This window comes from Kitasatospora sp. NPDC004531 (genome assembly GCF_053602195.1).
This window is the reverse complement of the sequence record NZ_JBSGDD010000067.1, coordinates 1-43374: the sequence shown is the minus strand read 5'-3', so window position 1 is coordinate 43374 and position 43374 is coordinate 1. Positions and strand designations below refer to the sequence as shown.

The 43374-nt window shown below is 73.1% G+C and carries 38 protein-coding genes, 4 tRNA genes and 1 pseudogene; 17 read left to right on the top strand and 26 right to left on the bottom strand.

All coding sequences use genetic code 11. The annotated features are described in order from the left end of the window. Nucleotides 1–273: 273 nt before the first annotated feature. From ACWEMJ_RS24285 to ACWEMJ_RS24270, 4 genes are read right to left on the bottom strand one after another with little or no spacing between them, the layout of a single operon-like run. Nucleotides 274–963, bottom strand: coding sequence for an oxygenase MpaB family protein (locus ACWEMJ_RS24285; protein ID WP_452139218.1), 690 nt, complete (start codon nt 961–963; stop codon nt 274–276). Then, nucleotides 960–2192, bottom strand: a complete 1233-nt coding sequence (locus tag ACWEMJ_RS24280; protein ID WP_452139217.1) for an MAB_1171c family putative transporter — start codon at nt 2190–2192, stop codon at nt 960–962. Before ACWEMJ_RS24280 ends, ACWEMJ_RS24285 begins: the two co-directional genes overlap by 4 nt. Continuing rightward, a complete protein-coding gene (locus tag ACWEMJ_RS24275) occupies nt 2185–2760 on the bottom strand; it encodes a hypothetical protein (RefSeq protein WP_452139216.1) in 576 nt (191 codons plus the stop codon). Before ACWEMJ_RS24275 ends, ACWEMJ_RS24280 begins: the two co-directional genes overlap by 8 nt. Continuing rightward, on the bottom strand, nt 2757–3194 hold the full coding sequence (locus tag ACWEMJ_RS24270; RefSeq protein ID WP_452139215.1) for a helix-turn-helix domain-containing protein: 438 nt from the start codon (nt 3192–3194) through the stop codon (nt 2757–2759). The genes ACWEMJ_RS24275 and ACWEMJ_RS24270 overlap by 4 nt, the downstream gene beginning before the upstream one ends. Before the next feature lie 396 nt (nt 3195–3590). Here ACWEMJ_RS24270 and ACWEMJ_RS24265 point away from each other — a divergent pair, with 396 nt between their 5' ends. Next, a complete protein-coding gene (locus tag ACWEMJ_RS24265; RefSeq protein WP_452139214.1) occupies nt 3591–4619 on the top strand; it encodes a glycosyltransferase family 2 protein in 1029 nt (342 codons plus the stop codon). Here the strand turns inward: ACWEMJ_RS24265 and ACWEMJ_RS24260 are convergent, their stop codons facing one another. After that, nucleotides 4620–4919, bottom strand: a complete 300-nt coding sequence (locus tag ACWEMJ_RS24260) for a hypothetical protein (protein ID WP_452139213.1) — start codon at nt 4917–4919, stop codon at nt 4620–4622. A gap of 114 nt (nt 4920–5033) precedes the next feature. On the opposite strand from ACWEMJ_RS24260, the gene ACWEMJ_RS24255 reads away from it, so the two are divergent. Then, entirely contained in the window at nt 5034–5618 is a 585-nt protein-coding gene (locus ACWEMJ_RS24255; protein ID WP_452139212.1) for a TetR family transcriptional regulator, read from the top strand. Between the two features lie 31 nt (nt 5619–5649). Here the strand turns inward: ACWEMJ_RS24255 and ACWEMJ_RS24250 are convergent, their stop codons facing one another. From ACWEMJ_RS24250 to ACWEMJ_RS24230, 5 genes are all read right to left on the bottom strand, one after another. After that, nucleotides 5650–6195 (bottom strand): Uma2 family endonuclease, encoded by a 546-nt coding sequence (locus ACWEMJ_RS24250; RefSeq protein ID WP_452139211.1) that lies wholly within the window; start codon nt 6193–6195, stop codon nt 5650–5652. Nucleotides 6196–6313: 118 nt separating this feature from the next. Further along, nucleotides 6314–6387 (bottom strand) — tRNA-Phe (locus ACWEMJ_RS24245). 27 nt (nt 6388–6414) lie between these two features. Continuing rightward, nucleotides 6415–6488 (bottom strand) — tRNA-Asp (locus ACWEMJ_RS24240). 42 nt (nt 6489–6530) lie between these two features. Further along, nucleotides 6531–6603: transfer RNA gene (locus tag ACWEMJ_RS24235), tRNA-Glu, on the bottom strand. 129 nt (nt 6604–6732) lie between these two features. Continuing rightward, nucleotides 6733–7074, bottom strand: a complete 342-nt coding sequence (locus tag ACWEMJ_RS24230) for a metallopeptidase family protein (protein ID WP_452139220.1) — start codon at nt 7072–7074, stop codon at nt 6733–6735. Nucleotides 7075–8011: 937 nt separating this feature from the next. Between ACWEMJ_RS24230 and ACWEMJ_RS24225 the strand changes: the two genes are divergently transcribed. Together ACWEMJ_RS24225 and ACWEMJ_RS24220 are read left to right on the top strand one after the other, a co-directional pair. Continuing rightward, complete coding sequence (locus tag ACWEMJ_RS24225) at nt 8012–10237, top strand: DEAD/DEAH box helicase (RefSeq protein WP_452139210.1); 2226 nt, start codon at nt 8012–8014, stop codon at nt 10235–10237. 104 nt (nt 10238–10341) lie between these two features. Beyond that, a complete protein-coding gene (locus ACWEMJ_RS24220) occupies nt 10342–11157 on the top strand; it encodes a TIGR02452 family protein (protein ID WP_452139209.1) in 816 nt (271 codons plus the stop codon). Between the two features lie 13 nt (nt 11158–11170). Here the strand turns inward: ACWEMJ_RS24220 and ACWEMJ_RS24215 are convergent, their stop codons facing one another. The 4 genes from ACWEMJ_RS24215 to ACWEMJ_RS24200 form a co-directional block, all read right to left on the bottom strand. Beyond that, nucleotides 11171–11470 (bottom strand): hypothetical protein, encoded by a 300-nt coding sequence (locus ACWEMJ_RS24215; protein WP_452139208.1) that lies wholly within the window; start codon nt 11468–11470, stop codon nt 11171–11173. A gap of 175 nt (nt 11471–11645) precedes the next feature. After that, complete coding sequence (locus tag ACWEMJ_RS24210) at nt 11646–12551, bottom strand: phosphorothioated DNA-binding restriction endonuclease (RefSeq protein ID WP_452139207.1); 906 nt, start codon at nt 12549–12551, stop codon at nt 11646–11648. Continuing rightward, nucleotides 12548–13249 carry a tyrosine-protein phosphatase gene (locus ACWEMJ_RS24205; protein WP_452139206.1) on the bottom strand — a complete coding sequence of 234 codons (702 nt, stop codon included), beginning with the start codon at nt 13247–13249 and terminating at the stop codon, nt 12548–12550. Before ACWEMJ_RS24205 ends, ACWEMJ_RS24210 begins: the two co-directional genes overlap by 4 nt. A gap of 107 nt (nt 13250–13356) precedes the next feature. After that, nucleotides 13357–14112, bottom strand: a complete 756-nt coding sequence (locus ACWEMJ_RS24200; RefSeq protein ID WP_452139219.1) for an SDR family oxidoreductase — start codon at nt 14110–14112, stop codon at nt 13357–13359. 99 nt (nt 14113–14211) lie between these two features. Between ACWEMJ_RS24200 and ACWEMJ_RS24195 the strand changes: the two genes are divergently transcribed. Next, nucleotides 14212–14820 (top strand): transglutaminase domain-containing protein, encoded by a 609-nt coding sequence (locus ACWEMJ_RS24195; RefSeq protein WP_452139205.1) that lies wholly within the window; start codon nt 14212–14214, stop codon nt 14818–14820. On the opposite strand, the gene ACWEMJ_RS24190 is transcribed toward ACWEMJ_RS24195, so the two are convergent. Continuing rightward, nucleotides 14793–16043 (bottom strand): DNA glycosylase AlkZ-like family protein, encoded by a 1251-nt coding sequence (locus ACWEMJ_RS24190; RefSeq protein ID WP_452139204.1) that lies wholly within the window; start codon nt 16041–16043, stop codon nt 14793–14795. The two genes, ACWEMJ_RS24195 and ACWEMJ_RS24190, sit on opposite strands and share 28 nt — an antisense overlap. Nucleotides 16044–16293: 250 nt before the next feature. On the opposite strand from ACWEMJ_RS24190, the gene ACWEMJ_RS24185 reads away from it, so the two are divergent. From ACWEMJ_RS24185 to ACWEMJ_RS24165, 5 genes and pseudogenes are all read left to right on the top strand, one after another. After that, on the top strand, nt 16294–16965 hold the full coding sequence (locus ACWEMJ_RS24185; protein WP_452139203.1) for a DNA polymerase beta superfamily protein: 672 nt from the start codon (nt 16294–16296) through the stop codon (nt 16963–16965). A gap of 101 nt (nt 16966–17066) precedes the next feature. Further along, nucleotides 17067–17139, top strand: a tRNA-Lys gene (locus ACWEMJ_RS24180). 281 nt (nt 17140–17420) lie between these two features. After that, nucleotides 17421–17678 carry a type II toxin-antitoxin system prevent-host-death family antitoxin gene (locus tag ACWEMJ_RS24175; protein WP_452139202.1) on the top strand — a complete coding sequence of 86 codons (258 nt, stop codon included), beginning with the start codon at nt 17421–17423 and terminating at the stop codon, nt 17676–17678. Further along, on the top strand, nt 17675–17935 hold the full coding sequence (locus ACWEMJ_RS24170) for a type II toxin-antitoxin system RelE family toxin (RefSeq protein ID WP_452139201.1): 261 nt from the start codon (nt 17675–17677) through the stop codon (nt 17933–17935). Before ACWEMJ_RS24175 ends, ACWEMJ_RS24170 begins: the two co-directional genes overlap by 4 nt. 499 nt (nt 17936–18434) lie before the next feature. Continuing rightward, a pseudogene (locus tag ACWEMJ_RS24165) lies at nt 18435–18584 on the top strand (NUDIX hydrolase); the annotation flags it as partial. Nucleotides 18585–18727: 143 nt separating this feature from the next. Here ACWEMJ_RS24165 and ACWEMJ_RS24160 read toward each other — a convergent pair. From ACWEMJ_RS24160 to ACWEMJ_RS24150, 3 genes are read right to left on the bottom strand one after another with little or no spacing between them, the layout of a single operon-like run. Then, nucleotides 18728–20878 (bottom strand): protein kinase domain-containing protein, encoded by a 2151-nt coding sequence (locus ACWEMJ_RS24160; RefSeq protein ID WP_452139200.1) that lies wholly within the window; start codon nt 20876–20878, stop codon nt 18728–18730. 2 nt (nt 20879–20880) lie between these two features. Then, on the bottom strand, nt 20881–21738 hold the full coding sequence (locus ACWEMJ_RS24155; RefSeq protein ID WP_452139199.1) for a hypothetical protein: 858 nt from the start codon (nt 21736–21738) through the stop codon (nt 20881–20883). Beyond that, on the bottom strand, nt 21735–22583 hold the full coding sequence (locus tag ACWEMJ_RS24150) for a vWA domain-containing protein (protein WP_452139198.1): 849 nt from the start codon (nt 22581–22583) through the stop codon (nt 21735–21737). Before ACWEMJ_RS24150 ends, ACWEMJ_RS24155 begins: the two co-directional genes overlap by 4 nt. A 634-nt stretch (nt 22584–23217) precedes the next feature. Between ACWEMJ_RS24150 and ACWEMJ_RS24145 the strand changes: the two genes are divergently transcribed. From ACWEMJ_RS24145 to ACWEMJ_RS24135, 3 genes are all read left to right on the top strand, one after another. Next, nucleotides 23218–23853 carry a restriction endonuclease gene (locus ACWEMJ_RS24145; RefSeq protein ID WP_452139197.1) on the top strand — a complete coding sequence of 212 codons (636 nt, stop codon included), beginning with the start codon at nt 23218–23220 and terminating at the stop codon, nt 23851–23853. A gap of 118 nt (nt 23854–23971) precedes the next feature. Next, nucleotides 23972–24364 carry a hypothetical protein gene (locus ACWEMJ_RS24140; protein WP_452139196.1) on the top strand — a complete coding sequence of 131 codons (393 nt, stop codon included), beginning with the start codon at nt 23972–23974 and terminating at the stop codon, nt 24362–24364. Beyond that, nucleotides 24361–28092, top strand: coding sequence for a caspase, EACC1-associated type (locus ACWEMJ_RS24135; protein WP_452139195.1), 3732 nt, complete (start codon nt 24361–24363; stop codon nt 28090–28092). The genes ACWEMJ_RS24140 and ACWEMJ_RS24135 overlap by 4 nt, the downstream gene beginning before the upstream one ends. A gap of 307 nt (nt 28093–28399) precedes the next feature. On the opposite strand, the gene ACWEMJ_RS24130 is transcribed toward ACWEMJ_RS24135, so the two are convergent. Continuing rightward, on the bottom strand, nt 28400–28621 hold the full coding sequence (locus ACWEMJ_RS24130) for a hypothetical protein (protein WP_452139194.1): 222 nt from the start codon (nt 28619–28621) through the stop codon (nt 28400–28402). 397 nt (nt 28622–29018) lie between these two features. Between ACWEMJ_RS24130 and ACWEMJ_RS24125 the strand changes: the two genes are divergently transcribed. The 4 genes from ACWEMJ_RS24125 (at nt 29019) to ACWEMJ_RS24110 (ending at nt 34088) form a co-directional block, all read left to right on the top strand. After that, nucleotides 29019–29222: a cold-shock protein gene (locus tag ACWEMJ_RS24125; protein ID WP_073818532.1), complete on the top strand. Its 204-nt coding sequence runs from the start codon at nt 29019–29021 to the stop codon at nt 29220–29222. A 135-nt stretch (nt 29223–29357) separates the two neighbouring features. Beyond that, the gene (locus ACWEMJ_RS24120) at nt 29358–30758 is read left to right on the top strand and encodes a DEAD/DEAH box helicase (protein WP_452139193.1); all 1401 of its coding nucleotides are present in this window, start codon (nt 29358–29360) and stop codon (nt 30756–30758) included. 166 nt (nt 30759–30924) lie between these two features. Continuing rightward, nucleotides 30925–33660, top strand: coding sequence for an ATP-binding protein (locus tag ACWEMJ_RS24115; protein ID WP_452139192.1), 2736 nt, complete (start codon nt 30925–30927; stop codon nt 33658–33660). Between the two features lie 146 nt (nt 33661–33806). Continuing rightward, nucleotides 33807–34088: a hypothetical protein gene (locus ACWEMJ_RS24110; protein WP_452139191.1), complete on the top strand. Its 282-nt coding sequence runs from the start codon at nt 33807–33809 to the stop codon at nt 34086–34088. A gap of 100 nt (nt 34089–34188) precedes the next feature. On the opposite strand, the gene ACWEMJ_RS24105 is transcribed toward ACWEMJ_RS24110, so the two are convergent. The 7 genes from ACWEMJ_RS24105 to ACWEMJ_RS24075 form a co-directional block, all read right to left on the bottom strand. Continuing rightward, the gene (locus ACWEMJ_RS24105) at nt 34189–35721 is read right to left on the bottom strand and encodes a DUF6895 family protein (RefSeq protein WP_452139190.1); all 1533 of its coding nucleotides are present in this window, start codon (nt 35719–35721) and stop codon (nt 34189–34191) included. 89 nt (nt 35722–35810) lie between these two features. Then, on the bottom strand, nt 35811–36644 hold the full coding sequence (locus ACWEMJ_RS24100; protein WP_452139189.1) for an ABC transporter permease: 834 nt from the start codon (nt 36642–36644) through the stop codon (nt 35811–35813). Further along, nucleotides 36641–37654, bottom strand: a complete 1014-nt coding sequence (locus tag ACWEMJ_RS24095) for an ABC transporter ATP-binding protein (protein WP_452139188.1) — start codon at nt 37652–37654, stop codon at nt 36641–36643. Before ACWEMJ_RS24095 ends, ACWEMJ_RS24100 begins: the two co-directional genes overlap by 4 nt. Then, the gene (locus tag ACWEMJ_RS24090) at nt 37651–38262 is read right to left on the bottom strand and encodes a flavoprotein (protein ID WP_452139187.1); all 612 of its coding nucleotides are present in this window, start codon (nt 38260–38262) and stop codon (nt 37651–37653) included. The genes ACWEMJ_RS24095 and ACWEMJ_RS24090 overlap by 4 nt, the downstream gene beginning before the upstream one ends. Before the next feature lie 56 nt (nt 38263–38318). After that, nucleotides 38319–39746: a lanthionine synthetase C family protein gene (locus tag ACWEMJ_RS24085; protein ID WP_452139186.1), complete on the bottom strand. Its 1428-nt coding sequence runs from the start codon at nt 39744–39746 to the stop codon at nt 38319–38321. 48 nt (nt 39747–39794) lie between these two features. After that, nucleotides 39795–39980, bottom strand: a complete 186-nt coding sequence (locus ACWEMJ_RS24080) for a hypothetical protein (RefSeq protein WP_452139185.1) — start codon at nt 39978–39980, stop codon at nt 39795–39797. Next, complete coding sequence (locus tag ACWEMJ_RS24075) at nt 39977–43264, bottom strand: lantibiotic dehydratase (RefSeq protein ID WP_452139184.1); 3288 nt, start codon at nt 43262–43264, stop codon at nt 39977–39979. Before ACWEMJ_RS24075 ends, ACWEMJ_RS24080 begins: the two co-directional genes overlap by 4 nt. Nucleotides 43265–43374: the final 110 nt, after the last annotated feature.

The window sequence follows — 43374 nt, the reverse complement described above, 5'->3', positions numbered from 1 at the left end:
CTTGCGGCCTTGCGGCCTTGCGGCCTTGCGGCCTTGCGGCCTTGCGGCCTTGCGGCCTTGCGGCCTTGCGGCCTTGCGGCCTTGCGGCCTTGCGGCCTTGCGGGTGGGTTGAGGGGCGGGCGGAAGGTGGCGGTGCGTGGGTGGTCCGTGGGGCGGGCTGGGGCGTTCCATGGGCTTGGGGCGTCGGCGGTCTTGAGGCGGGCGCGGTGAGGCAGGCGGAGGGTGGTGGCCACGGGGGCGGGTGGGGCCGTCGAGTCGCTGTGTGGGCCTGCGTCAGCGGGTGAGGCGGAAGGCGAGGGTGGCTGCCGTGCGGAGGGGCCATGGGGGGCGGGGGAGGGCGAAGGCGTCGCGGAGGGGGGTGTCGAGGAGGGCGGTGGCGAAGGCGGGGGCGTAGCGGGTGAGGGGCGCGGGGAGGCGGGCGGCGAAGAGGGGGGAGACGGCCTGCCAGAGGGCCTGGCCGGCGGGGCTGGGGGCGAACCGGGCGGCTTCGAAGTCGCGCATCCAGGCGGTGACGGCGTTCAGGTCGGGGCCGGGGAGTGGCGGGAGGTGCAGGGCGGCGGCCAGGTCGGCCTGGAAGGCGAACGCGGCGGTGCGTTCGGCGGGGGTCACGCCGCCGTGGCGGGCGGTGAACTCCACCGGGCAGGCGGTGAAGCAGGCCAGCACGTAGCGCATCAACTCGGCGTCCACGCCCGGCAGTCGGTGCATCGCGGCGAGCTCGGCGACGATCTCCCGGCCCGGTGCGCTGTCCACCCCGTGGCCGATCAGCGCGAACATCATCGCGCCCGTCGCCTTCGCCCTGGCCTTCGGCGCGGACGTCAACCTGCCGGTGCCGTACAGCACTTCGGCGATCTCCGGGACGGCGAAGGTGCGCACGAAGCCGAGCGTCAGGCCGACCCGGGCCCGCTGCGGGGCGCGGTGCAGGACCAGGGCGGCGAACGCGTCCCGCGGTGGGACGGGCGTCATGACGTCTCGGCCAACGCCCGCTCCAGCAGCGGGGATTGCAGGTAGCCGGCGACCAGCACCAGGTGGGCGCGCTCCTCGGCGGGTTCGGCGTCCAGGCCCGGCAGCACCGGCTGCTCCTCGCGCGGGCGCGGCACCGCCCCGGCCGCCAGCGCCCCGACCGCGGAGCGCAGCGCGGCCGCGACCACCAGCGCGTCCCGCTCGTCGGGGACCAACTCGGCCTGCGCGGCGAAGCGTTCGGCGCCGCGGACCGCCGCCGGGTCGATCCACGGGCGGAGCGTCAGCTGCCCGTCGCGGATCTCCAGGCCGCGGCGGGTGGTGCGCCACTCCAGGTCGCGCAGTGCGGCGCGCTCGCGCCAAGCCGGCGACGGCGGGCCCTCCAGGGCGAGCCGGCGGTCGGCCCGGTAGACCAGGTCCCACAGCGGGCGCAGCGCGCGGAAGTCGCGGCGGCGGCGGTTCCAGGCCGCGCCGGCCGGGCCCGCGAAGCCCAGCGTGATGCCGACCGCGCCGAGCGCCGCGAAGAACGGGCCGAGCGCCGTGCTCAGCCACTCCACGCCCCCCACCCCGGCGTACGCGAGGGCGATCGCGGCGAGCTTGCACACCACGTAGCCGCAGGCCGTCAGCGCGCCCGCCGCCAGCAGCCGGATGCCGCGGCGCAGCCAGCCGGCCGGGAGGCGGGCGGCGTGGCCCAGGCAGACCCGGCCGATGTCCACCAGCGCGTAGGCGAACAGGCCCTGGTAGAGCGCCAGGAACAGGGCGGTGGCGGCGCGTGGCGCGAAGGTGGTGTCGAAGGTCAGCGGCGTCTCCGGCCGGTACGGGCCGCCCGCCAGGAACAGCGCCACCAGCACCGGCACCAGCACGGCGAACACCGCCGTGCGCCGCCGCACCCGCCGCCGCAGCCGGTCGTCCAGCGGCGCCCACACCTGGTCGCCCTCGCGCTGCTCCGGCGGCGACCAGACCAGCGCGAGGACCACCGCGGCCGCCGAGAAGCCGACGATGCCCAGGTAGACCAGCAGGGTGGCCAGGTTGCCGACGCCGGTGAGCCGCCCGATCGCCCGGTACACCAGCGGGGACGCCAGCAGGAAGGCGGTGGACGGCGAGGCGACCGCCAGGGCCACCACCAGCAGCCCGAAGGACGGGTCGCGCCGCCAGGCCCGCAGCTTCAGCCCCGCCACCACCCAGGCCACCGTGCCGATGCCCAAGTAGGCGAAGTTGTAGGGCAGTTCAGACATGCTGTCCCTTGCGGTGCTCCAATGCGGGGGCCAGCTGCGAGGTGGTTCCGGCACCGGGGGCGAGCACCAGCAGGCGCATCAGCTCGGCGCCCAGCACCTCCGCCTCCTCCTCGGCCGCGTCGTCGTAGTGCGAGCGGCCGAGCACCAGGCGGAGCATCTCCGGGTCGATGGTGGGCAGTTCGACCAGCGACGGGTCCTCGTCCGGCGACGGCGGCTTGCTCAGGTGGCCGCACAGCAGGTGCGCCAGCTCGTGGCAGACGATGTGCGCCCGGTGCAGGCCCGAGGTCTCCTCCTCGACGTGGATCACGTCCTCCGCCGACAGCCGCTCCACGAAGCCCGACGGCTCGCCGACCCGCATCCGGCGCGGGGCGATCCGGATCGGCCGGTCCAGGTGTGCGGAGACCGCGCCGCACAGCTCCTCCACGCCGCTCAGCGGCGGCAGGCGCAGGTCGCGCGCCACCGCCCGCATCCGGCGGCGGGTCCGCCCGAGCCCGCTCCCGACACCCCGCACGTCGACCCCCTCCGGCAGCCGCCAGTGTCCCAGCGGCACCTGCTGACGCTGCGTCACGTCACCGGTCCGGCCTCGTCCGACTGGCCGGTGGGCAGGCCGACCGCCCGCCGCAACTGCTCCACAATAGTGAGTGCGGCGTCCTGCATCTCCGGCGGCAGGCCGGCCGCCCGCATGGCGATCCGCTCCACCCGGGCGTCGCGCAGCGCCTCGATCCGGCGCAGGTCGCGCTCGACGGCGCTGGCGGTCTCCGAGTCCGAGAAGTAGTCCAGCGGGACGCCGAAGAACTTGGCGATCCGGACGGCGTTCTCCAGGCTTGGCTTCTGGGTGCCCTTGCGCAGGTTGCCGATGTACGTGCCGCTCAGACCGGTGCCTTCGGCGATCTCCGAGTCCCGCCAGGGCCGGCCGAGATCCTTCGGGTAGATCACCGCTATCAGGCGCCGGAAGTGGCTGGCGAAGTCCGGTGCTTCGGCGCGGGATGAGTCCGTGGGCATGAGGCGGATCATAGATGGTCTGTACCCCCGGGCGTATCCCTTCGGTCGGCCGGCTCTGCACGATCGTTGATGGATCGGTGCCCAAACCGTGCGGACCTGGCACTGCGCGCGCCGCGCCGTCACTCTCCACTCCACGATAGTTGACACAGCGTGGTCCGGATCGGCAGGATCGGCACCCTGATGCTCGGGCGCCGTTGCCCCACGGGGGTGGGCAGCGGCGCTCGTTCGGCAGCCTGTTCCCCGCTGCCCAGAACCGGATGTTCCCGCTCCGCTGCCTGCGCGTCATCTTCCGTTGCCGACACGGCCGTTCGCCGCCGATACGCTCCCTGCGACCTCGCCAGGCGCCCGTCCGCCAGCATCACCCGGGCGCGCCCCGCCCGAAAGGCCGCGCAGCCGATGGCCCCCCGACTCTCCGTCGTCGTCCCGGTGTACAACGTCGAGCGGTACCTCGCCGAATGCCTGGACTCGATCGCCGCCCAGAGCTTCACCGACTACGAATGCGTCCTGGTCGACGACGGCTCCACCGACACCAGCGCCGCCATCGCCGAGCAGTACGCCGCCCGCGACCCGCGCTTCCGAGTGGTCGGCCAGCCCAACCGGGGCCTCGGCGCCGCCCGCAACACCGGCGTGCGCCACCTCACGCCCGGCACCGAGTACCTCGCCTTCGTCGACAGCGACGACACCCTGCCGCCGCACGCCTACCAGCTGATGATCAGCACCCTCGACGAGACCGGCTCCGACTTCGCCACCGGCAACGCGCTGCGGCTGCGCTCCACCGGACTCGAACCCTCCCACGTGCACCGCCGCCCGTTCGCCCGGACCAGGCTGCGCACCCACATCGGCGAACTGCCCGCGCTCGTCACCGACCGCACCGCCTGGAACAAGGTCTACCGCCGCAGCTTCTACACCGCGGCCGGCCTCGAATACCCCGAAGGCATGCTCTACGAGGACGCCCCTGTCAGCGTCCCGCACCACTTCCTGGCCGGCAGCGTCGACGTGCTCTCCGAACCCGTCTACCACTGGCGCATCCGCGAGGACGGCGACCGCTCCATCACCCAGCGCCGCACCGACCCGCGCGGCCTCGCCGACCGGGTCCGCTCCATCGAACTCGTCCGCGGCTGGCTCCTCGACCGCCCCGAGCCCGTCTACCGCGACCACCTGCGGGCCTACGACCACAACACCCTGGTCGAGGAGATCCCGATGTTCTTCTGGACCCTCCCCGACGGCGACCGCGACTACCGCCACGCCTACCACCGGCACATCACCCGGCTGCTCAGCGCGATCGGCCCCGAACACCTCGCGGCGCTCCCGGCGTTCCTGCGCCTCAAGTACCGCCTGACCGTCACCGGGCACCTGCACACGCTGTCCGGCGTGCAGCGCGCCCACCTCCGCGTCCGCAACACCCGCAAGGCGCTGCGGCGCTGATCAGCGGGCGCGTCGCCGCAGCAGCGCCATCCGGGCCTTCAGCAGCCCCGGGACGAACAGGTAGACCACGGCGGGAACCACCAGCACGGTGATCGCCAGCACCCGCACCGGCACCGGCAGGCTGCCCAGCGACGGGCCGAGCAGCAGCTGGACGACGGTGATCGACGGGAAGACGGCGAGCCAGGTGATCAGCGCGCGGACGTGCACGGACGGGAGCGGCGGGTGGGGGTGCGGCGTCGCGGCCGCGACGGGGGCGGGGGCGATGGTGGTGGGGGCTGGGGCGGTGGCGGTCTCGGCCATGGGGGTCTCCTCGGCGGGGGTGGGGCGCGAACTGAGACGGTAGCCAACCAACTGGTTGGTCGTCAACCAACCGGATGGTTGGCAGGTGGCCCCCTGCCGCTCTACGCTGAGCGCATGACTCAGGATCCGACGTCCACCAGGCAACGGCTGCTCGTCGCCGCCCGCGAGGAATTCGCCGCACACGGCATCGCGGGCGGCCGCGTGGACCGGATCGCGGAACTGGCCGGCGTGAACAAGGAGCGCATCTACGGCTGCTTCGGCAGCAAGCAGAAGCTCTTCGACGAAGTGGTCGCCGCCGCCCTGGACGAACTCGCCGAAGCCGTCCCGCTGCAGGCCGGCGACGACCCCGCCGAGTACGTGGGGCGGGTCTACGACTTCCACCGGGCCAACCCCGCCCTGGTCCGGCTCTGCCTCTGGGAGGGCCTGCACTACCGCCACGACGCCCTGCCCAACGAGGCCCGGCGCGCCACCCACTACGAACAGAAGGTCGCCGCCCTCGCCGCGACCTTCGGCGCCGAGGCGTCCCCCCACGTCGCCGCCTGCCTGCTGAGCCTGATCGGCCTCGCCTCCTGGCCCACCGCCGTCCCCCAGATGACCCGCGTCGTCCTCGGCGCCACCCAGCCCGACCTCCGCGCCCACGTCGTCGAGTTCGCCCGCCAGGCCCTCGCCGGCGCCCTCCCGATCCCCACCGACGCCTGACGCCCGGATCGTGCCGGTCCTGCTCCTGTGCTCAGTAGGGGAGCAGGTCGGTCGTGATCAGCTCGAAGTCGAACGGCTCCGGGATGTGGATGGTCTCGCCGAACGCGATGTCCTCCCGCCGGCGGTACTTCGTGAAGTCGGGGCGGCTGAAGAGTGCGACCGTCTTCTCCCTCGCGTCGATCACGAGGTGGAGCGGGATCTTCATCAGGGGGTAGTCCCGCACCTTCCCCACCCAGTCGTTCTCCGGGTTGGACGGTGACACCAGCTCGACGGCGATCGCGGCGAGCTCGGCGGGCACCTGGTTGTCACTGGTGGTCAGCGCGTCGTCCGGCAGGTACGTCAGGTCGGGATTGCGGCTCTTGCCGACGTTCGGCGAGACGAGGTCGGTGTTCTCACTGGGCAGCAGCCCCGCCGGGGCGTGCGCGTCGAACTGGCGGCGCACCACCAGGAGATTCCGCTGGTGGATGCCCGAGGGGCTGACCCTCATGACGATGGTGTCGCCGGACAGTTCGACCTTGAACCCGCCCGGCAGGCTCCTGCGGGCCTCCTCGAGGAGCGCGAAGTGCTCGGGATTCATGCGAGTGCCCTTTCGGGTGGGTCGACCAGCCCCAGCGTAGTCGGGCGGACCAGGGCCCGGCGGGGTGGAGCGACACGAAAAAGCCCCCGAGCGCGATGCGCTCGGGGGCTTTCTGCTGTGGCCAGGGCCGGGGTCGAACCGGCGACCTTCCGCTTTTCAGGCGGACGCTCGTACCAACTGAGCTACCTGGCCGTACTGCACCGTCTCTTGCGAGACGAGCGATCCCGACGGGACTTGAACCCGCGACCTCCACCTTGACAGGGTGGCGAGCTAACCAACTGCTCCACGGGACCTCATGCGGATTACTCCGCACAGGACCTTACTACGGTACTGCGTACCCCCAACGGGATTCGAACCCGTGCTACCGCCTTGAAAGGGCGGCGTCCTGGGCCACTAGACGATGAGGGCTTGCGGCCCTTCCGGCCGGATTCTCCGGCGTTCGGGGACGTCGAGAAGCATATGGGATGCCGGGCTGGAAAGCCAAAACGGTTTCCGGCGGGTGGTGCGGAGGGGCTGGTGGGGGCGGTTCCGGGGCGGTCAGGACCAGCCGAGGTCGTGGAGTTCGTCGTCGTCGAAGCCGAAGTGGTGGGCGACCTCGTGGATGACGGTGATGCGGACTTCCTCGACGGCCTGGTCGCGGGTGTCGCAGTGGCGGAGGGTGGGGCCCATGTAGATGAGGATCCGGTCGGGGAGGACGCCGGCGTACCACTCGCCGCGCTCGGTGAGGGGGATGCCCTCGTAGAGGCCGAGGAGTTCGGGGGTGGCGGGGTCGGGCTCGTCCTCGACGAAGACCGCCACGTTGTCCATCATCGCGGCCAGCTTCGGCGGGATCTGGTCCAGTGCGTCGGACACCAGCGTTTCGAACTCGTCCCTGGTCATTTCCACCCGCCCATTGTCGGAGGTCCGTTGACGGGACGCCAGAGCGTCCGCGCCGGTGCGCCCCCCGGGCGGGGTGTGCGGCTGCTGGTCGGCGGTTGCCCGTGTCCCGGTGGGGCGGATGCGCGTTGGGCACCCGAGAACGGTTGGCGGCCCGGTCGGGTCGTGCGGGAGGTGGCTCGGTGATGGCGGTCGGTTCGGCGCGGCGACGGGTGGCGGCGGGGGCGGCAATGGCGGCGATCGCCGTGTTCGGACTGAGCGGCTGCATGTCGGTGGGTGCGCAGCCGCCCGCGGGGTCGGGCGGGGTGAAGCCGACCGGCGCGGGCACGGCGACCACGTTGAAGGCGGGCGTGGGGGCGGGCGGCCACCAGGGCGGCGGTCGCGGGGAGCGCGGCGGGACGACGAGTGTTGACGGTGCGTCACCTGGCGCGGCCCCCTCGCCGGGCGGCCGTGCTCCCGGCCCGACGCCGCCGGCCGTCGGCGTGCAGGGCGCGCCCGTCCCGGTGCCGGGGACGAACGCGGGCACCCCCACGCCGGCCTCCACGCCTGCCGCGCCGGGCACGCCCGTGCCCACGCCGAGCGACGGCGGCAGCGCGTCCTCGCCGACCCCGAAGCCCAGCCCGTCGGAGCCCTCCCGCTCGCCGAAGCCCTCGCCGACGCCGAGCGGCACGCCCGCCGAGCCCAGTGAGTCACCGTCCGGTCACTGAGGCGGACGGAAGCGGCGTGCGGGCCTTGTTTCCGGGGCGCTGGCCAGGGGATTTGCCTCTGATCCGCAGGCTCCCCTATGGTGGTAGATCGTTCGTTTGATCCTATTTGGCTGGCGCTCCTCACACCTTTGAGCGCCCTTGGCGCGTTCCGGCGATCCGTGGCTGACCGCATAGAGGCGGTATTTCCAACAGACCCCCGGACTTTGGCGCGTGCCACTTCCGGAAGGTTTTGCATGTCTCTCGTTGACGACGCCCGCTTCGCCATGCCCGCGAACGGCTCCGACGCCGCCGACACCGACTCCCTCGACACCGACACGCTGGACGCGGAGCTCGCCGAGCTCACCGACGGCGCCACCGACACCGACGCGGCCGCCGAGGCCGACGCCGAGCCCACCATCACCTTCGGTGACCTGGGCCTGCACGACGACGTCGTCCGGGCGCTGGCCAAGCGCGGTGTCACCACCCCGTTCCCGATCCAGGCCGCGACCATCCCGGACGCGCTGGCGGGCAAGGACGTCCTGGGCCGCGGCCGCACCGGCTCCGGCAAGACCCTGAGCTTCGGCCTGCCGCTGCTGACCCGCCTGGCGGGCGGCGAGCGCACCAAGGCGAAGCACCCGCGCGGTCTGATCCTGGTCCCGACCCGTGAGCTGGCCATGCAGGTCGCCGACGCCCTGGAGCCGTTCGGCTCGGTGCTCGGCCTGCGCCTCAAGGTGGTCTGCGGCGGCACCTCGATGTCGAACCAGATCTACGCCCTGGAGCGCGGCGTGGACGTGCTGGTGGCCACCCCCGGCCGTCTGCGCGACCTGATCAACCGCGGCTCCGCGAAGATGGACGACGTCGAGATCGCCGTCCTCGACGAGGCCGACCAGATGGCCGACATGGGCTTCCTGCCCGAGGTCACCGAGATCCTCGACCTGGTGCCGGCCGGCGGCCAGCGCCTGCTGTTCTCCGCCACCCTGGAGAACGAGATCGACACCCTGGTCAAGCGCTACCTGAAGAGCCCGGTCACCCACGAGGTCGACCCGTCGGCCGGCGCGGTCACCACCATGACCCACCACATCCTGGTCGTGAAGCCCAAGGACAAGGCGCCGATCACCAACGCGATCGCCGCCCGCAAGGGCCGCACCATCATCTTCGTCCGCACCCAGATGGGCGCGGACCGGGTCGCCCAGCAGCTGCTGGAGGCCGGGGTGAAGGCCGACGCGCTGCACGGCGGCATGACCCAGGGCGCCCGTACCCGCGTCCTCGGCGACTTCAAGGACGGCTACCTCAACGTGGTCGTCGCCACCGACGTCGCCGCCCGCGGCATCCACGTCGACGGCATCGACCTGGTGCTGAACGTCGACCCGGCCGGCGACCACAAGGACTACCTGCACCGCTCCGGCCGCACCGCCCGGGCCGGCCGCTCCGGCACCGTCGTCACCCTGGTGCTGCCGCACCAGCGCCGCGGCGTGTTCCGCCTGATGGAGGACGCGGGCGTGGACGCCTCGCGCCACATCCTCGACCACGCCTTCGACGCCGAGGTCGCCAAGATCACCGGCGCCCGTTCGCTGGTCGAGGTCCAGGCCGAGAGCGCGTCCGGCATCGCCGGCGCCGCCGAGCGCGAGGTCGCCGAGCTCACCCGTGAGCTGGAGCGCGCCCAGCGCCGCGCCACCGAGCTGCGCGAGGAGGCCGACCGCCTGGCCGCCCGCGCCGCCCGTGAGCGTGCCGAGCTCGGCATCGAGGACGAGGTCGAGACGGACGAGGCGACCGCCGAGGCCGGCGCCGAGACCGCCGAGCAGCCGGCCGCCGAGGCCGCGCCGGCGACCGAGGAGCGCACCCCGTCCTACCGCGAGGCCCGCAACGAGCGCCCGGCCTACAACCGGGACCGCGACGACCGTGGCGGCCGCGGCTTCAACCGTGACGACCGTGGTGGTCGTTCGTTCGGTGACCGTGAGCGCGGTGGGTTCAACCGCGATGACCGTGGTGGTCGTTCGTTCGGTGACCGTGAGCGCGGTGGGTTCAACCGTGACGACCGTGGTGGTCGTTCGTTCGGTGACCGTGAGCGCGGTGGGTTCAACCGCGATGACCGTGGTGGTCGTTCGTTCGGTGACCGTGAGCGCGGTGGGTTCAACCGTGACGACCGCGGCGGCCGCTCCTCCTTCGGCAACCGTCCGCAGGGCGGGTTCAACCGTGACGACCGTGGTGGCCGCTCCTTCGGTGACCGTGAGCGCGGTGGGTTCAACCGCGATGACCGTGGTGGTCGTTCGTTCGGTGACCGTGAGCGTGGCGGCCGTCCGCAGGGTGGCTTCAACCGTGACGACCGCGGTGGCCGTTCGTTCGGCGACCGTGAGCGCGGTGGCTTCAACCGTGACGACCGCGGCGGCCGTTCGTTCGGCGACCGTGAGCGCGGTGGCTTCAACCGTGACGACCGCGGCGGCTTCAACCGCGACGACCGCAAGCCGCGTTGGAAGAACTGACACCGACGCACTGACGGGCCCGCTCCACTCCGGTGGGGCGGGCCCGTCCGCATTCCGGGGGAAATCCGTTGGTGGCGGCGGATGTTGACGGCTAGCGTCGCGGCATGAGCAGCAGGCAGCGGGCACTCGCCACGCAGAACGAGGAGATCGCCGACCGGGGCGAGTACCGGTGTGCCGACGGGACGGCGGTGCGGATCGCCGAGGAACTGGCCGAGGCCCGGGCGGGGACGGTGTCGTACTCGCCGGAGGCCGAGTTCGGGGCCGGGCCGGGGCCGCTGCGCGGGGCGGCCGAGGTGACGGGCGAGGGCAGCATGCAGGCCGCCCAGCGGCTGGTCGCGGACGGCGGGAAGAGCGTCGCGGTGCTGAACTTCGCGTCCGCGCGCAACCCCGGCGGCGGGTACCTGCGCGGCGCGAAGGCCCAGGAGGAGGACGTCTGCCGCACCGCGCTGCTGTACCGGTGCCTGCTGGAGGCCCCCGACTACTACGAGGCGCACCGCGCCTCCACCGATCTGCGCTACAGCCACCGGGTGATCTGGTCGCCGGACGTGCCGGTGATCCGCGACGGGCACGGCGCCCTGCTGGCCCGGCCGCACCGGGTCGGCTTCCTCACCTCGCCGGCGCCCAACGCGGGCCAGCTGGCGCTGCGGTCGCCCGGCGCCGCGCTCGACCTCGGGCCGGTGCTGGCCGAACGGGCCGGCCGGGTGCTGGCCGTCGCCGCCCGGCACGGGGTGCGCGAACTCGTGCTCGGCGCCTGGGGCTGCGGCGTCTTCCGCAACGACCCGGCGGAGGTCGCGGACGCGTTCGGGCAGGCCCTGGACGCGTGGGGCGCGGCCTTCGACCGGGTGGTGTTCGCGGTCTGGGACCGCAGCGTCCCGTCGGCGAACCGGGCGGCGTTCGAGGCGCGGTTCGGGTCGGCCTGACGCGCTGTGCGGGCTACTCGCGGGTGGCCAGCGCGGAGGCGGCCGCGACCACGCCCGTGACGGTGAGGACGGCCGGCCAGGCGCCGATCTTCTTCGCCAGCGGGTGCGAGCCGCCGAACGCGGCCAGGTACAGGGTGGTCAGGCCGGCCGCCACCGGCGTCCCCGACCGGCGCTGCCACCGCACGGCGGCCGTCGCCCCGGCAGCGGCCAGCACCGCACCGCCCAGCTCGCGCCGACCACTGAACCGGGCGGTGGCATAGCCGCCGAGCAGCCCGGCGGCGGCAACGGCGGCGGTGGCGGGGAAGCGGGCCATGGGACGGACTCCTTCGGACGACTGACAGACGGACGCACGACCACCGGCCGGGCGCACCGCCCACGGTAACGCGCCCAACGAGCCCACCCCCCCACGAGGCAACGGCACCCCCACCCCCGGCGCGCACCCGCCCCCGCCCGCCCCACCGCACCCCTCCCCGCCCCCGGGGCCGCCGTCACCGCTGGAACACGTGCTCGGCATGCCAGCGCCGATACACCTCCGCCACCCCCGACCCACCCTCGACCGGCCGCGCGACCGGGGTGCCGTCCAGCGCCAGGACCTGGGCCCCGAGGCCGTCGGCGGGGGCGTAGTGCGGTGAGACGGCGACGGTCAGCCGTTCCGTCAGGCCGAGCACGCCGCAGTCGAACAGGGCGTGGTGCAGGGCACACAGGGCGAGGCCGTTCTGCACGACGTCCGGGCCGCCCTGCCCGTGGGCGTGGACGTGGGCGGCTTCCACCCCGACCGGTACGCCGCCGAGCCGGCCCCCGAACCGGCAGAAGGCGCAGGCGTGTCGGTACAGCTCCAGCACCGCCTTGGCGAACCTGCTGTCGCGCACCCGCCGGGTGGTGGTGGTCGTCCGGTACCGCTCCTCCTGGCGCGGGTGGTTCAGCTGGTGGACGGCCTGCTCCAGCCCGCTGGGGGCGGCCTCCGTGAGCAGCAGGGTGATGGCGGCGCTCCGCACGGCCGGTTCGAGCAGCAGGCGTTCGACGTCCGGGCGCAGCCGGCCGCGGGCCCCGAGCTCGATCAGCCGGTCGCCGTTCGCGTCGAGCGGCAGCGGCCGGGACCAGCGGTCGGTGGTCTCCCAGAGTTCCGCCTCCAGCCGGACGAACGGCATCGCGGCGCGGTCCTGCGGAGCGTCCCGGCCGGACGGGGCGTACTGGGCGATCAGTGCGCCGAGCGGTTCGGCGACGTCCTCGAAGGTGGTCTCGCTGGTCCTGCCCGCTGCCAGCTCTCCGATCAGCCGGAGCAGCAGCAGCGGCTTGTGCGGGGCCTTGCCGCCGCCCGCCAGGCCGGCGCGGCGCAGCCGTTTCAGCACGGCCAGCAGCTCGTCGGCGGTGCGGGGCGGGGTGCGGACGGTCATGCCGGGCGGAGGGTGCGGAGGGTGGCGAGGTCGGTGGGGGTGGCGCCGTGGTTGAGGAGGTAGGTGTCGAGGGTGCCGTGGAGTTCGGTGATGCGGGCGAGGGCGCTGGTGAGGTGGAGGGCCTCGACGGGGCGGGAGAGGCGTTCGGCACCGGCGGCGTCGAGGTAGGGGACGGGGCCGTTGTCGAGGCCGAGGCCGACGTTGGAGCGGAGGAAGTCGGCGGTGACGGCGGCTTCGGGGAGGCCGGCCAGGGTCTGCAGGACGGCGATGGTGAGGCCGGTGCGGTCCTTGCCGACGGCGCAGTGCACGAGGACCGGGGCGCCGGTGGCGAGGGCGCGGACGGCGGCGGCGATGGCGACGCCACCGGTCTCGGCCATGAACGGGTAGAGCGCGGCCTGGTCCTCGGGCCAGCTGCGGTCGGTGGTGGCCGGGTCCGGGAGCATCGGCAGGTGCAGGTACCGGGTGTCGGGGCCGATCGGGCGGTCGGGCCAGATCTCCAGTTCGGTGTTGCTGCGCAGGTCGATGACCGTCCGGATGCCGAGTTCCGCGAGCCGGGCGGCGCCGTCGTCGGTGAGGCGGTTGAGGCTGGCCGAGCGGTAGAGCAGGCCGGGGCGGTAGACGCCCGCTCCGGCGTCGCGGAGGTTGAGCACGTCGGGGATGTCGAGGAACGGCGCTGCGGCGATTTCGGTCTCGGTCATGCCGCCCACCGTAGGGGCGGTGGGCGACGACGCGCCGGGGCGGTGACCTAACCGGTATCGCCGCATTCCGGGATGTTCATCAGACAGTTGGGTGCCGACGCGGCGGGTCAGCGGCCGCCGGCCACCTCCACGAAGGTGCCGGTGACGTACGAGGCGCCGGGGGAGAGCAGGTACAGGATCGCCTCGGCGACCTCCTCGGGCCGGCCGCCGCGCCCCATCGGCAGGTCCGGCCCGATCCGGTCGACCCGGCCGGGCTCGCCGCCGAGCGCGTGGATGTCGGTGTGGATCAGGCCCGGGCGGACGGCGTTGACCCGGATGCCCTCGCCCGCGACCTCCAGCGACAGGCCGCGGGTCATCGAGTCCAGCGCGCCCTTGGACGCCGCGTAGTCCACGTACTCGCCCGGCGACCCGAGCCGCGACGCCGCCGAGCCGACGTTGACGATCGCCCCGCCCCCGCCGCCGTACCGGGTGGACATCCGGCGCACCGCCGCGGCCGCGCACAGGAACGGGCCGGTGATGTTGGCCGCCCAGATCCGGTTCAGCCGGTCCTCGTCGAGCTCGTCCAGCCGGCACTGCTTCTCCAGCGTGCCCGCGTTGTTCACCAGCGCGGTGAGCGGCCCGAGTTCGCGCTCCGCGGCGTCGAACAGCCGCTCCACCTCGGCGGTGCGGCTGACGTCCGCCCGCACCGCGAGTGCGGTGCCGCCGGCCGCCCGGATCCGCTCCACCACGCCGTCCGCCGCCTCCGCGTTCGCCCGGTAGTTGACGCACACCCGGTAGCCGCGCCCGGCCGCCAGCAGGGCGGTGGCCGCCCCGATGCCGCGCCCGCCGCCGGTGACCACCAGCACCTCGTCCCGCTGCGCCATGCCGCCCGTCCCTTCGTTCCGGAACCTCTCCGGGCGACGGTAGTCCATGGAGTGAAATCCCTTTGCCGCGCGGCGAGTCGGCGGCGCAGCATCACTGCCATGGACCCTTCCCGCTCCCCGCACGGCCCGCTCCGGCCCGACCGGAACGACCTCGACGCCTATCTCGCCGCCGACGAGGTGATCGACCACCGCCACCCCGCCGTGGCCGAGCGCGCCGCCGAGCTGCGGCAGGCCGACCCGGTGGCGACCGCCGAGGCGGTGTTCCGCTTCGTCCGCGACCGGATCGACCACTCGGCCGACGTCGACCGCTGGTCCGCCGCCCACCGGGCCTCGGACGTGTTGGCCGCCGGCGACGCGATCTGCCACGGCAAGGCCCACCTGCTGGCCGCCCTGCTGCGCGCCAACGGCATCCCGGCGGGCCTGTGCTACCAGCGGCTGGAGGTGCTGCACGGCCTCAACGGCGTGCTGCTGCCCGGCAGTTCGTGGTGGGTCCGGCTCGACGGCCGGGGCAACCGGAACGGCGCGGACGGCCGGTTCGCCACCACGCCCGCCACCGAGCAGCCCGCCTGGACCAACGACCCGGCGCTCGGCCAGCACCACTACGAGACCGTGCACGCCGCCGTGCCGCCGCTGTTCCTGGAGAGCCTGCGCCGGGCCCGGCCGGGGGTGGGCGGGTTCGACTACCTGCCGGTGGAGCTGCCCCGCTGAGTCGGCTGTCCGCCGTCCGAACTCGCCGGGCTCGCATACCGGTTGGCCGTGCGCAGGGCGGCGAGCTTCGGGGCGCGGCTCTTCGGCGAGTCCAGGCCGAAGCTGCGGGCGTCGCCGAGGTCCTCCCGGACGAAGGCCTCGACGGCGTCGATCGCGGCGCGCAGGGCGGCGTCCTTCGGCACGAACAACTGGTGGACGAGTTCCCGCTGTTCGGGGTCGTACTCCCAGAAGCCGACGATCCGGCCGCGGTCCACGACCAGGTGCGTCGAGGGGTCGGACTCGCTGCCGAAACTGCGGCCGGTCCGGGCGGCCGGGACGGGGCGGCCGGCGTCCTGCGCGGCGATCAGGCGGGGCAGGTCGCGGTGCAGCAGGTGCAGGCCGTCGATGCCCGCGACCAGGGCGTAGGCGGGCTCCTTCGGAACGGTGAACCCGGCGAACTCGTCGGCGAGTTCGGCCGGGAACAGCAGGTCGGTGCCGGGCAGCGGGGCGAGGTCGAGCGGGGCCAGGGCGGCCTTCGCGGTGGCGGCGTTGAAGCCGGAGAACCAGCGGAAGTGCCGCACCGAGGCGGGCGCCGCCCAGGCGAGGTAGCGGCGGGCCAGGTCGGCGGCCTCGCCATGGACGGCCTGGTCCCAGCGCAGGTAGCCGTACCGCTGCTGGTCGAGCCGGCCGTTGACCGGGACCCGGCGGATCAGCCCGCGCGACTGGAGCAGGCCGAGCGCCAGCGGGAGCGTGGTCGACACGCCGCGCTTGCGGCCCGCCTCGCCCAGCGGGCGGGCCGCCGGGCCGGCGGCGGCGCGGATCTGCTGGGGGTTCAACGGCTCGGTGTCGGAAAGGAGTTCGGAGACCGTCAGGCAGAGCTGCTCGACCTCGTCCCTGGTCACGGCGAGGTGGCGCACCGCCGCCGCGATCTCCGACTCCGCGACGCCCGCGCCGGCCGCCAGGCCCAGCGCGAAGTCGCCGGCCGGCAGCACGTACGTGCAGCCCCGGGCGGCGGGCAGTTCCTGCACCTGCACGGCGGCGAGCGCCGCGTCCACCTCGGCCCGGCGCAGGCCCGCCCGCGCGAACAGGCCCAGGTACGGCGCCGAGCCGCCCACCGAACGCGCCCACCCCGTCGCCGCCAGCACCTGCGCCGGGGACGCCCCGCGGTGCACGCCGCCGTCCAGCCACTGGCGGTGCGCCCACCAGGCACGGAGCTTCGCCGCCGGGATCTCGCCGTTCACCATGCGGCCAGTATCGGCGGGCGGCGCGGCCGCACCGCGCATCGTCGTCGGCGGCCGTGTCGGCTCGCGGGCGGGACGGCTCGCGGGCCGGCTGGGTGGGAGCGGCCTGGTGTGTGGGCGGGCCGGCTGGGTGGGAGCGGCCCGGTGTGTGGGCGGGCCGGGTGTGTGGGGCCCGGTGCGGCGGAATTCGTTCGCGTGTACGGGGCGTTCGGGGCGAGACTGCCGGGGACCGCCCCGAGGAGGCGACCCCACCGTGCACGTCCTGCTCTCCGGCATCGTCGGCTCCACCGCGTACGGGCTGGCGCATGCCGGCTCCGACCTGGACCGGCTCGGCCTGTTCGCCGCGCCCACCGTCGCCTTCCACGGCCTGCACCCGCCCGTCGAGTCGCACGTCACCACCGCGCCCGACCGCACCCTGCACGAGGCGGCCAAGTGGTGCCGCCTGGCCCTCGGCGGCAACCCCACCGCCACCGAACTGGTGTGGCTGCCCGAGGAGTTGTACGAGGTGCGGACGCCGCTCGGGGACGAACTCATCGGCCTGCGGGAGACGTTCCTGAGCGCCCCGGCGGTCCGCAGCGCCTATCTCGGCTACTCCCGGCAGCAGTTCCGCAAGCTCGCCTCCCGCGACCGCACCGACCCGGCGGGCGCCGCCCGGGCCGCCAAGCACGCCCGCCACCTGGTCCGGCTGCTCCGCCAGGGCGTGGGCCTGCACGAGACCGGCCGCCTGGAGATCCGCCTCCCCGACCCCGACCGGGTCCGCGCCCTGGGCGAGCAGTTCGCCGCCCGCCCCGAGGACGCCACCGCCCTCCTCGCCGACGCCGAAGCCCGCTTCGACCGCCCCGGCGTGCTGCCCGCCGCCGCCGACGAACGCCCCGCCGAGAGCTGGCTCCGCCGCGTCCGCGCCGCCCACCTCCCCACCACCTGACCCCCCGTCGACCCGCCCGGTAATCCGCTGGCCATCTCCCACCGGGCACCAGGTAGGATCACCCCGGCAGGCGCTGTCCCACGAGGCCCACGCCTGCCACCGGGCCGCTAGCTCAATTGGCAGAGCTGCGGACTTTTAATCCGTAGGTTCAGGGTTCGAACCCCTGGCGGCCCACTTGGAAGGACGGGGTCACACCCATTCTGACCTGCAGCGCAGCACCCCAGCTCATTCGAGTAGCCGGGGTGCTGCTGCGTTTTCAGGCCGTCTGCGTGAGCGGGGTGGTTGGCATGCCGTCAGAAATCTCCCGGCTAATCCGTTGTTGAGAAGGCGGCGTGCAGCAGCCCGTCACGCCTGCGGCGGTAGTCCGGCGCGAAGAGCGGTTGAGGACTCGATCGGCCCTGAGGGGGTCCTCTATGTTCATTGCGTACACAATGGCATCAATGTACTCTTAGGTCATGGATGCCACTCTCACGATGCGCGAAGCCCGGGATCGTCTCGCAGAGGTCGCCGAGCGGGCCACCCACGACGACGTGACCGTCCTGACCCGCCACGGCAAGGAGGTTGCTGCCGTCATCCCCATCTCCATGCTTCGCCAGTACCGCGTCTGGGAGGAGCAGGAGGACCTCCGGCTGGTCCGCAAGGCCATGGCCGAGGACGGGCCCACCGCCACGCTGGCCGAGATGATGGCCGAGACCATGGCACGCCCCGAATGAAGTACCGCACGGTCTTCAAACCCAGCGCCCAGGCGGACCTTCGCAAGATTCCCCGGGATCAGGCGATGGCCGTCCTGCGGAAGCTCGCGGAGCTGGAGAACGACCCGTACGGCTACGGCACGACCGCACTGGTCGGCGACCCGCAGGTCAGGCGGCTGCGGGTTGGTGACCGCCGGGTCCTCTACACCGTCGAGGACGGCCAACTGATCATTTGGGTCCTCCGGCTCGGTCGGCGTGACTCCATCTACGGTTCCTGACCTTGGCGATGGATCTCGGGTGCCTGTGAGGTCCACCCGGACGGGCAGGGTCCGGCGCATGCGCGCCCGGCCAAGAGAGCAGGTCTCCGGGCGCCGCCCTGCGCGCACAGTCCGCGCCTGCGTGAGCGATGCGTGAGCGGACTGTGCGGCAGTGTCTGTCTGGTGCCGGACGGGCCGTCGCTGCGCACGCCGACACGCTGCAGGAATGACAGCAAGTAACCCCCTGCATCCTGCCGGGGCACGATTGGACTTGATCTTTTAATCAGCAGGTTCAGGGTTCGAGCCCCTGGCGGCCCACTGCAGTCGAGGCCAGGTCGGACACCGTCTGACCTGGCCTTTTGCGTGTTTGGGGCGACCTCGGCACGGTTCACGCCCGCTGGCGGTACGAGCCGAATGCCCGAACCGCGAATCGGTGCGGGGGCGGTGGCGGCGCACGCCTCTACGGATCGTCCGAGTCCATGCGGTGCTGGTTACCGGCAGGGGAAGCGGCAACCCGTCCTCCGCGGCAGTCCGCGAGACGCTTGCCGAGACCGGTATCCACTGCGCGGTCCGCGAAGACCTCGGAGGCCGCCTCCACCCGGTCACCGGGGTCTGGTGCCAGTACGACCTCGCCGAATACCTGGCTGGCGAAGCCCGCAACCAGGACACGATATCGTCGTCGTAGTCGTGCTCTGCGCGTCGCCCGGACCTCTTGCGTCAACGGATGTGCCGGTGTCCGTCGTTTCGGTACCCGCGAGATATGCCGTATCAGCGACGATCCAAGCGTGATTCCCCTTGCCTCAGCGTTTCGGTCTACCGGCCGGCCAGAGCGAAGCGGATGTAGCGCGCGTGGGAGAGCGAGCGTCGGATGAGGCGGGCCTCGGTGAAGGCGGTCTCGAGGTCGGCGTAATCGGACTGGGCGTTCTTGATACGCAGGGCTCGCCGGGCGAACTCCTCACGCTGCCTTCGCGCCTGGTCGGCGGCAGCCTCGGCGTCGGCGGTCAGTTGGGCCTGGGCTGTCTGGAGGTGCTGCACGGCCTGGCACAGAAGCCGGTCGGCCTCGGTCTCCGCTGTGCGGAGCTGATTCGCGAGTCGCATGTGCTGCTGGTTGAAGCCCGCCTCAATGGAGCGGCGTTGCGCCGGCGGCAGCGTGACGGTGCACCGGGACTCGGCGGCTTGGAACCGCTGCCGTCGCCAGGCGTCCAGCGTCCGGGCCTTGGTCTCTCCGATGCCCTTGACGTTCACCTCCTGACCACCCGTCCTGACGATGACCGCAGTGGTGTTGCGGTATCCGCCGCTGGTGGTGTTCTTGAGTCTGATGCCGGTGAAGTCTGCCGCGCTTCTGATGCCGTGTGCGGCGAGGTCGGCCTTCAGCTTGTCTCCGATGCCCTGGAGACGGGCATCCGCGACGCGGCTGCGCTGAAGCTCCCGCTGGACGAAGCCAGCGCGCTCGTTAGCGAGGGCCCTGTCCAGCGCGGCCTTCAGTTCGCCGTCCAGAGCGGCTGTTCTACGGCCGATGTCGGTCAGGGTCTGGGTCTTCTGGCGTTCGATGGTCGACGCGTCGCGTTGGTGCCGGCGCAGCAACTCCTGGCGCTGCCCCGGAAGCTGCTGCTTTCGGTGGTTCTCGGCGGCGTCGAGCCGCTGCCGTTCCCGTTGGAGGTCCGCTGCGGCTTTCTCCGGCTTGGAGACCTCGCGGCGGAGTTGTCTGAGGCTTCGCAGGTGCGTGCGGAGGAGACGGACCTCGTCGCGCGAACGGCGGGTGGCCCAAGTTGTGAGGACGGCCAGGGAAGCAGACGGTACTGCGTATGGAACGAGGCCGACAGCGAGCGACAGAAGCGATGAGACTGCCATTACCGTCATCAGGACGGCTGCGACGGTGTCGCGGGAACGTCGGCTGCCGAACCGGCTGGGCAGGGTGGCAGGTGGGATCGTTGGGGCGGCTGCGGCAGGCGGCGGCAGGTGGTGGCTCATCCAGCCCGGGAGTCCACCGGTCGATGCCGTGGGCCGTCCATGCGGAGGTGCGGCCGGCGTCGCATTCGGCGACATCAGCGCTGGGAGGCTGTCCAGGGGCTGCCAGGCCAGGTAGCGAACCTGGTCGGCCAAGTCCCGCACTGCGCGGTCGGGATGGGAGAGCAGAGCCGGGAACCGTGGCGAGGCGGACGGGTTCTTGAAGTCGTCCTCGGTCAGGAGCAGGTATTCGCCCATGGGTTCGTGGAGCTCCGCCCACAGACCCGGGTCGGCTGCCACGGCCTTGAGCGCCAGGAAGATGACCCAGGTCGAGAAGCGGTCCACTGTGGAGTCGAAGTCGTCGCTGCCGCGGGTCGGCGACTGGTAGTTGCGGTGGCCGCGCTCCGTTCCGCCCTGACCGGCCAACGCCGGCACGTACATGCCGTCGTAGTCCACCAGCCGCAGCGTGCCGTCCTGGGACACCAGGAGATTGCCGTGCTGCAGGTCGCCGTGGGCGATGCCGTGGAGGGCGAGATCGGTGGCCAGCTCGGCGAAACGGTCGGCGACACTGTCGACGGACCTGCTGTCGCGATGATTGTGGTCGAGCCAGGTCGAGAGGGTGACGCCGTCGACCCACTCCATTTTGAGTACCGGGAACCGTTCGCGGCCGACCCCGATGGCGTCCGGCAGATACTCGAAGCCCATCTTCCAGGGTTGGGAGAGGGATGCCGGGGCCAGCGCCTCGAGCTGCCGGCTGATGGCCTGGTAGCGCGTCTCCTGGTCGGGCACGTGGCGGGTGAAGCACTTCACCGCGTAGCGGCGGCCGGTGGTGTGGTTGGTGAGTGAGAAGACGCTGGCGAAGTTCCCCGAGATCGGCCGTGGCTGGCGGAGCTTCGTCAGTTCGGGGACAGCATCCTTGAGGTCCGGATGGTTGAAGCACAGGTGTGGGTGCTGCAGGGCCTCTTGATAATCCCGCCCGCTGGGGAAGTCCCGGCTCGGCCCAGCCCCGATGGCCACCTCTACCGCCCTTCGATGTCGATCCGTACGACTGCCACGTCGTCATTGCGCAGGTCCCGGCGGACTCGAAGTCCGTCCAGCCAATTGGAGAAGCCGGCGGCGTCATGAGGGCCACCGAACTCGAGCAGTTCACCCAGGGCGTCGGCGGGCTCGGGTGCGGCCAGGAACCAGGCGGCCAGGGCGTCGGTCATCAGGAGCAGCCGGTCGCCCGGGCGGCAGCTGCCCTCGGCGAAGAGAGTGCGTGCCCTGAGCAGGGCGGTGTCGTGGTTCCGGCTGCCGAAGAGGTCCGGGGTGGTCCCGAAGTCCTCGGGCTGTTCAATGGGGAAGGAGCGCAGCAGACGGTCGTCGCGGACATGGAAGAGGCAGCTGTCGCCGAGCGCTGCCGCCTGCCAGTGCCAGGTGGTGGTACCGGGCCGCTCGGTCGGCGCGCCAGGTGCCGGACCGGGTACGGGCGCGATGCGGACGCTGAGCATGGTCGCGTAAGCGCCGCCGACCAGCTTGGTGCGCTCGTACCACTTCAATGGCCTGCCCGTTGACGCCCGGTCACGGCTGTACTCCTCCAGCCACGGATCCCACCGTGAGGTTGCGGCGGCGGCAAACTCTTCGAACGCGCTGTCGACGGTGAACATGGCGGGGTGGTCGAGCGCTTGGGCGGCCGACTCGGCCGCAAGGAGCCGAGCCCAGTCCTTGGCCAGCACACTCTCGGTCGCACCATCGCACACGCTCGCCGCGATCGGGCCGTCCACCAGCTCGTCGAACGGCGGATCCGGCAGCACGCAGACCGCGTCCTCGCACTCGGCGAGCGTGCTGCCGTTCTTCGGGGCGATCAGGTGGGTGACATACAGGCCTGGAGAGGTCACCGCAGCTCGGTTGCCCGGGTACCGATGTCGAGGAACTGGACCACCGAGGTGATGTCGGCGTTGTACACGAAGCCCCGCGTGCTCTCGCTGACGCGCTGTCCTTGTGAAGCGGCGTAGGAACGCATGTGGGTGGGCAGTGGGCTCGACATGCCGAACAGTGTGCGGGCATATGCGTCAGGCAGGTCTGCGGCAGAGTCGGGGAACGCGGTGGGAGAACCACCGGCTGCCGAGACGTGGAGGTTGAACAGCAGCGCTGCTCCGTCCGCGGTGGCGTGGGTGCCGATCGCGGTGGCCGACTCCGTGGGATCCCCGTCTGTCGACTCGCCGTCGGTCAGGTTGATCACGATGGGTGGGAAGCCGCCCGGGTAGCGCTCGGTCCAGGCGGACACCAGGGTCTCCGCGTACTTGAGCGCGCGGTTCATTGGCGTACCGCCATGGGCGACCGGATCCATCCACACGGGGAACGCGATGCTGGTCTCGACGAGTCCGCCGGCGCCGTCCGGGACTTTCTTCGTCCGGTCGTCCACCCGGGCGGGATTGTCCGCGACCTCGCTCAGCGGAACGAGGTCACGACCGGCGAGGGCCCCGGAGAACGCAGATCCGACGCTTGCCCCGTAGCCGATCACCGCGACATGGAAGTAGTCCCGGACGCCTTCCTCCTTGGCGCATTTGACCGACAGTTCGGTGATGAGCCTGTTGATGGCATCAGCGACTACATCGGCCTTCTTCTTCGCATCGGCCGAATCGCCGCCGATCGGGTCACTCATGGAGGTGGACTGGTCCACAAGGAAGACGAAGCAGGTCGGATTGGTCCGGCTGATCTCGGCCGTATACGGCATGCGCATCCCCAGAGGCTCTTCGAACTGCGGAGTGTCGGACGTCCGGTCCCATGAGACGGTCCAGTCCCATAGGACGGATGGCGCCTGAACCGCCGCTCATCGTAGAGAACATGAGCGGTCACCGGGTAGGAACGAGCAAATTCGGCACCCGGTGTAGTGCAAGTCCGTCCGTCGGCGCACAGCGGCGCGTTCGTTCTTACCCGGGGGCTGCCGGGAGGGAGCGCGCTACCAGAAGGGCATCTTGGCCGAGATCGGCGCTGTCGGCACCGCTCCGACTCGGCTATCCATGGAGGGCCGCGGGAGATTCCGGCTGCCTCGGGGGAGGAACCTTTGCTTGTCGTCTTCGGACTGCTGGTGCTCGGAGGGCTGGCCGTCATCTCTCGCTGCGGGGCCCGGACGCTCAAGGAGCGCCCCTGTCTGCGCTCGCGCAAAGGCCTGTTCCAGCGGTGCTACCAGCACAAATGGGCGCTGGTCACCCCGAGTGACCTCGCTGGAAGCGGGTTGTTCGCGACGGCCTACGCGCTGTGGGCCGTCTTTCACCCGCTGGCCGGGTGAGGGTGTGGTACTCGGTAACCGGGCTGGTGGAAGGCCGCGCCGGAGAGGGTTTGGGAAGAGCTGGGCCGCTGCGTTGCCGTGGTGGGTGCTGCCTCTGCTCGGGCTGGCGCTCGTCCTGCTGCTGATGAAGGGACTGGCCGTGCTCGTGGCACGAGTCGGCTGGCCGATTTTCATGACTGGCGGCGCGCTTGCGGTCACGGCCGCTACCGTGGTCGTTCGCAGTCTGCGGCAGCGTCGCCATGCGCCGGTCCAGGGCCCGGCCGGGCTGTCCCTTCTGGAGATCGACTCCCGTGGGCACCGACAGTTCGAGGAAACGGTGTGCAGGGCTCTGCAACGGGACGGCATCCGTGCCGAGCGGGTCGGTGGTGCAGGGGATCGGGGCGCGGACGTGATCGGGATCGACGCGTGGGGGCGGCGGGTGGTGGTCCAGTGCAAACACACCACTGTGGCCGCCAAGGTCGGCGATCAGGTACTTCAGGTGGTCAGCGGCACGGCACGTCCGATCCATCGTGCGGACCTCGCCGTTATCGTCACCAACGGCGGATTCACCCGGAATGCTCTGAAGAACGCATCCGACTACCGGATCCATCTGGTCGATCGGCAGTTGCTCGAACGGTGGGTGACGGGAGGGGAACCGCTGTACAAGCTGATCAGCGTGAGTGCTCCCGTATCGCGTGGCTGCTGGTGGAAGCCGTCGGAAAATAGATTTCGGAAACCCTGAGATCGGGTTCAGGCAGGGCGGCTAGTATCGCGAGCTGCGTGGTCGATCGGCATTCACAGTGAAAGATCGTCCACGGAAGATCTGTTGATGCGATGAGCTGTCATGAATGGGGAAGTGTATGGCCGAGAGTGGCGATTTCACGCGGGTCCAGGTGTCCGGGGCGGATCCGGCTCATGCTGAGCGCGAGGCACGCGAACTTCGCGATGTGCTGAACGGGATCGCAGGTGCTGAGGTCCGGTTCGCCGATCGGCGGCGGCCGGGTGCGGACATGCCCGGTAGCAAGGGGGCGATGCTGGTGCCGGAGGTGGTCCTGTTGGTCACAGGCAGTGCCTCCGCAGTGATCCGGACTGTGGTCAAGGGCTGGGTCGAGGTGCGCAAGAGCCGGTACGCCCGGGTGGAGTTCAGCGACGGGACGGTGGCCGAACTGCGCGGTGGAGTGTCGGGTGCGGAGCTGAAGGAGCTGCGGGGCAGCAGTCGGCCGCAGGAAGAACCGGACGAGGTGAATCCGTGAGTCGCCAGCACGCCCTGCTCATCGGTACCGCCGCCTACCAGGACCCTTCCTTCGCACCACTGCCGTCGGTCCGTGCCGACATCCACCTCCTCAGCCAGGTCCTGGAGTTGCCGTCGGTCGGCCGGTTCGAGGACTGCGTTCGGGTCGAGGACGCATCGAAGGCCACGCTCAGGCAGTCGGTCGAGGCATTCCTCAACGATCGTGAACCGGATGAGCTGGTCGTGCTCTACCTCAGCGGTCACGGCGAGTACGACACCGAGGACGGCCAGCTCTACTACGTCGCATCGGACACGCGCGCCGACGAACTGCGGCAGACGGCGGTCGAGGCCTCGTTCATCACTGAGCAGCTGGAGGCCTGCGCTGCCCGGCGAAAGGTGCTGTTGCTCGACTGCTGCTTCAGCGGCGCAGCCGTGCAGGGGTTCCGCAGCAAGGGCAGCCCGCAACAGCAGCGGGCGGCCGTCGTCGAGGCCAGCGGTGTGTACGTGATCACCGCCTCGCACCAGTGGGAGCCGGCGTTCGCGGGCACGCCCGGTTCGCCTTCGCAGTTCACCGCAGCCATGGTCGACGGCCTGCATTCGGGGAAGGCCGATCTCGATGGCGACGGGAAGGTCTCGGCCGACGACCTCTTCCGCTATGTGAGTCGAGCCCTGAAAGACAGTCCGGACGGCCGACGGCAGACGCCGACCAAGTCGAGCCTGCAGGTGACGGGGGACATCTGGCTGGCGAATGCCGCAGTTGGCCGGCAGGTCCCCGCACTCAGGCCGCTGCCGGGCACCGACTCGGCAGTAACGGTCGCCGTCGATGGTTCGATCGTCATCGAACCGATCAAGTCCGCCCCGGCGGTTCACGACGACGCTGCCTTCACTGCGGCCGACTGGCCGAAGCTCTTCGACTACTACCTCAGCTGCCTGCATGAGGAGAATTCCACGGACCAGCTCCTGCCGCTGGTCGGCAACGATCCGCCGCGCGCGGTCTGGCCGACCGGGTCGGAGACCCTGCTGTCCGGGACGGCAGACTCTGCGCAGGTCCCGACCGAAGTCGTGCAACTGGCCGAACGGGCGGCCCAGGACGGTGCTGACCTCTGGTACGGCTACCCCGTGGTGGTGATGTTCGACGACAGGCGGCGACAGGTCTGCGCCCCGCTGTTCATGCAGGAGATCGAACTCGCCATCGATGCCGGCGGTCGCAAGGTGGCAGAGCCCGCGGGCCCGATCGTTCCGCATCCCAAGCTGATTCTGGAGCGCTTGGGCAAGGACGAGGGACAGGAACTGCTCGCGTCCTTCGCCCCGAACTGGCGGCCGGGTTTCCGGGACGAGATGGTGCGTGATGTCCGCACTCTGCTGGACCAGTTGGGGTTGCCCGACACCGAGCACCTGGACCCGGGTGCGCTGGGCGACGGTTCCTCCCTGCGCGCAGCGCACGAAGGTGCGCGCAATGTCGCGATGGCGTTCGCCGTCCGTGGCGAGTCGCCGGCCTCGGCACAGCTCGTCAAGGACTACTCGGCGATGCGGCGGGCCGTTCGCTCGATTCCCGAGACCGCTCTCGGTGCGCTGGCCCGGACGCCCGAGTCCGAGGCGGCCACCGCAGCGGCCGCACGTGAGGTGCGGATCGTTGCGCCGCTCGAACTGAACGAGGGACAGGAAGCCGTGATCCGCTCGGCGATGAGCCGGCGGATCACTGTGGCCACCGGCCCACCAGGCACCGGAAAGAGCCAGCTGATCGTCAATGCGGTGGCCACCGCGCGGGCGGCCGGGCAGTCCGTGCTGGTCGCCTCGACCAACAACAAGGCGGTGGACGAGGTCTGGGAGCGTTGCGAAGAGCTGGCTCCCGGCCTACTGATCCGGACCGGCAGCCGTGGTGGCGAGCGGGACAACGTCGAGGACGAACTGCGGAGTCTTGAGCGGCTCGCACGTACTGCCCGGCCCGGTCGTTCGACCGAGGCATGCCGTGGTGAACTGCGCAACGCAGTACGGGCATTGGACGACGTACGGCGGGAGTTCACCCAGGCGGCGGAGCGGGAGCAGCTCCTTGCGGCAGTCGGTCGGAGCCGCCAGGCCTATGCCGATAAGCGGGCCTGTGATCTGGCGAGCCTGAGCGATGCCTTCGGCGACGACGCAACCCTTGGCCGGTGGCTGCCTGGGGCGCGGCGAGCAGGTCGGGCTCGGGTCCTCGGCGGTTGGCGGCGCGGGCGGCTGTTGCGCAGGCTGTCAACGCTTCCCGTGAACGTCCGTGAGCGCTCCGAGTTCGCGGCGCTCCTCGACTTCGCCGAGAACGAAGCGGTATGGCGGACGGAGAGCGTGGCAGCGGACGCAGGCCCGCAGGACGCGGATCTCGCCGTGCGTTCCACGGACACCAGGCGACTTGGTCAGCAGGCCTCTCACGCGTTGTTGCATTCTCTCGTGGCGGACGGGGCGATGCGCGGACGGGCCGCAATCCTGGAGCGGATCGAAACCGTCCGAACTCGCTCGCCGCGTGAGTGGACGGCGCTGGACAGGGTGTTGCCGCACGTACCTGGCTGGGCGGTCACCACCCGGTCGGCCCGCCGGTTCCGCGACCGGCCGGCGATGTTCGATCTGGTGATCATTGATGAGGCGAGTCAGTGCTCGACGCTGGATGTCCTGCCACTCCTGTTCCGGGCCAAACGGGCTCTGGTAATCGGCGACCCGATGCAGCTGTCGCACATCACCAAGCTCCTGCCGCGCCAGGAGGCGGCTGCCCGGTCCGCCGCCGGGTTGCGGGCCAGCTGGCTGGAGGAACACCGGCTCTGCCATCGGCGCTACTCCTCCTTCCAAGCAGCGGCGAAGGCGGCAGGCAACACGCTGCTCCTGGATGAGCACTACCGCTGCCACCCGGACATCGTGCAGATCTCCAACCGTCATTGCTACGGCGGGCGCCTGACCGTGCTGACCCAGCCGAGTTCGCTGCGGCGGCTGGACGGGGTGAACGCGGTGCAGTGGCTCGACGTAGTCGGTAGCGCAAGGCGGGGCCGCGCCGGCTCGTGGATCAATGAGCAAGAGGCGGAGCGGGTCCGAATCGCCGTTGAGAGACTCTTGCGGCGACTGCCGGCCGAGGCGACCATCGGGGTGGTGACACCGTTCCGAGCGCAGAAAGAACTGCTGGCCCGCGGCTGGGAGCAGGAACCCAGGGTCCGGGTCGGCACGGTGCACACCTTTCAGGGCGGCCAGCAGGATGTGATGGTGCTGTCCCTGGTGGCCGGTGAGCAGCTTCGGCCGAGTGCGGTGAACTGGCTCTGTCGAGAGGTCAATCTATGGAACGTGGCCGTTACCCGGGCCCGTGCCCATCTCATTGTGGTCGGTGACCGCAGCTTCTGGAGCAGGCGCACAGGCATGTCACTGGCTCTACTGGAGGCGACGGCGGACGGAGCCGATCTGTTGCCGCCGGTCCTTGGAGAGTCGGATGAGCAGCGACTGATCTTGGCAGATCGTTTTCAGAAGGTGGTCGCTGACACGTTGCCGAACGCGATAGTGGATCGGGACGTTGCGATCGATGGCTATCGATGTGACTTCGATGTCCAGCTGAATGGGACCAGGTCCGCGGTGCTGCTCGATCATGCTATGCAGGGGGCCGCCGATCCTGCGAGGCACCTCCGGTTGGCACTTGCTCAGGCGGCCCTACTGCCTGGGGGAGTACGAGTCCCTGCTTGGCATATCTGGGCCGGTCGTACCGACCGATTGTTCAAGACCGCAGGAAGCCGGCGGCTGGTGTAAGTCGACGATCAGAGGACGCTGATCACTTGATCGGCTGGCGGATCTCGGACATCGTCCTGCGTGAGCGGACCGCACGGCACTGGCCGTTCGAAGTCGGATGGGTCATCACCGCGTGGCATGCCAAGCTGCAGTGGCGACAGCAAGCACCCGGCCGAGACCTCGCACAGCACGGACGGTGTTGATCTTCTAGGCCGTAGGTTCAGGGTTCGAACCCCTGGCGGCCCACCGGAGTTGAGCCAGGTCGGCTGCTGTTCGACCTGGCTCTCTCCGTTTCCGGGGGCCGGGTGGTGGGCGGCGGTCCTGGGGGTCAGAGGTGGTACATGGCGGTGTAGGGCTCGACGATGCGTTCCTGGTGGGAGCCGAAGTCGACCAGGACTGCCGTGTCGCCCTCGGTGTCGAGGACGCGGCCGAGGCCGTAGGCGTCGTGGGTGACGCGGTCGCCGACGGCGAAGTGCTTGCGGGGTGCTGCGGTCCTGGCCTTGAAGGGGCTGGTGGGCAGGTGCCGGGGGGCTGCTTCAGATTTTTTCATCCAGGCCAGTATGCGCCGCGGGGAACGGAGTCGGACCTCTTCGGGGCGGCCGAATTCGGGCGGACCGGAATACCGGGTGTGTCGAGCGGCACTCTTCGTGGTCCGGGTGCGGGGGGAGCGGGTCAACTCGGTTGTGCTGCAGGCGGGTTGGTCGGGCGGGCGGGGCGGCGGGTGCCTCCGGCGAAAATCGGGGTGGAAATTTTCGCCCGTTCCGGTTCGGGGGCTGCTACAGTCGAGGTAGTTGCAGTAATGGTTCCCATGAACTTTGTGTGCGCCTGCTCATGTTTCGCGGGCGCATTTTTTGTTTTTCCGGATTTTCTCCGGGCGGGCTCCCATCACGGTGACTCGGCATTCGCATCGTGTGGGTGCCGGAAAGCCCCTGAAGGAGATTTTTTACATGGCTAATGGCACCGTGAAGTGGTTCAACTCGGAAAAGGGCTTCGGCTTCATCGAGCAGGAGGGCGGCGGTCCGGACGTGTTCGCCCACTACTCGAACATCAACGCCGGTGGCTTCCGTGAGCTGCTCGAGGGCCAGAAGGTCGAGTTCGACGTCACGCAGGGCCAGAAGGGCCCGCAGGCCGAGAACATTCGCCCGCTGTAGTTCTTCCACCGCCGCGGCACCCGCCCGGCGGAGAGGGGGCCCGCACCGCGTGCATCGCGCCCGGTGCGGGCCCCCTCGGCATGTCCGCGCCCGTCCCCCGACTGTTTCCGGGGCCGCCCCGAGGAAGGCCTCCGCATGAACCGTTCCCGCCACCTGTCGCGCCGGCACCCCGGCTCCCGTTCCGCACCGGTCGACGGCGCCGGGCGGGACTTCGCCGCGCCGGTGAACGCGGTTCCGGCGCTGCCGCCCGTCGACGCCTTCGACGGGCTGGACCTGCCGGAGGAAGTGCTGCGGGTACTGGCCCGGCGGGGCGTCGCGGTCCCCTTCCCGATCCAGGCCGCGACGCTTCCGAACTCGCTGGCCGGCCGTGACGTGCTGGGGCGGGGCCGCACCGGCTCCGGCAAGACCCTCGCGTTCGGCCTCGCCGTGCTGGCCCGCACCGCGGGGCGGGAGGCCGAGCCGCGACGCCCGCTGGCCCTGGTCCTGGTGCCCACTCGTGAGCTCGCCCAGCAGGTCACCGAGGCCCTCACCCCGTACGCCCAGGCGGTGCGCCTGCGGCTGGCCACCGTGGTCGGCGGGGTGCCGGTCCGCCGCCAGGCGCAGACGCTGAACCGCGGGGCGGAGGTCGTGGTGGCCACGCCCGGCCGGCTCGCGGACCTGATCGAACGTCGGCTCTGCCGGCTGGACGCGGTCGGCGTCACCGTCCTCGACGAGGCCGACCGGATGGCCGACATGGGCTTCCTCCCGGCGGTCACCGGATTCCTGGAGCAGGTCCCCGAGGGCGGCCAGACGCTGCTGTTCTCCGCCACCCTGGACCGCAACGTCGACACCCTGGTGCAGCGCTTCCTGAAGGACCCGGTCACGCACGCGGTGGACCCGTCCGCGTCGGCGGTCAGCACCATGGAGCACCACGTGCTGCACGTGCGGAAGGCCGACAAGGACGCCGCGATCGCCCACATCGCCGCCCGGGACGGCCGGGTGATCATGTTCACCGACACCAAGGACGGCGCGGACCGCCTGGTCGAGACGCTGCTGGCCAAGGGCGTGAAGGCCGCGGCACTGCACGGCGGGAAGTCCCAGCCGCAGCGCACCCGCACCCTGGAGCAGTTCCGCGGCGGGCAGGTGGCCGCGCTCGTCGCGACCGACGTCGCCGCCCGGGGCATCCACATCGACGGCCTCGACCTGGTCGTCAACGTGGACCCGCCCACCGACCACAAGGACTACCTGCACCGCGGCGGACGCACCGCCCGGGCCGGCGAGTCCGGCACCGTCGTCACCCTGGTCCTGCCCGGCCAGCGCCGGGGAACGGTCCGGATGATGACCACCGCCGGCATCGTCCCGGTCACCACCGAGGTCCGGGCCGGTGACGCGGAACTCGCCCGGATCACCGGCGCCCGCGTGCCCACCGGCGTGCCCGTCTCGATCCCCGACCCCGTCGTCGACCGGCCCCGGCACCGCCGGGCGACCGGCCGGAACAGGTACGGCCGCCCCGCCACCGGCACCCGCGGCAGCTCGCCGCGACGGCACGGCGGCTGAACCCGGCCGCACCGGGAGAACCCCGTCCGAGCAGCGACCGCCGCTGAGCGGGGTGGGCGGTCGGGCTGTCAGCTGGGGTGGTTCGGGGCGGGCCGCGGGGACGGGGGGTTGCCGTTACGATCGGCTGCCGTTTTGGGGCGGGTCGGGTCGGGGCGGGGGGACGGCTGTGGGGTTCGGGGAGTTGCTGCGGGAGCTGCGCCTGGGGGCCGGGTGGAGCCAGGAGGAGTTGGCCGAACGGTCCGGGGTGTCCGTGCACTCGATCAGCATGCTGGAGACCGGTCGTCGGCGGCCGCGGCTGTCCTCGGTGGCGCGGCTGGCGGACGGGCTGGGGCTGTCGGGGCAGCGGCGGGAGCGGCTGGTGGCCGCCGCGACCGGGGCGCCGGGCGCGGGGCCGGCGGCGGTGGGCGCGAGGCCGGCGGCGGTGGCCCGCGGGCCGCGTCAACTCCCCTCGGACAGCCGGTTGTTCACGGGTCGGGCGGCGGAGAGCGAGTTCCTCGCGGAGGTCGCCCGGCAGGCTCCGGGCGGGAACGAGGCCGGCATGGTGGTGCTCTGCGTCATCACCGGCATGGGCGGCGTCGGGAAGACCGCGCTGGCGGTTCGCGCCGCGCACCGGGCCGGCGAGCGGTTCCCGGACGGCCAGCTGTTCCTGGACCTGCGCAGCCACACCGAGGGCCTGGAGCCGCTCGGCGCCGAGGACGCGCTGGAGGCGCTGCTGCGTTCGCTGGACGTGCCCGCCGACCGGATCCCCAATGGGCTGACCGACCGGGCCGCGCTGTACCGGACCCGGCTGGCGGGCACCCGGACGCTGGTGCTGCTGGACAACGCGTCGAGCGCCGCCCAGGTCCGGCCGCTGCTGCCCGGCAGCACCGGCTGCCTGGTGCTGGTCACCAGCCGCAATCCGCTGGTCGGGCTGGACGACGCCCACCTGCTGACCCTGGACGTGCTCCCCGAGGACGACGCGGTGGACCTGCTGCGCCGGGTCGCCGGGACCGACCCCGACGCCGACCCCGCGCTCGCCGAACTGGCCCGGCTGGCAGGCCGGTTGCCGCTGGCCCTGCGGATCCTCGGCGCACGCCTGCGGCACCGGCCGCGACTGACCGCCGCCGCCCTGGTGGAGGAGCTGCGCGAGGAGCGGCACCGGCTCGGCCTGCTGCGCGACGAGGACCGCGACCTGGCCGCCCTGTTCCGCGCCTCGTACCGCGACCTGCCGCCGGAGGAGCAGCGCCTGCTGCGCCTGCTGGGAGTGCTCCCCGGGGAGGACCTGGAGGTCTGCGCCGCCGCGCACCTGCTCGGCGCCGACCGCCGCGACGCGGAACGCCTGCTGGAGTCGCTGCTCGCCCACCACCTGCTGGCCCAGCCGACCCCCGGCCGCTACCGGATGCACGACCTGGTCCGGTCCTGGGCGCGGACCCTGGCCGAGGAGGAGCCGCCGGCCCGCCGGGAGATCGCCGCCCGCCGGCTGCTGGACCACTACCAGGACACCGCCGAACGGGCCGGCCACCGGCTGGCCCGCTACCGGGGCCACCGTCCGCCGCCGGCCGGCCCGGCGCCCCGGCCCGCACCCGACGTCGACTCCCCCGCGCGGGCCCGGGACTGGCTGCGCGCCGAACGGCACAACCTGCTGGCCGCGATGGCCCGCAGCGGCGACCCGCTGCGCCGCAGCGCCCTCACGGCCGCGCTCGCCCCGATCCTGGAGCTGGACGGTCCGCGCGCCGAGGAGGCCGCGCTGCACCTGGCCGCCGCCGAGGCGGCCGCCGGCCAGGGCAGGCCGCTCGACCAGGCGGAGGCGCTGTGGCGGGTCGGCCGCTCGCACCGGATGGCCGGCCGGTTCGAGGAGGCCGCCGAGTTGCTCGACCGCGCCGAACGGCTGTACCGGGAGCACGGCGACGCGCACGGCACGGCCCACGTGGCCGGGGAGCACGGCCGACTCGCCTACCAGAGCGGCGACCTGGCCCGCGCGGCCGAACGGTGCGCGGGCGCGCTGGCCGGCTACCGCGCGCTCGGCGACCCGCAGGGCGAGGCGCACACCCTGTGGGACCTCGGCCGGACCCGCTGGCTGCTCGGCGACTCCGACGCGGCGGAGGAACTGCTGGACGCCGCGCTGACCGCCTACCGCGCGCTCGGCGACCGGGCCGGCGAGGCGCACGCCCTGGGCGACCTGGCCCACCTCCGCCACATCGGCGGTCGGACGACGGTCGGCGCGGACCTGCTGGAACAGGCGCTGACGATCCTCCGCGAGCTCGGCGACCGGCAGGCCGAGGCCAACACGGCCTGGCTGCTGGGCCGGATCCGGCTGCTCCAGGGCGCCCACCCGCAGGCCCGGGAACTGCTCGACCTGGCGCTCGCCCGCTGCCGGGAACTCGGCATCCGGCAGGGCGAGGCCAGCACCCTCAGCACCCTCGGCGACCTGCACCGGGCGACCGGCCGGACCGCCGCCGCGATCGAGCTCCAGCGGGAGGCCGTCGCCGTCTTCCGGGCCGCCGGCAACCCGCACGGCGAGGCCAACGCCCTGCACGGCCTGGCCCTGGCGCTGCGCGCGGCCGGCGACCGGGCCGGCGCGGCCGACCTGCTGACCGGCGTGCTGGAGACCTTCGAGGCGGGCGGCGACCCGCAGGCCCAGGCCGAGGTGCTCAACAGCCTCGGCCTGCTCGCCGCCGACGCCGGCGACCTGCCCACCGCCCTCGACCGGCACCGCCGCGCGCTCGAACTCGCCCGCGGCAGCCGCAGCCGGATCGAGGAGGCCCGCGCCCTGCTCGGCATCGGGCACTGCCTGCCCCCGGCGGAGCGGCCTGCCGCGCTGGACGCCGTCCGCCAGGGCCTCGCCCTGTTGGACGCGGCCGGCGCGGCCGAGGCCGCCGACGCCCGGGCCCGGCTGGCGCGGCTGACGGCCACCCCGGAGTAGAGGCCGGCAACGCCAAGGGAGCGCAGGGCGGACGACATGGAGCGGGCCGGCCGGGCGGCAGAGGATGAACACCGAGCGCAGGGGCCGCCCGACAGGGCCTCGGGAGCTCCGGGAAACCGTCCGTCAACCGAAAGGCACCAGCAACGATGCGCACGATCTTCAAGGCCGCCGCGGCGACCGCGGTCGGCGGGGCGCTGCTCCTCGGCTTCACCGGTACGGCCTCGGCGGCCGGCAGCGGCCCGACGAGCCTGAACGGCCAGGGCTGCCCGTCGGTGGCCTCCAACTCGGCCTACGAGGGGACGTACATCCAGCACCTGAACTACACGTACGTCACCGGCAACGGCTTCCGGGACGGCGTCTACCGCGTCGACTTCTTCAACCGCCAGAACGTGCTCCAGGACTCCTGGACGGTCGAGTACCGCTGCTGACCGCCCTCCTCCGGAACTGCCGCCGTCCGCGCACGGGGGAGCCGCCGACGCCCTGTCGGCGGCCCGCGCGGGCGGCGGTGCCCGGCGTTGCGGGCGGGTGTCAGGAGGGCGAAGTGAGCGCGGCCAGGGCGCGGGCGCAGGCGGTGGTGACCGGGACGTGGATGGCGGTGGCGGCGTCGGCGGGGGCCGGGAGGCGGGCGGCCTCGCGGGCGTAGGCACCGAAGCTGCCGTCGGGTTGCTGCTGGGCCAGCAGGGCGGCCAGGGCCTGGTCGACCGCCGGGGGCCGGGACGGGAGCGCGGCGCACGCGGCGAGGAGGGCGGCGGCGAGCGGGAGGTCGTAGCTGCGCAGGGCGCTGCACGCCAGAACGGGGAGGACCTCGGCGAGCCGGGCGGCCTGCGGCGGCGCCGGGGCGGCGGTGACGGCGGCGGCCACGGCCAGCAGGTGGTCGCGGTCGGTGTCGAGCAGGGCCAGGACGCCGGCGGGGTCGGTCGGCAGCTCGGCGGGCGCGACCGGGGGCTCGGGGGCCGACGGCGCGGCGGCGAGGAACGTCCGGGCGCGGGCCAGCGACTCGCGGGCGTACCGGGCGAGTTCCGGGTCGGCCGGGCGGGCGGGCGCCGGCGGGCGCAGCAGGGGGCCGGCGCCGGCGCGGGGGCCGGCGTCGGCGGTGAGCGCCATGGCCGCCACCAGCGTGGTGTGGTAGCAGCGTTGGAAGGCGTAGTCGGCGTACTGGTCGGGCGGCAGCGCCCGGGCGGCGGCGGGCAGGTGGTGCGGGCCGGGGAACGAGCCGTCGGGGAGCTGGCGGGCCAGCAGGCGCGCGCGGGCGTGGTCGGCCAGCGGGGACGGGGGCATGCCCAGGGCCCGGCGGCAGAGCAGGAGTTCGGCGACCAGGTCGCAGTGGCCGGCGGCGAGGAACAGGGCGAGCAGCTGCTCGACCACCTCGGCGGCGTCGGCGCGTTGGCCGGCGGTGAGGGTGTGGACCGGACGGGTGGCCATGTCGCTCAGGTAGAACACCACGTGGGTGACGGCGTACGCCTCGAACTCGCTGACCCGGGCCGGGTTCACGGGCGCGCCCAGCACGTCCGCCGCGTACAGCTCGGCGTAGCCGGGCAGCCGGTGGCGCAGGCCGCCGAGGTCGAGGACGTAGCGCAGCTCCATCAGCCCGTGCGGCGGGTGGCCGGGGTTGTGCAGGTCGGCGTGGTCGAGGTCGACGAACCGTTGCAGCGCGGCCCGTTCGTCCTCGGGGAGGCGGCCGGTCTCCAGCAGCAGGACGATCAGCCAGGCGTAGTACTGGAAGAAGCCGGTGGCCCGGAAGAGCCGGTGCCGCAGGGTCGGCCGGGCGATCGCCGCGGCGGCCCGGTCCAGGCAGCGTTCGACGGCGGCGCGGGACCCGGGGTCGAGCTCGGCCCGGCGCAACCACCGTGCGGCGACGCAGAGTTCGAGCAGCGGCGCGGACGCGCTCGCGGGCGTGGGACGGTCCGGCTCGGGCGGGTCGAAGCGGTCCAGGGCCTCTGCGACCCAGGCCAGCGCGCGCGCCACGGCCGGTGCGCCGTCCGGCGAAGGGGAAGCGGCCGGGGTGGGGGCGGACCAGCGGGGCAGGACGGTCGGCGGTGCGGTCGGCGGGGTGGTGGTCATGGCGGTGTCCTTGGCGGCCGGGCGTCGCCGTCCCGGTGCCTCAACACGGGCGCGGCGACGCGGAGTTAGAGGGGCGGCGGGTCCGGACGTCAGCGGCCGAGGCGGCGGCGGATGCCGACGGCCAGGACGACGGCCAGGGCGGCGAGCGCGGCGAGGTCGGCGCCGGCCGGGAGCAGGTGCGGGAGGTGGCCGCCGCCCGGGGTGCTGATCAGGGCCTGGCGGAGCAGGTCGACGGCGTAGCTCAGCGGGTTGAACCAGATCGCGGTGGACAGCCAGTGCGGCACCTGGTCCGGGCGGAACACCGAACCGGAGAGGAACAGCAGCGGGAACATGAGCAGTTGGACCACCTGCTGGAGGGTCTCCACCCGCCGCAGGAGCAGCGCCGCCAGCAGGCCGACGCCGCAGAACACGGTGGCCGTCACGGCCACCGCCGCCAGCCCGAGCAGCGCCCCGCGCAGGCCGATGCGCACCCCGGCGATCGGGGCGAGCAGCATGGTCAGGGCGCCCTGCACCACGCAGGGGACGATGCTGCCGGCCGCCTTGCCCAGCGCCAGCGACCAGCGCGGCACCGGGGCCACCAGCATCTCCCGCAGGAAGCCGAACTCCCGGTCCCAGGCGAAGGACATGCCCGAGCTGATGCAGGCCGAGGCGGTCTGGATGGCCAGGATGCCCGGGAACACGTACGCGCTGAACGGCACGCCGTCGACCGCGCCGACCATCCCGTTGAAGCCCACCGCGTACACCAGCAGGAAGAACACCAGTTGCAGCAGTTGGCTCAACAGCGGTCCGGGACGGCCGAGTTGGCGGACGATGTCGCGGTGGGCGACCACGGCGGCGGCGCGGGCCGCGGCGCGCGGCCAGGTGTGCGGGGCGGCGACGGCCGGGGCCGCGGCGGGCGGCGGCGTCTCGGTGGCGGTGCTCATCGCGGGGGCTCCTCGGGCGAGTGCGTCGGACGGGCGTCCCGGTCGGCGCCGGCGGCCTCCAGGAACACGTCGTCCATCGAGGGGTGGCGCACCGTCAGCGAGCTGATCGCCACCCGGGCGGCCGCGACCACGACCGGGACGGTCGCCTCCGGGTCGTCGGTGCGGACCGACACCGTGGGCACGCCCTCGCCGTCCGGGCGCAGTTCGGCGAGGTGGCCGGCGGCCCGCAGGTTCTCCACCGCCCGCCGGTCGTCCGCCGTCCGGAGCAGCACCCGGGACGCCCCCAGCGCCGCCTTGAGTGCCCGCGGGGTGCCCTCGCGGATCAGCGTGCCGTCGCGGACGATCGCCACCTGGTCGGCGAGTTCGGTCTCGTCCATGTAGTGGGTCGAGTAGAGGACGGTCAACTGCCGCTGCTTGCACAGGAGTCGGAGGTCGTCCCAGACCGAGCGGCGGGATTCGGGGTCCAGCCCGACGGTCGGCTCGTCGAGCACCAGCAGGCGCGGGTAGTGGAGCAGCGCCCGGGCGATCTCGACCCGGCGGGACAGGCCGCCGGAGAGGGTGTGGACGGCGGTCCGGCGGCGGTCGGCGAGGCCGAAGGAGTCGAGCAGCGCGTCGATCCGGCGGCCCGCCTCGGCGCGCGGGACGCCGTACAGGCGGGCGTGGAAGCGGAGGTTGCGTTCGATGGACAGGTCGGGGTCGAGGGTGGACTCCTGGAACACCACCCCGAGCAGGGCCCGGACCGCCATCGGGTCGGCGCGCGTGTCGTGGCCGAACACCCGGATCCGCCCGGCGGTCGGTGCCAGCACGGTGCACAGCGCCTTCACGGCACTGGACTTGCCCGCGCCGTTCGCGCCGAGCAGCGCGGTGATCCGGCCGGGCGCGACCGTCAGGCTCAGCCCCCGGACCGCCTCCAGCTCGCCGTAGCGGATCACCAGGTCGTCGAACTGCACGGCGGGAACGGCGAGTTGAGCGTCTGTGGGCTGCGCGGGGGCGGCGGTCGCGGTGGTCATCCGGTCACCTCGGCGCGGGGGCGGCAGGCGGCCAGCAGCTGCTCGGCCGGCGGCAGGGTGAGGGCGGGCCGCATGCTGCGGGAGGCCACCTCGTAGGCCAGGCCGGGCACCGGGTCCAGCACCCGGTGGCCGTCCGCGCGCAGCTGCGCCACGTTCCGGGCGACCTGCGGGGCGCGCCACATCACCGGGTTCATCACCGGCGCCAGCACCACCGGCTGCTCGGCGCACAGCAGCGTGCCGGCCAGCAGGTTGGGGGCGGTGCCGGTGGCGAAGCAGCCCAGCAGGTTCGCCGTCGCGGGCACCACCAGGACGCCGTCCGCCCAGCGGCCGAGGGCGACGTGGCCGGGGCCGTGGTCGTCCTCGGTGCAGACCGCGTCGCAGATCAGCCGCAGGGTGGCGGCGGGCAGGAACCGCTCCGCGGTGCGGGTGGCGACCAGGGTGATCCGCTCCACGCCGGCCAGCCGGAACGCGTTGAGGTAGCCGGGCAGCGCGAGGACGGAGATCGAGCCGCTCACCCCGACCAGCAGCCGCCGGGGCACGTCCGCGCGGCCGGACGGGTTCCGCGTCCCGGGCGTGGCGGCGGCGGGGATCGGTGGTGCTGTCGACATGGGTCTCCTCCGGTGGGTCGGCGGTACAGGCTTGTCTCCGGGGCCGGGGGCGGGGCTCAGGCGAGCAGCAGCGCCCGGTCCCACCGCGCGCGCGGCCCGCCGGGCAGCGGCTGCGCGCCGAGCAGCTCGTCGGGCACCACGGACAGCAGCGCCAGGGCCACGCCCGCCGAGCCCTCCAGCACCCCGGCGACGTCCAGCCGGCGGTGGGTGGTGGCGTGCCGCCAGCCCTCCGGGTGGTCGGGCGTCAGGTGCTGGAAGACGAACGGGGTGTCCGGGTCGGCGAAGTCCAGCACCCGCAGGGCCGTCCGGCGCACCCCCTCGCGCAGCACCGGGTCGCCGGAGTCGGCGGCCACCCGGTGCAGCACCTGGAGCAGTCCGGCGAAGCCGTGGCACACGGTCGGGCCGTCCAGCCGCCACTCGCGCTCGTCGCGGGCCAGCGCGGCCTGCAGCGCGGCCACGGCGGCCTCCCGCCACAGCGGCCGGTCGAAGGCCAGGCCGGCCTGGTGCAGGGCGGCGGCCACGCCCGGCGCGCCGTAGCACCAGGCGGTGCGGGTGAACGCGGCCTGCGGGCGGACCGGCGCGGTCTGCTCGTCCCAGCTCACCCGGCACGGCCAGTACGGGCCGGCCTCGTCGTGCAGCGTCCAGCCGAGCAGCCAGTCGGCGATCGCCCCGGCGGCCGCCGCGCCGCCCGGGACGCCGAGGCCGCGCCGCTCGGCGAGGGACAGCAGCATCAGCGGGCCGGCGATGCCGTGGGCGAGGCCCGCGTTGAAGTCGCCGCGCGGGTAGTCGCGGCGGTCCTGGTCGACCGGCTCCAGCTCCGGCGGCACCCACCAGCCGGGGACGACCGCGCCGTCGACGGCCAGCGGCTCGGCCAGCGCCACCAGGTGGCGCAGCGTGGCCTCCAGCGCCTCGGCGGCCCGCGGGTCGCCGTCCAGGTCGGCGGCGTCCAGCAGCAGGCGGCCGGTGCCGGTGAGCCCGTTGACCACGTCGTACGCGGCCCAGGCGACGCCCGGCCGGCCCTCGTCCCGGCGCTGCCGGTGGACGGCCAGCCGGGTCTGCTGGTCCTGGGCGAGCCAGGCGGTCAGCCGGGTGCGCAGGCCCGCGTAGTGGCCGAGCGGGCCGGCGGCGACCCCGGCGGCGGCCGCGACGGCGGCGGGCCCGTAGTTCAGGCCGTTGCTGGGGCGGCGCGGCATCTCGTCCATGGCGACGGCGAGATGGGCGTGCGCGGCATGCGCCCGGGACGGGTCGCGCCAGGCGAGTTCGCCGTGCAGCAGCGCGACGCCGGGGTGGCCGTGGGTGAGCGACAGCGGGCTCCACATCGGGTTGCCGAAGATCGGCTCGACGTTGCCCGGCCGGCCCGCGACCGCGGCGACCCGCGCCGGATCGGCCAGCCGGTCGGCCGTCAACAGCACTGCTTCGGCGGCGACTTCCGCCTCGGCGGCGGTGAGCAGGGGGGTGCCGGGGGTGACGGCGGGAGCGGTCATGGCGGGCCTCCGACGGGAGCGGGGACGGCGGGCGGGACGGTGTGCGGCTCAGCGGGCGTGGCGGCGGCGGGTGCCGGGCGGACGCTCGTGGAGCACGGGTGCGGCCGTGACGGGTGCCGGCCCCCTGCGCTCGGGCGTCGCCGGGCGCGCGCGGCTCAACTCCGGTTCGGGCACACGGCGTTCGTCGGTGGTGGGCAGGTGGCCGTGGCGGGCGAGCGGGTCCGGGCCGGTCATGGGGTCCTCAACTGCGGGGCGGCGGTTGTCGGTGGGGCCGGGTTGGTGTGGCGGCGGCGGGCGTGGTGGTCGAGGACGGTGGTGCGGGCGATGGCGAGGGCGGCGGACTCGCGTTCCTGGACGCCGCCGAACAGGCGGTTGCAGGTCATGTGGACCAGGCTGCCGACGATCCTCAACTCCGAGGTGGCGCAGCGGCCTTCGGCGGTCAGCCGGCGGACGGTGGCGCCGTAGCGGGCGGCGGCCTCGGCGCGTTCGCGCAGCGCCGCCAGGACCTGGCGTCCGGGCTCGCCGGCCGCCAGCCGGGGCCAGCCGCCGACCGGGTCGACCAGGGCGCGCCAGTGGGCCCGGTCGCTGCGACAGCGCGGCGGGACGTCCCGCCGGTCGCCGGTGGCGGACAGCCACGCGGCGGCCGGGTCGTCGGCGTACCGCTCGTCGGCCCAGGGCGTTCCCGGCGACGGCGGGCCGAAGGCGTGGGCCACCCCGGCGACCGCGACGGTCGCCAACTCGTCGCAGTCGTAGGGGAATCGGGGCTGCGCGGCGAGGTCGAGCAGGGCGATCGAGGCGCGCGAGTCGGCCTGGAAGTACTCCTCCGCGGCCTGTTGGGCGTCCGGCCCGCCGTAGCGCTCCCACTCGGGGTCGTAGCTGTCGAGGGTGAAGTGGGAGAGGAACCCGGCGGCTTGGCGGTCGGCCAGGATCGCGCTCAGCCGGGGCAGGGTCTGCTGCCACAGCGTCGTCGGATCGCCGTGGAAGCGCAGCCGCAGGTGGTAGGCCGGGTCGCGGTAGCGGATGAAGAACCAGCGGTCCGCGCCGGTCTGCCGGGCGGCCTCGGCGAGTTCCGGGACCAGGGTGCGGACCAGCTGGTCCTGGCCGCGCCAGGAGCCGTACGCCTTGAGGTAGAGCCAGTCGCTGCCGGGCCCGGCGAGCCGGGGGCGGTCCGCCGCGGCGGGGCGGGGCAGCGGGCCGGTGGGCAGTGGCCGGGGCAGGCCGGGGGCGCGTTCCAGCGGGACGACCAGTTCGACCAGGTGGCCGCCGCCGGGGCCGCCGTCGCGTCCGGCGAACCAGCCGTCGGCGCACGAGGCGTCGGGGGTCTCCTGGACCACCAGGCCCGGGTCCTTGCGGAGTTCGTCGCGCAGCAGCAGCAGGTCCCAGGGCTCGTCGAGGCGCAGTTCGAGGCGCTGGTCGGTGGAGAGCGCCAGGACGCGGTCCGGCACCCGCCAGGCGGTGCGCCAGCGGTCCACGGCCTCGGCCCAGCCGGCGGCGTCGCCGGCGGGGAGGCGTTCGGCGTCGCGGCGCAGTTCGGTGAGCTTCCAGGTGGCGGCGCAGAGCACCACCCGGCCGTACCGGACGCGGGGGAGGAACGGCGCGGGGGAGACCTGGCCCCAGTCGAAGGGCTCCCACAGCCGGTGGCCCTCCTGGCCGATCTCCCAGAGCAGCCGGGCGGCGTTGGGCGCCTGGGTGCCGGGGCTGAGCATGCTGTGCGCGGTGGGCGCGAGCTCGCGCATGGTGGGCAGGTGGACGGCGTACATCCGCTCCAGCGTGGAGCCGACGGCGATGTCGTCCAGCCGCAGTTCGGCGGCGCAGTCGGTCTCCGGCAGGCCGACGCCGATCCGGCGGCCGGTGAGCGCGGCGGTGTGCGCGATGTTGGCGGCGCGCGGGCTGCGCGGCTGGTAGGCGACGTTGACGGGGAGCGCGCCGGGCACCAGCGGCTCCAGTGCGGCGCAGCGTTCGGCCAGGGTGCGGGCGACCTGCTCGTCGAGCAGGTCGGCGAACCGGCCGATCGTCGCGCCGGCCTGGTGCGAGCCCGGGTTGGGGGCCAGCACCAGCCTGAACTCGCCGTCGGACAGGGACTGTTGGGACGGCGAGACGAGTTGCAGGAAGAGCTCGCAGGAGGGCTGGACGGTGCTCGGGTCGGGCTCGCCGAGGGACAGCCGGGCGACGGTCTCCTCGTCGAGCACCACCTCGCGCCGCCCGTCGCGGACGGCCTGCGCGTGCAGGGCGGCGAGCAGCTGTTCGCGGTCGCGGTCGCGCGGTTCGGGGGTGTCGGTCTCGGCGGCCTCGGCGTTGGGCCACTTGTAGCCGGCGGGCGCGCCGAGGCCGGCGGTCTCGTCGAGCAGCTCCTTCACCGGCACCAGTCGGCCCACGCCGTACTTCTCCAGGAACGCCTCCTGGTAGGGCCGCAGCGGGCGCATGCCGAGCCGGACGGGGCTGATCCGCCACATCGCGTCGGCGGCGCGCTCCACCTCGCCCCGGACGGTCTCCGGCAGCCGGACCCGGGCGCCGAGCCGGGTGTCCAGGTGCAGCGACGTCCGGTGCGGACGCAACTCACGTTGTGCGTCGAGGAGTTCGGTCAGTGCGCGGCCGCCGTGGCCGGGCGCGGTGGCGTCGTAGGCGGCGCGCAGCCGGGCGACCTCGCGCAGGCCGGTCAGCGCGGTGCGGGCGGCGCCGTCCGGGGCGGGGTCGGTGTCGGCCAGCCGCCGGATCACGTGGGCCAGCGGGTCGCCGCCGTCCAGCGGCGGGCGCAGGCCGGTGACCAGCAGCTCCTGGTCGACCAGTCCGCGCAGCATGGTGCGTACGGCGGCCTCGGGCGCGGTCGGGAAGAGCTCCCGCAGCCGTTCGACGAGCGCGCCGAACGTGAGCGGGGTGCGGGCGGCGTCCAGTGCGGCCCGGACGGCGGGCGTCCGGCGGACCGAGACGCTGCCGCGGCCCTCGGCGCCGGTGGCGACGCCGAGGTTGGCGGGGGTGTCCAGCATCACCCGGTCGCCCTGCGCGGTGGCGCCGGCGTGGGTCTGCACCGGCAGGCGGTGCAGCACCTCGGCGTCGAGTTCGAGGTCGCGGACCAGGCCGAGCAGCCAGTCCATGTCGACGTGGGTGCGGTGGCGCGGGCCGCGGGCGTCCCACTCCACCTTGGCGGAGCTGTCGAAGCGGCCGTCGGCGACCCCGGCGAACAGGCCGAACGGGGTGGGCCGGGTGCGCAGCCGGATGTCGTAGCGCAGCGCGGACAGCGCGGCCCGGCGCAGCCGCTCGTCGCTGATGCCGTCCGTCCGGCCGTCGGCGGCCTTCTCGACGGTGCGGGCCAGGTCGGGGCTGGCGAGCCGGACGGCCTCGCGGCGCAGCGGGTCGGCGGCGAACGCGGTGAGCAGGGCGAGGTAGGCCTCCCGGCCGGCCTCGGGGCCGAGGCCCCGCACCTCGTCCCGGTGGGTCAGCGAACGGCCGCGGGCCTCGGTGGGGGCCCGGAGCAGGAACACGTCCCAGGCCCGGAACCACGGTTCACGGGTGTTCTTCATCTGATCCCTCCGGTCCGTGTCCATCCTTCAACCCTACCCAGGCGTAACCGGCGGGTTCAGCCGGTCCCGGTCCGTGGACGGGGCACCACGTGGACGTACTCCGGGCCGTT

Coding starts and splice junctions, on each gene's coding strand:
- ACWEMJ_RS24260 (WP_452139213.1), bottom strand. CDS start 4,919: ATGGCCGAGACCGCCACCGCCCCAGCCCCCACCACCATCGCCCCCGCC.
- ACWEMJ_RS24190 (WP_452139204.1), bottom strand. CDS start 16,043: ATGGTGAACGGCGAGATCCCGGCGGCGAAGCTCCGTGCCTGGTGGGCG.
- ACWEMJ_RS24265 (WP_452139214.1), top strand. CDS start 3,591: ATGGCCCCCCGACTCTCCGTCGTCGTCCCGGTGTACAACGTCGAGCGG.
- ACWEMJ_RS24285 (WP_452139218.1), bottom strand. CDS start 963: ATGACGCCCGTCCCACCGCGGGACGCGTTCGCCGCCCTGGTCCTGCAC.
- ACWEMJ_RS24255 (WP_452139212.1), top strand. CDS start 5,034: ATGACTCAGGATCCGACGTCCACCAGGCAACGGCTGCTCGTCGCCGCC.
- ACWEMJ_RS24205 (WP_452139206.1), bottom strand. CDS start 13,249: ATGACCGAGACCGAAATCGCCGCAGCGCCGTTCCTCGACATCCCCGAC.
- ACWEMJ_RS24125 (WP_073818532.1), top strand. CDS start 29,019: ATGGCTAATGGCACCGTGAAGTGGTTCAACTCGGAAAAGGGCTTCGGC.
- ACWEMJ_RS24270 (WP_452139215.1), bottom strand. CDS start 3,194: ATGCCCACGGACTCATCCCGCGCCGAAGCACCGGACTTCGCCAGCCAC.
- ACWEMJ_RS24195 (WP_452139205.1), top strand. CDS start 14,212: ATGGACCCTTCCCGCTCCCCGCACGGCCCGCTCCGGCCCGACCGGAAC.
- ACWEMJ_RS24225 (WP_452139210.1), top strand. CDS start 8,012: ATGTCTCTCGTTGACGACGCCCGCTTCGCCATGCCCGCGAACGGCTCC.
- ACWEMJ_RS24085 (WP_452139186.1), bottom strand. CDS start 39,746: ATGACCGCTCCCGCCGTCACCCCCGGCACCCCCCTGCTCACCGCCGCC.
- ACWEMJ_RS24250 (WP_452139211.1), bottom strand. CDS start 6,195: ATGAATCCCGAGCACTTCGCGCTCCTCGAGGAGGCCCGCAGGAGCCTG.
- ACWEMJ_RS24095 (WP_452139188.1), bottom strand. CDS start 37,654: ATGACCACCGCGACCGCCGCCCCCGCGCAGCCCACAGACGCTCAACTC.
- ACWEMJ_RS24150 (WP_452139198.1), bottom strand. CDS start 22,583: ATGCGCATGCCGTATACGGCCGAGATCAGCCGGACCAATCCGACCTGC.
- ACWEMJ_RS24080 (WP_452139185.1), bottom strand. CDS start 39,980: ATGACCGGCCCGGACCCGCTCGCCCGCCACGGCCACCTGCCCACCACC.
- ACWEMJ_RS24230 (WP_452139220.1), bottom strand. CDS start 7,074: ATGACCAGGGACGAGTTCGAAACGCTGGTGTCCGACGCACTGGACCAG.
- ACWEMJ_RS24175 (WP_452139202.1), top strand. CDS start 17,421: ATGGATGCCACTCTCACGATGCGCGAAGCCCGGGATCGTCTCGCAGAG.
- ACWEMJ_RS24200 (WP_452139219.1), bottom strand. CDS start 14,112: ATGGCGCAGCGGGACGAGGTGCTGGTGGTCACCGGCGGCGGGCGCGGC.
- ACWEMJ_RS24130 (WP_452139194.1), bottom strand. CDS start 28,621: ATGAAAAAATCTGAAGCAGCCCCCCGGCACCTGCCCACCAGCCCCTTC.
- ACWEMJ_RS24100 (WP_452139189.1), bottom strand. CDS start 36,644: ATGAGCACCGCCACCGAGACGCCGCCGCCCGCCGCGGCCCCGGCCGTC.
- ACWEMJ_RS24215 (WP_452139208.1), bottom strand. CDS start 11,470: ATGGCCCGCTTCCCCGCCACCGCCGCCGTTGCCGCCGCCGGGCTGCTC.
- ACWEMJ_RS24075 (WP_452139184.1), bottom strand. CDS start 43,264: ATGAAGAACACCCGTGAACCGTGGTTCCGGGCCTGGGACGTGTTCCTG.
- ACWEMJ_RS24105 (WP_452139190.1), bottom strand. CDS start 35,721: ATGACCACCACCCCGCCGACCGCACCGCCGACCGTCCTGCCCCGCTGG.
- ACWEMJ_RS24120 (WP_452139193.1), top strand. CDS start 29,358: ATGAACCGTTCCCGCCACCTGTCGCGCCGGCACCCCGGCTCCCGTTCC.
- ACWEMJ_RS24210 (WP_452139207.1), bottom strand. CDS start 12,551: ATGACCGTCCGCACCCCGCCCCGCACCGCCGACGAGCTGCTGGCCGTG.
- ACWEMJ_RS24170 (WP_452139201.1), top strand. CDS start 17,675: ATGAAGTACCGCACGGTCTTCAAACCCAGCGCCCAGGCGGACCTTCGC.
- ACWEMJ_RS24140 (WP_452139196.1), top strand. CDS start 23,972: ATGGCCGAGAGTGGCGATTTCACGCGGGTCCAGGTGTCCGGGGCGGAT.
- ACWEMJ_RS24220 (WP_452139209.1), top strand. CDS start 10,342: ATGAGCAGCAGGCAGCGGGCACTCGCCACGCAGAACGAGGAGATCGCC.
- ACWEMJ_RS24090 (WP_452139187.1), bottom strand. CDS start 38,262: ATGTCGACAGCACCACCGATCCCCGCCGCCGCCACGCCCGGGACGCGG.
- ACWEMJ_RS24280 (WP_452139217.1), bottom strand. CDS start 2,192: ATGTCTGAACTGCCCTACAACTTCGCCTACTTGGGCATCGGCACGGTG.
- ACWEMJ_RS24110 (WP_452139191.1), top strand. CDS start 33,807: ATGCGCACGATCTTCAAGGCCGCCGCGGCGACCGCGGTCGGCGGGGCG.